Consider the following 57,671-nt stretch of genomic DNA (forward strand, 5'->3'; position numbering starts at 1 on the left):
WTTCGTTTCAGTACTGACCGTGTAGATCTTCGTGCAGCCGTGCAGCTCGATACTGAGGCACAGTCCTTAGGGGAAATGCTAGAACAGGTTTCTGCACAGACGGGGCATAGCTTTCGCCAAATCCGCGAGCGCGTAATCGTGGTACCGGCACAGCATGTGAAAATGCAAGAGTTGGAAAAGGGGGAAGTGCGCGGCCGCGTGTTCGACGCTGTTTCCGGGGAGCCCTTAGTGGGGGTGACCATTCGAGTAGAAACTGTCTCGGGGACTGTGGGGACTGTCACAGATATCAATGGCAGCTACCGATTACAAAATATTCCTGAAGGGCCACAGCTTTTACTCTTTTCGTACATGGGCTATGCGACCACGGCTGAAGAAGTTTTAATTCGCAGAGATGCGGCAGAATCGCTTACTGTTCGCCTGAAAGCAGCTTTCGACGAGCTTCAGGAAATTACTATTGTGGGCTTCCGCAAGGGGCAGTCTCGTGCACTCAGCGTGCAAAAGGAGGCACTTAACATGAAAAATGTAGTGGCATATGAGCAGATGGAGCGCTTTCCAGATTTAAATGTAACAGAGGCGATCAAGCGGGTGCGGTGTGGTTACAGAACCTCAGCGTGGTGAAGCGCAGTCGGTAATGATTCGGGGGCTTAATTCTAGTTTTCATACCGTAACCTTAAATGGGCAGCGCGTGGCTTCTACTGGCGAAACGGATCGAGAAACGAATACAGCGATTATTCCGATCGGCATGATTAGCTCCATGGAGGTCGTCAAGTCTGTGACCGCGGACATGGATGCAGATGCTACCAGTGGGTCGATTAATTTATTGACTACTCGACCTGTAGGCGATAGTGTGCTCTTTAAAGCATCAGCTGCCACGGGCTATAACCACATGTCTGGTCGTCCGCAGTGGTTGTCATCTGCTACTTACAGTCAGCGTCTGGGCAAATGGGACTTTGTGCTCAGCGGTACGTTTCAGCAGGATAACAGAGCGACGGAGGATATCCGGCATGACTGGGGGGTTCAGGATTATGGTCAGGGACCACAGGATGTTTTGGCCGGACTACGGCCCTCATTTTATGAGACGGAGAGACGTCGAATCGGTATAGGAGGACAGGTAGATTATACCATTTCAGATCGCTCGAGCATGTATTTTCGAGCTGTTTACAACAATTACGACGAGTATGAGGTGAGAAACGATGCGCGCCTAGGCTTAAGTGCAGGGAATTTCGTCGCTCCGGGTCAGGTGGAGCGCGGGCGCTATGAAAAAGTGCTGCGTGAGTATAACCGCATTACGAACTTGATCAGTTTAAATGCGGGCGGTCAGCAAGATATCGGGAAAAGCACTTTGGATTACAATGTGGGCTACTCCTATGGTACATTTCAGGTGCCCCTGCGTGAGTATTATGCCTTCCGTCATGCTGGAAGACCGAATTTTAGTTATGACATTTCGAACAGACAGTTTGGGTCGGCTACAGTAAGTAACGAGGTGGATCTTTCTGATATGGAACAAATGAACTTACGCTATTATGAGCGCAGAAGGGATGAAGTGCGGGATACGGATTTGTTCGCGACGATAAACTTGAAGACGCCGTACTTGCTCGGATCCGGAAGAGGTTATTTTAAAGTGGGCGCTAAGGCTTGGCAAAAGGTGAAGCAGCGAGAGATGCTGGAGCAGCGCTGGACTTCATTTGATGGTCGCCTAACCATGGCCGATTTATATGCGCCCTTAGATCGGAATCTGATAGGGGGCCGTTATCCGATTAACGGACAGATCGACTGGGAACGGGGTAAAGCCTTCTTTAATGAAAATGAGGCGCGTTTTGGTTTGGATGAGAACCGAACACGTAGCTCATCAGACCCTAATAACTACCGCGCTGTGGAAAATATTTTTGCTGCCTATGTGATGACAGATTATACGGTAGGTAAGTTCAGCGCCAACTTTGGCCTACGGGCCGAACAGGTAGACAATGCCTACGTCGGAAATGAGGTTTTTTTCGATGCGGAAGGTAACTATGCACGGACGGAAGAGGTGCGGAATGATGCCATCAACTATTTTAATCTTTTTCCGATGATGAACCTGCGGTATGCGATTTCAAGAGATGCGAATATTCGCTTCGCTTACACGAATACGATCGCGCGCCCGATGTTTTCCGATTTAGTGCCTTACCGCGTGGTGAATGAAGATAATCAGGTGATTTTGACAGGGAACCCGGACCTGATGCCTTCCCGCGCACATAATGTGGACCTGATGTTCGAAAATTATTTTCAAAATGTGGGGGTGCTTTCGGTGGGCGCTTACTATAAAAAGCTAAACGATTTCATCTATAACGAGACGCTGTTTATTCAGGATGGTAGTGAGTTTGATGGCTATCAGCTCATCACTCCGCTTAATGGTGAAGAGGCCTTTGTTTACGGAATCGAGTTAGCTTGGCAGCAAAAGTTAGACTTCCTGCCCGGCTTCTTAAGTAATTTCGGGATTTACGCGAATTATACCTATAGCCGTTCCGAGGCTAAGATCATCGTGCCTAATGAGCGTCGTATTCCGCTTCCTCTTCAGACCCCACACGTGTATAATGTAGCGCTACAGTATGACAAGGGCGGGTTTTCTGCGCAGCTTTCTTATAACTGGCGGGATACCTGGCTGCATAGTGTAGGCGGCAGTACCAGTGCCCCTTCTATTCAGGAGCGCGGTGAGCTGTTTTTAGATCGGTATTTTGCCTCTATCGGGCAGCTGGACTTTACGGCTTCGCAGCGCATTAGTAAGCATTTTTCAAGTTTTATTAATTTGAATAATCTAACCAATTCCTCTCATGTCCATTATTTTGGCAGCCGGTGTATCCATACAGAGCCTCCTTTCACTCTTGGTGGGGGCATATAGGGCTACGGTATAATTTATAAAGTATTTCCGCTCATCAGGTAGTAACTTGGTGAGCGGAATTAATTTCTTTACTATGAATAAACGACGTACACATCTGCTAGCAGGTTTGCTTTCTTTCCTAGTGCTTTTCGGGCTGAGTGCATTTTTTTCGCCAGCGAAGAACTTGGAAATCCGACATGCGCGGGTGATTTGGGTGGAGCGGCCTGCCACGGAGGCCATTATTTCTTGGACCACACTCCATGCTCAGGGTAAGGAGGCCCGTGTGTTAGTGGATACGAAACCAGGGATTAGCGCGGAGCGTTTTGCGCTGGCGCAAAAGCCTCTTCGTCAGGGTGCCATCACGATGACGTCGGAAGATCGGGAGTTTGCGGATCTGCCTAGGGGCTTTTACCACCATGCTGAGCTGAAAGGCTTGCAGCCGGATACGCGCTATTATTTTCGGATTCAGGTGGACGGGCAGCTTTCGGAGGAGTATTATTTCCTGACCGCCTCGCAGGTCGATCGGCCGGTAGCGTTTATGTGGGGAGGAGATTCGCGCATGGGGGGAGATAAGCCGCGCTATGCAGGGCTGCGTCCACATGTGGATCGGCAGGCGATGAACCGTAGGATTCGGGCTTGATGGAGGATAATCCGGAGATTTTAGCTTTCGTACATGGGGCCGATTATGGTAGTACGGCTAACTGGATGCATCTGTACTGGTGGTTCGAAGACCAGGAGCTATGTAAAGGGAGTGATGGTCGGATTTTGCCTCTTATACTTTCTCGGGGTAATCATGACATGCAGGTGGGTTTCGAGGAAAATTTTTATATCGGAAGTCCTAGCTCGGGCAGCGGATCGGGGTACTATTTCGGTACGCAGTTTAGCGCACAGTTTCACCTGCTGACCATGAACACGGAGATATCCGTGGCGGGAGATCAGTACGACTGGTTGGAGGAGGCTTTGGCGCGGGAGCGCCCACGGCAGCGCTGGCTGGTGGCTAATTATCACCGTCCGGCCTATCCGGTGCATAAGGATGTGAATGCGGCGCCTTTTAAGCGGGTACGCGATAACTGGGTGCCTCTATTCGAGCGTCACAATATCGATTTAGCGCTCGAGTCGGATGGGCATACGCTGAAGCGCACCCTGCCGATTCGGAATAATAAGCCGGATGCTTCTGGCATCGTGTACATCGGCGAGGGGGGCTTAGGGGTTCCGCAGCGGGTTCCGGATACGAGCCGCTGGTTTATTCAGGAGCCAGGCTTCGCTACGAGTGCGCATAATGTGCATGTGCTACGTGCAGATGGTGATCGGCTTCAGATAACGGCGTTCGGCATGGAAGGTGATACACTCGATCACTACAGTCGCGTGCCGCGTACCCGATAAATGTATGGAGGCGTTCGTGCTTGGCTTGGCCTTTCGGAGTCTAAACGGCTACCGGTGGAGCTACTTTTTCGGGTAGCGCTGGCGCTGCAGTGTGTAGGGCTATACTTCTATTTCCGAGCGGGAAGCAGCTTGGAGGCTTACCTGTTTTTAGATCGCGGCTGGGAGCAGGCACAGAGTCGTCAGGTGGATGTGGTGCTCGCCTATTTGCACTTGGGGGTGGCTATATTTTGGCTGCTGCGTCCGACCGTGGTTTTGGCGGTCATTTTGGGGTGCTTGCAGGTGCTGGTTACGTATATGACCTGGTATCAGGGAGGGGCACATTTTACGGAATGGGCCTTTTTCACGCAGGCGATCCGGATGCTCAGTTATCCGGCCTTTGTGTTTTGGGTGTGGGGGTACCCCAAAGTATCCGCATGGGTGCTTCGGGTAGGCTTAGGGCTAACCTTTTTCTCACATGGCTTGGAGGCCTTGTACCAGCATCCACATTTTATCGATTATCTGATCGGAACAGCGCGGCAGTTTGGGTTTCGTTTACGTGAGGCGCAAGCTGTACAACTCTTGCGGATTATCGGAGTGGTAGACGTGCTGGTAGCGGTGTGGGTCCTGGTTCGACCCTGGAGAGGGGTACTGTTTTGGATGGCCTTCTGGGGGCTTTTGACCGCCTTTTCACGGCTTACAGAGCTGGGTTTAGCGCAGTATCCACAGGTGCTTTTACGCAGTTTAAATTTTCTAGGGCCTCTGTTGCTCTGGCTGCTGACTTTTCATTTCCGAAGTTCAGAAGGGGACGCGAAGCTGTCGGCGGGGGATTAAATTCGTGCTGAGACGGATTAGAGGATGTAGGGAGAGCTGCATAGGGATAAAAAAAACGAGGCTATTCAGCCTCGTTTTTAACATTTAGTTCTATTTCTTCTCCAGACTCATCTAAGAATCTGTACTCCGTCACTGGTAGGGAGGAATCTTGAATCAGTTTTACCCATTTGAAGTATTTCAAAAACCACTTCACACGTTTCGAAAGTATCCCTTTACTGAAATAAGCATGCAGATAAGGGTGTAATCCGATGGAGATATTGGAAGCGTTTTGGATAGTAGCGATATGTTCTAGGTCTTTCTCTAATCGGTCTGCCACCAGAATAGAGGCTTGGATTTTACCGGTGCCATTACAGGCAGGGCAAATTTCCTTGGTAACAATGTTCACTTCAGGACGGACGCGCTGTCTGGTGATTTGCATCAGTCCAAATTTTGTAAGTGGCAGAATGGTATGCTTGGATCGATCACCGCGCATTTCGTCTTTCATGGCATCGAAGATGGCCTTTTTATTATCGGCCTTTTTCATGTCGATAAAGTCGATGACGATAATGCCACCCATATCCCGTAGTCTGAGCTGTCTAGCGACTTCTTTTACTGCGACGAGGTTCGTCTTTAAGGCAGTAGTTTCTTGGTCGCTTTCTTGGTTAGACTTATTTCCGCTATTAACGTCGACTACATGCAGGGCTTCTGTATGTTCGATGATCAGGTAACCTCCTTGTGGGAGGCTGACTGTTTGCCCGAACAAGCTTTTAATCTGCTTTTCTATTCCAAAACTTTCAAAGAGCTTCGCTTTACCCGAGTAAAGCTTGACAATTTTTTCCTTCTCAGGGGCAATGGTCTTGATGTAAGACCGAATTTGATTGAATGTAGATTCTTCTTCTACGGTGATTGCATCGAAAGATTCATTTAGCAAGTCTCTTATAATCGAAGAGGCCATGCTCATCTCTCCCACGATTTTATCCCTATTTTTCGCTTTAGGAAGCTTTTCCATTCCCTTATCCCAGATATCCACGAGGTTTCTGAGGTCTTTATCCAATTCTGTAACAGACTGTCCATCTGCTACTGTGCGGATAATGACGCCGAAGTTACTCGGCTTTATGGAAGTGATAAGGCGAACGAGTCGCTTCCTTTCTTCCGCGCTACGTATCTTCTTAGAGACGTTTACGGTATTCGAAAAAGGCACTAAAACCAAATAGCGTCCCGCTATGGAGAGCTCACAAGAAAGTCGGGGCCCTTTCGTCGAGATGGGTTCTTTCACCACCTGAACGAGGATTTGTTGATTTCGTGAAAGGACATTGGAAATTTTCCCAAGCTTTTCGATATCCGGCTCCAGTTCGAATCCCTTCAGGCTCTGCGATTGTTTCGCATTAGCCCGAAGTTGTTTCGTATATTTATTTAAGCTATTTATCTGTGGACCGAGATCCTGATAGTGTAAAAAAGCATCTTTTTCATAGCCTACATCGATAAACGCTGCATTTAAGCCATTTACGATCTTTTTTACGGTGCCTAAATAAATATCGCCTACTTTAAACTTATTGCCTTCACCATCTGCATGCAGCTCGACGAGGCTTTTGTCTTTAAGTAGGGCGATTCGACTTTCTCCTTGAGATGAATCAATGACTAATTCACTGCTCAAAGTTCATCATGTTAAGTGTCTAAAAAAACTTAAACAAGAAGAAGTGTATTACTTCTTCTTGTGTCTGTTCTTTCTAAGTCTCTTCTTACGCTTGTGCGTAGCGATCTTATGTCTTTTTCTTTTTTTACCACAAGGCATATTCGTATGTGTTTAAAGGTTAATAATACATTTATAGTCTGTCTCGGTAACTTTGAATGCCAGATAGAATAACAGGATCATCTGTCATCTCACTTACACGATCAAACTGTTTTTTCGCTTTATTTTTTTTGGTTACTCTCGAAGTAACTGATCCCAAGATAAAACTGCCCTGTAAGTGTCTGGATAGTAGTTAGTTAATTCCTCGAAGCGCTCCGCGGCGCGTCGATACTGTCCAGACTGCATGGATAAGATTCCCATGTTATACAGGCGTCTTCGTTCATCGGATCCTCCTCTAATATTTCGCGTAGCATCGTAATGCCCTGCATCGGATTAGAAGAAGAAACATAGGTCATCGCCACCTTCGTTTTTAAATCTGTTCTTTTCGGCTGCTCTTCTAGTGCCATGCCTAAGAACTTACGGGTTTCAGTGGCCAAAGCCTGTACTTTCTGCTCGTTTAGCGCGAAGGTATAGGCTTCATAATAGGCTTCCCCTGCTGCTACGTGCTGCGGGAAGGCAGGAAATTTTTCTGCTGCTCCGCCTAATACATAGGCCGCGGAATCGAATTTTCCGTAGCGTGTGTACAGTACAGCGAGCGAATCAGCAAATGTAAGAAATCTTTCCTTATTTTCTTCTGTTTGTAGGCTAGCTTTTAGCTCATCCATGCGCTTTCGGGTGCTGGCGTCCATTTCGGCGCCGTGCATATCTGCTGGGGTACTAGCCGATTCAGAAGAAGCTGCCACCTGTTCAAAGTTCTCCTCACTTTCATTATCCACCACCACACGAGGGAGGGCATATAATATTCCGACAGTAACTACCGCCGCTGAAACGAGTCCGATGATTTGAATTTGTGGCTTTTTCATACGATTACTACACGTAAATTTTACTCAGTAGGTGCTAACTCCTCCTTGATTTTTTTGCTTCCCTTGATTTTCTCGATGAAAACCTTAGATGGCTTGAAGGCTGGCACATAGTGCTCGTCGATCACGATAGCAGTGTTCTTCGAAATATTACGGGCGATTTTTTTAGCTCTTTTCTTGTTGATAAAGCTTCCAAAACCTCTGACGTAAATATTCTCCCCTTCGGCCATGGAGTCCTTTACCACCTTGAAGAAAGCTTCGATGGTTTCTGTTACGTCATCTTTCTGGATTCCGGTTTTCTCCGAAATTTTGGCGATTACTTCTGCTTTAGTCACTGTTAAATGAATTTAAATTTTTCTTGAATAAGCTTAACAACCTATTAACCAACTAATTTTGGGACTGCAAAAATACACCAAGCATTTCAATTTAAAAACAAAATCCCTAAAATTAGATTCCATTTAAGGGAAAAAACCGACAAATTTAATTTCAAAAGATTTTGATTATCAGCAACTTTGCCTCTAAACTAATCCCTTGGTACACTCTTCATAAAAGAGATTTGCCATGGAGAAACACCCGATCCCCTTATTTCATTTGGCTTTCTGAGGTCATTTTACAACAAACCCGTGTGGCCCAAGGGCTTCCTTATTTCGAGAAATTCGTGGCTGCTTTTCCCGATGTCTTTGCGCTCGCCGCCGCCCCAGAAGACGAGGTGCTCCGACTCTGGCAGGGTTTAGGCTATTATAGTCGCGCCCGTAATTTGCACCGCTGTGCTCAAGAGGTGGTGGAGAAGCATCATGGCGAATTTCCCGCTACGGCTGCGGCACTGCGTCGCCTGCCCGGAATAGGCCCCTACACCGCGGCCGCTATCGCCTCCTTTGCCTTTGGCGAAGCCGCCCCCGTAGTAGACGGAAATGTGTACCGTGTACTCGCCCGGTACCTAGGAATTCAGGAGGACATCAGCCGGCCATCTACTTATAAGGTGTTCGAACAGGCGGCCAGGGAGCTGATGCAGGGGACAGATCCAGGCCTATTTAATCAGGCGATTATGGAGTTCGGTTCGCTACAGTGTAGCCCGAAAGACCCAGGGTGCATGCACTGTCCGCTACAGGCTGCCTGTTATGCGTTTCAGCATGGACAAGTGACGGCACTGCCTGTTAAATCAGGTAAGGTGAAGGTTCGGGAGCGCTTTTTCTATTATAGCTTTATTCGCTGTGCAGGGCAGGTGCTGCTGAGTAAAAGAGGGGCAGGGGACATCTGGGAGGGCCTGTATGAACTTCCGCTTCGGGAGATGGAGGAGCTCCCAGAGGAACCACTGCTGCCGGAGGGCTGGAATCTGCCTGTACAGCGGCTGGAGTTTCCAGAGGGTACAGTGAAGCATCTGCTTTCCCATCAGCGCCTTTTCGCCCGCTGTGTGGCGATCGAGCTGGAGGAGAAGTACTTAAATTCACTTCGGGAGTGGGCTGCACCAAAGTCTTATCTGCTTGTTTCTGAGTGCGATGTGCCTAAGTTCGGCAAGCCCGTCCTGGTGAGTAAGTTTTTAGAGCTGCTGAAATTTCCCTATCTTTAACACGTGGAAGGGGGCTGAGCTCCCGAGGGCAGGCATGCCGCTTATCGCAGAACTTATCTATATAGCATTATGGCAGGAGTAAATAAAGTTATTTTAGTTGGAAATTTAGGGCAAGATCCTGAAGTACGTCACCTTGAAGGGGATAAAGTGGTTGCCAACTGTAGTCTGGCGACATCTGAGAGTTACCGAGATCGAAATGGGCAGCGCATGGAAAGTACCGAGTGGCATGACTTGGAACTTTGGGATGGGCTGGCTCGAATCGCAGAGCAGTATTTGCGAAAAGGCAGTAAGATTTTTGTGGAGGGTAAGATCAAGACGGATTCTTGGACGGATCAGGAAGGAAATAATCGTAAAAAGACGAAGATTCGCGTGCTGAGCATGACGATGTTAGATGGTCGCCCTGAGGGCGGTGGTATGGGGGGAGGTGCCTCAGCACCGCAGCGAAGCAACCAACAGATACCCCCTAGCACTCCTCCCATGCAGCAGGCGGGCCCAAGTAATGCTGGCCCTAGTCCCGATTTTGATGGTGGAGACGATGACTTGCCTTTCTAAGCGGTCTGTTGGCGGGCAAGGTATTATAAGTTGTCGTCTAAGCATATAGCGATAAATAGCGCTCATGCGCATAGCTGGATGGATTCAAAAGAGAAAAACGCCAGCTATGCGCATATTTTTAGCGTGATTTCAGCTGTCTTCATGCCTATGTACTGAAATTAGTGTTAATTTTGTGGTGAAAATGTTTGTACCTCTATGGACGACCCCTATCCGAGTTGGCTTTTTTTAGATAGTATATCGACTTTACCCATCAGTTATCTTCTAGGTAACCTTTCTCTCTTTGTGCTTTTACTCATCGCTTCTGGGCTCGTGTCGGGTTCTGAGGTAGCCTTTTTTTCTTTGAGTTCAGATGACTTAGCTGAAGTTCGTGAGCAAGGGGATGGTAAGTCGGAAAAGATTATTTCGCTGCTGGGAGATCCGCAGCGTTTGCTGAGCACGATATTAATTCTGAATAATCTGATTAATATCGGGATGGTCACGCTAAGCACCTTTTTTCTTTGGGAGATTTTCGGGAGCACCACCTCTGGCTTAGTTATTATAGTGGCTCAAACGGTAGGAGTTACCTTCGCCATCGTTTTTTTCGGTGAGATCGTTCCGAAAGTGTATGCCACCCGGGCCAGAATCCCGTTTGCCCGAGTGATGGCTCCTTTTTTGGCGGCGAGTAGCTGGGTTTTAAAGCCCCTTTCGCTCTTTTTGATGTCCCTCGGCCGACTGATTCAGGGGCGGGTGGAGAAAAGAAGTGCGGCCATAACGCGTGAGGAGTTAAACCAAGCGCTAGAGATTACGACACAAGATACGACGGATAATGAAAAGGAAATCTTAAAAGGAATCGTCAACTTCGGGGCTTTAACGGTTAAGCAGGTGATGCGTTCTCGGATGGAAATTACTGCATTAGAGGACGATACCCCTTTTTCTGAGCTGCTGGAAATTATTCGAGAGAGTGGTTTTTCTAGGATTCCCGTATACCATGAGACCATCGATCAGATTTCAGGTATTTTGTATATTAAAGATTTACTTCCCCATTTACAGGAGGCTCCGGATTTTGAGTGGGTGAAGTTGCTGCGCAAAAGTTATTTTGTGCCAGAGAACAAGAAGGTGGATAGTCTTTTAAAGGATTTTCAGCAGAAACGGGTGCACATGGCGATCGTAGTTGATGAATATGGGGGTACTTCGGGTCTCGTGACTTTAGAAGACCTGATAGAGGAGATTATCGGGGAAATCAATGACGAATTCGATGAGGGCGAGGACTTTTTCTTTAAGGATTTAGGTAATGATACGTACGTGGTCGAAGGTAAGCTGTCTTTAAATGATTTTTGTAAAAAGTTAGGAGTCGATACTCAGGTCTTCGATGATGTAAAGGGAGAAAGTGAGTCTTTAGCAGGCCTATTGCTGGAGATGTATGGACATTTTCCTAAACCAGGTACTACTTTAGAGCATGCGTTTATGCAGTTCACGGTGGTGGGTCGAGATGATCGAAAGATTAACAAAATAAAGGTCAAAGTACTTCGGCCGGTCACTCCTCCGGACTTCGAGGATTAAGCGGATAGTCAGGGTATTTCAACTGTTATCCCTCTCTTTTTTTAGATTAAATAAAAATATTTTGACCTGCAGGTTTTTTCCCCAATGAATCTATGGGAAAAGAAGAAACCGCTGTCGATTTGTGAGGTGTTCCTAATATTTTTTTCGGCTTTGTGGTGTTTTTTTCTAGTCAAAGTGTTAATTTGGTATAAGTTTAAAAACAAGCCTATTTACCTGTTTTTTGTGTAGGGATGCGTGATTTCAGTTTAAAATTTATGTGTGTTTTCTGATTTTTTTGTGTCTGGTGGAAAAATTGGCTTGCTATTCCTCTGTTTTTCCTTTGGGTTTTTGGTAAAGGAAGGGGCTGTTCTGTATATTTTCGTCTACAAAAAGGGGGTGTTTCTTGCTTTTAATTTAAAATTGTCAAATATTTTTTGTATATTCAGCAACTCAAATTGAAATTAACAACCTATTTTGAAAATGAATACAGGATTATATCGTTCGGAATTCGAGCATGACGCTTGTGGGATAGGGGCTGTCGTTAACGTGAAAGGAGTAAAAACCCACGAGACGATTAGCGATGCCTTATTCATGCTGAGCAACATGGAGCACCGCGGTGGTAGAGGGGCAGATCCTAAGACGGGAGATGGCGCGGGCATTCTCATACAGATTCCTCATAGTTTTTTAGCAGAGGTCACGCAGCGTTCGGGCATCACGCTTCCCGATGCTGGCCGCTACGGTGTGGGGATGGTGTTTTTCCCTCGCAATGCACAATTATATAAGAAGTCGAAGGAGCAGTTTAACGGACTTATCAAGCAGCATGGCTTTAAACTTCTAGGCTATCGACAGGTGCCCGTAGACGAAACAGTGCCGGGTTCTGGTGCTTTAGAAGTGATGCCGAATATCGAGCAGGTATTCGTTACGCATAAGGATGGGTTACAAGATATCGACCTCGAGCGTAAGCTGTATGTCCTGCGTAATGATGCGACGCATGTGATCAATAAGCAAATTCCAGGGGTCAATAATGCCTTTTATTTCGCTAGTTTCAGTGCGTTTACACTTATTTATAAAGGACAGCTTCGAACGGATCAGGTTTTACCCTTCTATAAGGATCTCCAAAACAACAAAATCGCTTCCGCATTAGCGGTGGTGCATTCGCGTTTCAGTACGAATACCTTTCCAAACTGGCGCTTAGCGCAGCCTTTCCGCTTTTTATCCCATAATGGGGAAATCAATACGATTCGGGGGAACCTGAATAAGATGAAATCGAAGGAGTCGCTGATGCGCTCGGTAAACTTCACGGACGAGGAGATCGCCAAGCTACTTCCGGTTACGAATAAGCAGAATTCTGATTCTGCGAACCTCGACGCACTGGTGGAGCTATTGGCGCTGAGCGGCCGCTCACTCCCGCATGTGATGATGATGCTGGTGCCTGAAGCCTGGCAGGATAATCATCTGATGGATAAGGATCGTAAGGCTTTTTATAAATTCCATGCCTCCATGATGGAGCCTTGGGATGGTCCTGCGGCACTTTTGTTTACAGATGGGAAGACGATCGGTGCGACTCTAGATCGAAACGGGTTGCGACCACTGCGCTATTTAACGACGAGTGACGATCGACTTATAATTTCTTCCGAGGTGGGTGCCTTGCCTGTTCGAGAGGCTACGGTCTTAGAAAAAGGTCGGATTTCTCCGGGTCGCATGCTGTATGTGGATCTCGGTAAGGGCAAGCTCATGTTCGATGAAGAGGTGAAGCAGCTGGTCACCGCGAATAAGCCGTATGAGACCTGGATAAATGAGCAGCGTCTGAAATTGAGGCTCATCGCCCCGCCTGAGAAACTGAAGTTCCCGTATGCGCTGGATCGCCTAAAAATGCGTCAGACGGCTTATGGCTATACAGCGGAAGAGTTGCGGGTGGTTTTGGCCCCTATGGGCCAAAGTGGACAGGAAGCTATCGGATCCATGGGTGCGGATACACCACTGGCAGTACTTTCTAAACAGAGTCAACACATTTCAAATTATTTTAAGCAGCTTTTTGCGCAGGTGAGTAATCCACCTATCGACCCGATTCGAGAGCGACTGGTCATGTCGTTATTTACGCGTATCGGAGAGAGTCATAATATTTTGGACGAAAGTCCAAGGCACGCGAAGCAGATACACATTTCGCAGCCTGTTTTATTAAATGAAGATTTAGAAAAACTATACCATTTAGAAGGAGAGGGGTACAGAAGCATCACGCTGAAGGCACTTTTCGTGGCAGATCATGAGCCAGGAAGGCTTTTACAGGCGCTGGATCAACTGTGTGCTGAAGCGGAAGCAGCGATTTATGATTGTAAAAACATCATTATCATCTCGGATCGAAATTGTGATGAGGGGCATGCACCGATTCCTAGTTTATTAGCTATAGGTGCGGTCCACCATCATTTGGTAAAGAAAAAATTACGTACGCGTGCGGGCTTAGTGCTCCAGTCAGGAGACATTCGTGAGACCCATCATTTTGCCACGGCAATCGGTTATGGTGCGAGTGCTATCAACCCCTACCTTGCTTTAGAGACCCTTAAGGATTTAAATGAAAAAGGGCAGCTGGGCGGAGAGTCTCTTCCTCAGGAAACGCTGTTTAAAAACTATCAGTATGCCATCGGCAAAGGGCTGTTAAAGGTACTTTCGAAGATGGGCATTTCCACTTTGCAGTCCTATCAGGGGGCGCAAATATTCGAGGCTATCGGCTTAGGGCCAGAGGTTATCGATCGCTGCTTTAAGGGTACGATCAGCAGGATTTCGGGTATTAGCTTCGATGAGTTAGCAGAAGAGGTGCTCATTCGCCATCGCGCAGCTTTTAAGGGAAGTGGTCCGGTGTTAGAAACCGGAGGTGTTTATCAGTGGAAGCGGCGAGGAGAGAAGCACTTGTTTAACCCAGAAACGATTCACCTCTTACAGAAATCTACCCGTTTAGGGGATTTTAATCTCTATAAGAAGTTCGCTCAAAAGATTAATGATCAGACACGCGATGCGCTTACGCTGCGAGGTTTGTTTGAGTTTAAGAAGCGTATCGCGATACCGGTAGAAGAAGTGGAGCCGGCTAGTTCGATTATGCGTCGTTTTGCGACGGGAGCGATGTCTTTCGGTTCTATTTCGCATGAGGCTCATACCACGCTTGCGATCGCGATGAATCGTATCGGTGCGAAGAGTAATAGTGGTGAAGGAGGTGAAGATGAAATACGTTTTGAGCGCAAGCCTAACGGTGACTGGGAGCGTTCTGCCATCAAGCAGGTGGCTTCGGGTCGTTTCGGTGTGACGAGTAATTATCTGGCGAATGCGGATGAGATTCAAATTAAAATGGCGCAGGGGGCGAAACCTGGAGAGGGTGGACAGCTTCCTGGGCATAAAGTAGATGAGTGGATTGGTCGCGTGCGTCACAGTACGCCAGGAGTAGGATTGATTTCCCCTCCCCCACATCATGATATCTACTCTATCGAGGATTTAGCGCAGCTTATTTATGATTTGAAAAACGCGAATCGTAAGGCACGTATTAATGTGAAGCTTGTTTCTCAGGCGGGAGTAGGTACGGTGGCCGCTGGTGTGGCAAAGGCACAGTCCGACGTAATCTTGATTTCAGGTGCTGACGGAGGAACAGGGGCCTCGCCTCTAAGTTCTATCCGCCATGCTGGTCTCCCTTGGGAGCTGGGCCTATCTGAAGCGCATCAGACCTTGGTGAAAAATAATTTGCGCTCGCGCGTGACCTTACAAGCGGATGGACAGATGCGTACAGGGCGGGACATCGCTATAGCGACGCTTTTAGGGGCTGAAGAGTGGGGCGTTTCTACGGGCGCGCTTGTGGTAGAAGGGTGTATTATGATGCGGAAGTGTCACCTGAATACCTGTCCTGTGGGTATCGCTACCCAAAATCCAGAGCTTCGTAAGCTGTACACGGGAGATCCAGATCATGTGGTCAACTACTTCAATTTCTTGGCAGAAGATCTTCGTGAGATTATGGCTTCACTAGGATTCCGAACAGTGGATGAGATGGTGGGCCAAAGCGATGTGCTAAAGGTGGTTTCTAACCTACAGCATTGGAAGTGGGATAAGGTGGATTTTACGCCTATTTTCCATAAGGTGGAGGTGCCCGACCATGTAGGGATTTACAAGCAAATCGATCAGGAATTTGGTCTGAAAAAGGTACTTGATCGGCAGCTGCTTAAAGTAGCGGTGCCGGCACTGGAGCAGGCGACAGCAGTAAAAGGCTCTTTTGAGATTAAGAACACGGACCGTACTGTCGGGGCGATGCTTTCCCATGAGGTTTCCAAGATTTACGGAAGTCCAGGTCTTCCAGAGGATACGATTCAGATCAAGTTTCGTGGCTCGGCTGGGCAGAGTTATGGTAGTTTCTTAACGAAGGGTATTCGTTTCGAGCTGGAAGGGGAGGCGAATGATTACTTCGGTAAAGGACTTTCTGGAGGAAAGCTCATCGTGTACCCGAGTCGTAATGCGAATTTCAAGGCTGAGTCTAATATCATCATCGGGAATGTGGCTTTTTATGGGGCTACCTCTGGTGAGGCTTATATTAATGGTAAGGGAGGCGAGCGATTCTGTGTGCGAAACTCGGGTGTGAAAACAGTGATCGAGGGTATAGGAGATCACGGTTGTGAGTACATGACGGGAGGTATGGTGCTGAATTTAGAGGGAGATAGGCCGAAATTTTGCAGCAGGTATGAGTGGAGGTATCGCGTATATTCTGAAGGAGTATACTTACCTCGTGAATACGGAGATGGTCGATTTAGATCCCTTAAATGAAGATGATTTCGTGACGATAAAGACAGCGTTACAGACGCACGTAACAGGTACAGGAAGCGTTCTAGGACAGACTTTCTTAGACGATTGGGAGACACGTAAGGTAGACTTTATCAAGGTAATCCCGAGGATTATAAAGAAGTATTACGTAAGCGAGCAGTTGAAAAATCAAAAACATTAGTGTAAGATGGGAGCGAAAGAAGGATTTATAGCTTATAAGCGGGAGACGCCAGAGACGCGTAGCCCTGAGGAAAGAAAAAAAGATTATAAGGAAATATATGTGCCGTTTTCTGGGGAGAAGTTAAACCAACAGGCGGCGCGCTGTATGGACTGTGGCATACCTTTCTGCCACTCGGGCTGTCCGCTGGGAAATGTTATCCCAGATTTTAATGAAGCAGTTTATCAGCAAGAGTGGGAAGAGGCGTATCGAATTTTACGGTCAACGAATAACTTCCCTGAGTTTACAGGACGTATCTGTCCAGCACCATGCGAGGCTTCCTGTGTGTTAGGTATCAATAAGGATCCGGTTACGATCGAGTTAATTGAGAAAAATATAGCAGAAAAAGCCTTTGAGCTGAACTTGGTTCAGCCGGCCCCACCGGCTACGCGAACGGGTAAACGCGTGGCTGTAATCGGCTCTGGACCTGCTGGCTTAGCCGCTGCAGACCAGCTGAATCAAGCGGGGCATGAAGTTACTGTATTTGAGAAAGACCATAAGGTGGGCGGGCTCTTACGTTATGGCATCCCGGATTTCAAGATGGAAAAATGGGTAATCGATCGTAGAATCGAGGTTATGGAGCAAGAGGGTGTGCAGTTTAAAACGGATGTCACCATAGGCCAGACGATCGAAGCAAGTGCCATTTTAGCAGATTTTGATGCTGTGGTTTTAGCGACAGGAGCAGCCCAGCCACGCGCCTTACCTATTCCCGGTGCAGACCTGAAGGGAGTGCACTATGCTATGGATTTTTTAGGACGTCAAAATCAGGTAATCGGTGGAGAAATCGAAGAGAATCCTATTTCTGCTGCCGGAAAGCATGTGATCGTCATCGGTGGCGGTGATACGGGTAGTGACTGTATCGGTACTTCTAATCGTCATGGAGCGGCTTCGATCACGCAGCTGGAGTTACTTCCAGAGCCTCCAAAACAGCGTGCGGTGGTGAACCCTTGGCCAGAATGGCCAATGACCCTACGCACTTCCTCCTCGCATGAAGAAGGTGCAGAGCGAAAATTCTCTGTACTTACAAAGCAGTTTTTAGGCGATGAAGCAGGTCAGGTGACTGGTTTAGAGCTGGTAGATATCGAATGGAAACATCTTGATGGACGTATGCAGTTCGTGGAAATTCCAGGGTCAAATCGCGTGGTGCCTTGTGATCTCGCCTTTTTAGCGATAGGATATACAGGTCCGGCACAGGATGGTCTACTCGGTGCATTTGGTGTACAGACCCAAGAGAACACACTGCCGAAAACTGGAAAAAATATTCCTTATGCGAGCACAAATGCGAAGGTGTTTTTAGCTGGTGATATGCGTAGAGGGCAGTCCCTTGTCGTTTGGGCTATTTCAGAAGGACGTGAAGCTGCCGTTGCCGTGGATGAATATTTAATGGGTGAAAGCACGCTGCCGCGGAAAGATGAGGGTTATTTCGATATTTCGAAACCTTATGTGGAAGAAAAACAGTAAGCAAATTTTTAATTTGAATCGTTTTAGTTTGATGATAGGGTGACACAGCCCCTGAAAGCACCTCCTCGGAGGTGCTTTTTGCTTTTGCTGTTAGTGCGCTTTGAAAAATAAAAAGCTCTTGGAGCTTTGCTCTGTTCGCCTTTATCGAGGGCCATGGTATACTCATTTTTTCACAGGCTCACCTATTGGTACAGCATGAGGCTCCGCTAACTATACCCGACCGAGTTTAAGGCCATGTAGGCCATGCACTTACAGGCGGGTTAGAAGTAGGGGGCGTACCAGGGGAGGGTATTTGTGGAAATGCTGGCGGCTGCGGCTGAATGATCTTTACTGGTGTCAGTGCAGGAATCCCGTTGGTGGTAGAAAACACCTCTTGCGTGCCGTTCGGCTGGCTGCGAATCACTTTGGCGGGCGCTACTTCGGGAACCCCAAAGCGCGTATTGAACAGCTCTTGGGTGCCATTTGGCTGTGTTCGAATCACTTGTGCGGGTGCTACCTCCGGTATTCCGAAGCTTGTTGTGTTAAAGACCTCCTGAGTACCATCCGCACGTGTCCGGATTACTTGTGTGGGAGCGATTTCCTGAACGCCGTTTGTTACACGAAATACTTGGCGGGAACCGTCTGCCTGCGGCCGGATGACATGAGAGGGGTTTAGCTCTCGAACTCCATTAGTGGTCTGGAAAATTTCTACTGTTCCATCCGGCTGCTTCCGAACCGTTTGACTGGGTGTAACGTTAGGGAGCCCAGCATGCGTAGGGAAAATATGTGCTTCCTGCACCCTGCCGCTATTAGAGGGAGAAGTTTGGGCAGACGAATTTGCTCTTTTGGCCTCACCCTCTGAAACCTTCTTCTTTCTAAAATTTTTTATAAAAATGAGCTCTAAGCGTTGAATGTCCGGCATCTGTGGAAAATCTGGCATAGGTTCTATCCACATCATAGGTTGTATTCCTTTAAAAGGTTCTATACCCTTCATAGGTTCTACTCCTTTAAAAGGTTCTATTCCCTTTATAGGTTGTATTCCTGTAAAAGGATCTATTCCCTTCATAGGCTGTATTGCCATTACGGGCTGAATCGGCTGTATAGGTTGTACAGCAGGAAGGGGTCTTGGCGGCGGCATGAAGTTACGAATGTCATTTTGCGCCTGCGCAAAGGGAAATAAGCCCAGCAACAGAAAGGCTACAAAAAGTGCGTGTACGGGTAGCTGTTTCATTCCTTTAACCATTGATCTACACTTATATACGTAGTTGGTGCCGAAAGGGTTAGCAAAAAAAATCCCTCCGGTGGTGGCCGGAGGGAGGCGAAAAGGGATCAATTTAGGTTTTTAGGCCCGCCCCTTCTCTGTTGCATACGTTTACGCTGCTGCTGGCGAACGTCCTGCTGCCCCTTTCGGTAGGCTTGCCAGTTCGCCCACTGTTCTTCGCTTAGTATCTCCTGAATACCCGCTTGAAACTGTTTCTGCTGCTGTTCCCGATTTTTCCGCATGCTTCCTGCTGCTGCATACGATTTTCTCGCTGCTCTCCCATGAGCGCTTCTAATGCGGCTACCTGCTCAGCGTCAAGCTCAAGCACCTCGGACATGCGTTCGATGGGCCCTTTTCCGGCTTCCTGTCCTCCCCTGGGGCCATACGGTCCCTGCTGTGCAAAGGCGCCCTGTAAGCCAAAGAGGAAAATACCTATAATTATTACTTTGATCGTGTTCATTTTCAGTTTTTTTTAGTGTTGTAAGGTTTAGTAAAGATTCGAATCTACTGTTTAGATGTGCTGCCGTATTAAAGGTTTAAAGAGGTCTTGCGTTTTTTTTTGCGCCGGGGCGCAAAGGGAACGCTTTTTTCACTCCTTTCCAGGCTAAAAATGCCTTTCCACTATCCACTGGAGGGAAAGATTTACTATTTTTACGGGAATAAATTTAGCTGAAACGTTATGGGAAGAGCATTTGAATTTCGTAAGGAACGAAAATTTAAACGTTGGAGTAAAATGTCAAAAGTCTTCACGCGCCTGGGAAAGGAAATCGTGATGGCGGTAAAGGCGGGCGGTCCTGATCCAGCGACGAATGCCAAGTTACGTACGGTGATTCAGAACGCGAAGGGTGCGGCCATGCCGAAAGATCGGATCGAGGCGGCGATTAAGCGTGCGTCGAATAAGGATGAGAAGGACTATGAAGAGGTGCTTTACGAAGGATATGGCCCTTACGGCATCGCCATCTTAGTAGAGACGTCGACCGATAATACGAACCGAACAGTGGCGAATGTGCGGCATTATTTTTCCAAGTATGGGGGCTCCCTTGGAACTTCTGGCTCGGTTTCGTTTATGTTTACACGCAAGGCAGTGTTCCGCTTTCCTCAGAATGACCTGAATATCGAAGAGCTGGAGTTAGAATTAATTGACTTCGGACTGGAAGAGCTCGCTGAAAATGAGGGTGAGTTTTTCGCTTACACAGCATTCGAAGATTTCGGCAATATGCAGAAAGCGCTGGAGGAGCGTGGAATCGAAGTGACGAATGCAGATTTTCAGTGGTTCCCAAGTACGACCATCGCGCTCGATGAAGCACAGGAGGAAGAGTTGAATAAATTAATAGAAAAAATCGAGGAAGACGATGATGTGAATCAGGTCTTCACTAACCTGGCCTAAACACCCCGGTCGTATGCAGTTTCCAAAAAGAAGAAATATAACCTCGGAGCACCTTCAAAAATTTCACATTATAGTAGGGAGTAAAAATCCTGTCAAGCAAGCCAGTGTGCACGATGGTTTCAGTCAGGCGTTTATGGCGGACCTATTGGTTCAGGGTTTAGATGTGGACTCTGGGGTAGCGGATCAGCCTTTTGGTGATGCGGATACCTTTCAGGGGGCGCTAAATCGTGCCCAAAATGCTAAAAATGCTTTTCCAGAAGCGGACTATTGGGTAGGTATCGAAGGCGGAGTCGGGCATGTGGGCGAGGAGTTGGAGGCCTTTGCATGGATCGTAATCTTGGATCGTGAAGGTAAGCGTGGCAAGGCGCGGACAGCCTCTTTTATTTTGCCGAAAGTGATTCAAGAGCTAGTCGAGCAAGGTATGGAATTAGGGCAGGCAGATGATCAGGTTTTTCAGCGGCAGCAATCCAAGCAGGGCTCCGGTGCTGTAGGAATACTAACGAAAGGCGCCTTAACACGTAGAACATATTATGGTCAGGCCGTGTTATTAGCCTGTATTCCATTTATTCAGTCGAATTTATATGGGGATAGATAGGTTAAATAGCCCATAGTTTTTTTCGATTGGTTTTATAATTCAATAAATATTATCTTTGTGTCATCCATTAAGTACTAAACCAATAACAATATGCTACAGGAATTAGAATCAGATAGTTTAGGCCAATTAGTGGCAGATAACGATAAAGTGATCGTGCAGTATGGTGCACCTGGTGTGGAGCTTGTCGAATCATGAAGCCTAAAATGAAGCGTTTATCCGGCGATTACGAGGGCGTTACCTTTGTATATGTAGATGCGGAGAAGCATCCGGAATCACGTAAAATGGCTGAGGTGACGAATTTGCCGACTTTCGCAGCCTTTAAAGGTGGAAGCTTAGTTAATCAGATTCAAACGAATAAAGAAGAAGCACTTAAAGCATTAATCGATGAGGTTACCACTAATTAAGCAGATCGTTTCTTTTATCGAGTCTAATGATGAGGACTGGGTAAATGAAACTATAGAGCTACTGGAAAACATTTCCGAAGTTTCTTCGTTAAAAGATGAAGAAATAGAGGTAATAGGCGAATTATTATCGAATATGTACGGCTCCCTGGAAGTAAATCAAATGATTAAGGGAGGAATGGACAAGAAAGAAGCCATGAATACGTTTATGAAGCGTGTTATGGGAGCGATAGATAAGTAAGCTGAGTCTGTTTAATCACCCGAAAAACATTCTTTAGCGTGATGGAAGCCCTCGGGCTTCCATTTTTATTTTTCCCGATCTGCAGTGGCCGGATGAAGCTGTAGCAAGAAATTTTCGAGTGCCTGCCCGGGGTCTTCGGCAGCATCCCACTGTGCGCCAGCATAATTTTCATCACGTACCAGAAACTTGATGTAATATTTCGTGACGATCCGCTGGGTGTTACGGTCTGCTGGCACTGGAAATCCCATGCTCTCCATAAGGTCACTTTCACGCCCCTCTAATTTACTAAGGATAAATTGGATGCGTTGATTAAGAAGACTTTGCCGCTCCTGCGGCTGATCTAAAAATACAAAACGATGCGGATAATAGGCTTCGAAAAGCCGCTCTAGGTCCTGCTGTTCCTTCGTGCGCTCTAGGGCGATGCGGCTTTCACTGAGGCCGAGTCGATCGTAGCGGAAGTTATTTAAGAGTCCCGCTCCTGCTTGAAAGCCTGCCAGGGGTATCCCGAGCGCGAAGACATCCAGATTTAGGGGTTTACTGCGCAAGAAGCGGGCGGATCCGGCATTTCCGGTAGAGCCAGCACTCGCTCCTGCCGCGCCCCCCGCGATGCTCGGGAATTCAGGCACCTGCAGCACGAGGAAGTTGGTGCTGCTAAGCTGCTGTCCGAGGGTTTCCATTTCGGCGTAGAAATCGCTCGCATTATTACTTTCGAGCTGCCAGAGTTCATCGACCCGTACCATTTCTCGGTTGGGCTGAAAAGGCATGATGCTGCAGGTGATCTTGCCGGAACTTTTTCGTGTGAGAATGGCGATTTTTTGTACTTGGCGCTGCGCAAAACCCGCTGCGAAGCGCTGCTGACTTTCTTCTGAAAGGGCTACTTCTTCGAGCTCAAAATATCCGATGGGATCAGCTCCCGCAGCTACTAAGGCGGGGTGTAGCGCTTCGGCTAGCTCTTGCCATTCCAAGTAGGGACTGGCATCTGGAGCGCCTGAAATCAGCACCATCATCTTCCCGCTAAAGAGGTCGGCAGGAGTGTTTTGACTGAGGACAGGGGTACTGTACCAAAGAAAAAAGGAGAGCAGAAGGAGTAAACGCAACATGGGTCTAAATTTCACTTATAAAATTAACGTAGAATTCGCATGATATTAGATTCGGGCGGAAGTTTTTCTCGAAAATGTTTCCACTATTAGTAGAATTCCATGAAATTTAGGGCATATTAAACCAAAGCACATGAAAACTATATTCCGATTATTCATACAAGGTGTTTTTGTCCTTTTCTTGTCCTTTGCGGCTCTGGCGCAGAGCTCCCCAGACACGGAGGCCATGCTGCGTGATTTTGAATACCTAGCTTCGGACGCACTGAAGGGCGCAAAACGGGCTCCGAGGGGAGTAAGATGGCCCAGAAACATATTATCGAAATTTTCGAGCAGGCTGGGCTGCGGTCCCAGTTTCCGGGTTACAAGCAGCCGTTCCGTTTTGAGGCCCGCAGGGAGCAAAAGGCCTATGAGGATGCTACAAACATCATCGGTTTTCTTCCCGGCACACGCTCCGAGAAACTTATCGTAATTATGGCCCATTACGATCACTTGGGTGAAAAAGAGGGGGAGATTTTTAATGGCGCGGATGATAATGCCTCCGGTGTAGCAGCCTCTTAGGAATGGTACGTTATTTTAGTACGAATCGCCCTGAAAACTCCATTCTTTTTGCAGTCGTGGATGCTGAAGAGCTCGGACATCATGGTTCTAGGGCCTTGGTGGCAGATTTTCCCTTTCCGATGAAGCAAGTGGAGGTGGTTATTAATATGGATATGCTGAGTCGATTCGATTTAGCGCGGGAGTTATGGGCGGTAGGAACAGCGCATTATCCTAAGCTGAAGCAGGTATTAGACCCTGTTCAGGCGGGTGCAGGGGATATCAAGCTCGTGTATGGACATGATACGCCAGGACCAGGTGACTGGACGATGGCTTCCGATCACGCCGCCTTCCATCGTGAAGGAGTACCTTTTATTTATTTTGGTGTGGACGATCATCCGGATTACCATAAAGCTTCAGATACTTTTGATCGGGTGGATCAAGAGGGCTTCGTTCAAGCATTTCGCTTGGTTTTAAATAGTGTTATAGGTCTGGATCAAGCGCTAACTGCGGGAAAATCTTTCCGTTAAACAAGGCGCATAAGCAGAACACCCGTGGCGGCACAAACTCTTCTTTCCAAACTTCTGATTTGGCGCTTGCGCCATTTAAGCACAAAAAACTTTGTTTTGCTGCTTAGTGCTGTGATCGGGATTATCTCGGGTTTGGCAGCGGTTTTTCTGAAGTGGGCCGTGCATGCGATTCAGCATTTTTTAACGCAGGATTTTAATGCGGCCTACGCCAATTTCTTTTATATTATCTACCCGTTAATCGGGATTTCCTTAGCGTATATAGTGGGTAATTACCTTCTAAGAGATGTAGGCGGTCACGGAATTCCGGATGTGCTTTACGCGATCAGTAAGCAGAATAGCTTGATTCCGCGGGTGAAAATGTTCAGCAGGGTGCTCACTTCAGCTCTCACAGTAGGTTTCGGTGGTTCTGTGGGCTTGGAGGCGCCTATCGTGATGACGGGCTCAGCCATCGGGTCGAATGTTGGGCTTACCATGCACCTGAATGCGAAAAAGCGGACATTGCTTATCGGCTGTGGTGCAGCGGGGGCGATTTCTGCGATTTTCGGCGCCCCCATCGGAGCGGTTATTTTTGCGATAGAGGTAATCTTATTGGAGGTGAGTGCGGGGAGCTTTATTCCGTTGCTGCTGGCTTCCGTTATGGGGTCTATCACGGCCCTATTATTCGCCGATTCGGGTAGTATTTTAGAAATTAACTTGCAAGACGATTTTTTAGCGGCTCACATGCCATATTACCTATTATTAGGGGTGTTTACGGGTTTAGTTTCCCTATATTTTAGTCGAATCGTGCTGCGTACTGAAAAGTTAATGGGGCTATTAGAGGAGCCTGCAGTAAAATTACTTTACGGGGGAGCGTTTATCGGTTTGATCATCTTTTTCTTTCCGCCCATTTATGGGGAGGGATATGAGACGCTAAATGCGCTGATCGCAAATGACCCTGCGCGAATACTTCAAAACTCCCCTTTTTTATCGGAGGTAGATAAGCCTTGTTCATTGTGCTCTTTTTAGGCTTAGTCCTGCTGGTTAAGCCGATCGCTTCGGCTATCACGATAGGAGCGGGAGGCAGTGGTGGAATTTTTGCACCCTCTCTATTTGCGGGAGCTATTGCAGGCTTTCTTTTTTCCTATGTCTTGAATTACCTCGGATGGCTTCCAGTCTCTCTTCCGGTGGCACACTTCACCCTGGTGGCGATGTGTGGTCTGATGAGTGGGGTGCAGCATGCGCCGCTTTCTGCTATCTTCTTAATCGCTGAGCTGACGGGTGGCTATGCCCTGTTTTTGCCGCTGATGCTGGTGTCTGCTATTTCTTTTCTTACGACCACTTACTTCGATAAGGCTTCCCTATACAAGCAGCAGCTGCAGGATACAGGGCGTTATATTCCAGAAAGCACGGATGAGGAGCTTTTAGACCAGATCGATCTGCGGAAAATAACGGAGAAAGACCTGCTTCCTACCGAACCGGAGGCCAGCTTGGCAGAACTCTGTGAACTCGTGAAAAAGTCAAAAAGGAATATTTTTCCTGTATTAGGAGCGGATGGTGCTCTGGTCGGAATCGTTACCTTAGATGATATCCGTACGATTATGTTTGACCCTGTAAAACAGCATCAGCTGCGAGTAAAAAACCTGATGCACAGTCCTCCTGACTTTATATTTTTAGGTGAAAATATGCAAATAGTTATGGGCAAGTTTGAGCGCTCTGGGGCGTGGAACCTCCCTGTTTTAGCGGATGGAAAATACTTAGGTTTTATTTCAAAATCGAGGATTTTCAATGCGTACCGCAAGCGCTTGATTAAACAAAATCAAGATTGATCAACGAAAAACTTTCTTCTTTTTTTCTCTGGATGCTGCCGATTTTTAAGGACTTGCATATTTTAAAATTCTCATTTTCAAACCGTTATCCACAAAATCAAATTTTTCTTTTATTTCACAAGCGCCTGAAATTCAGAGAGTTGTGGCTTTAATTTTATTCAATGTGGATAAGTGTGGATAAGTGTGGATAAATATTTTCAACCCGCGAATGACCGATTTTAGCCTTCTGAGCCGCTTTTTTACGAACGGTGAAACCCTGATTACATGTCTTCAGTTACATACATGATTGGAATCCAGCATATTTCCTTCGGTTTTCTTTCGAATCATCAATTTAGGCGACTCAATCCATTTTAGATACATGTGTATATGATCTTATTGTTACGTGATAAAGTACAAAAGCAAACCTAGATAGTCATGAAATTATTTTCTTTACTAATTGTCTGTTTTCTTGGTGCATCTCAGGCTTTTTGGGCGACCCTACCTAAAGCTGAAAGCGACTCGTTTACGATCATTAAGTTCCCGCAACTGGAGGCGCATATTCAAGCGCCCTCTGATCAGCTGCGGATTTATAATTTTTGGGCCACCTGGTGTGCGCCCTGCATTAAGGAAATGCCGCACTTCGAGTCTTTAGCCTCAGCTGACCCTAACGTGGACCTCTTCTTTATCAGCATGGACGATGGGCGCAAGCCGGAGCGGGTAACCTCCTTCATCGAAAGAAGAAAAGTGCAGCATCCTGTCCTGCTGTTAGATGATGTAGATTTTAATGCCTGGATCGATAAAATAGACCCTTCCTGGTCGGGGGCTATTCCTGCCACGCTCTTTGTAAAGGCGAATGGAGAAACCTATTTCCATGAGGGAGAGTTAAGTGAATCCGCACTATCTGAGTTAATTTCCACCCATAAATAAATATATCATGAAAAACCTACTCCGTTTCGGACTGTTTTGCTGCCTACTGGCAGTGGGCGCAGCCGCCTCTGCACAGGATAGCCAAGGGCTAAAGATAGGCGATAAGGCCAGCGACTTTAAGTTAAAGAGTGTCGATGGCTCTTGGGTTTCCCTTAGTGGTCTCTCGAATGCGAAAGGCGCCATCGTGATTTTCTCCTGCAACTCCTGCCCCTATGTAGTGGCTTATGAGGACCGCATGATCGCGTTGCACGAGAAATTTGCCCCAGAGGCTACCCCGTCATCGCCATTAACCCGAACGATCCGAAGGTAAGTCCGGGCGATTCGTATGAGAAAATGCAGGAGCGCGCGCGCGATAAGGGCTTTCCCTTCCCTTATGTCTACGATGAGACACAGGAGGTGATAAAGGCCTATGGAGGCACACGCACGCCGCATGTTTATCTGCTGCATAAGGAGGCCGATGCGTTCGTGGTGAAGTATATCGGCGCTATCGATAATAACTACCAAGATGCCAGCGCTGTGACGGAGCGCTACGTGGAAGATGCTATGGCGGCGATCATGCAAAATAAAAATGTGGCAGTGACCACTACTAAGGCGATCGGCTGTACCATCAAGTGGACGCCGACGGGAGAAGAGGAATAGGCTCACTTTCTTCGTCTGTCCTACTTCCTAGACAAAAAAACCTTTCGAATTTTAAGGATTCGAAAGGTTTTTCTTTTTATTTGGGCATTTGTGACTTCTCAGTGGCGGCTGTCGCGCAAAGTAAGCGCCCTTACCGCCTCTTTAGATTCAGACCGCTTTCGCGGCATCCATTTGGTTGATGATATCTTCGTAATCCAACTTGTCCCAGTTTTGGGTAATGAGTGGATCGGCCAGAACTTGTCGCATGATCGCATCCTGCAGCTGTCCCTGCGCATAAGCCTCCGCATAGGGCATGTCGCTGAAGGTGACCATGGTGTACAGCGGCACCCACTCCTTCGGATAAAGGGCGTGCAGCTTGGCTTCGATTTTTTTACGGATCTGAAACTTAGGGTCCGCCACGGCATCACGCATTTCGATGAAGTTATCCAGGGCGAGCTGACAGATCGCATCCGTATTCGGCTTGCGTATTTTCTGGAACTTGGCGAAAATCAGCTCCCAAGCAGCGGTGCCGATTTTATCGATCAGGCTATCTAAGACAAAGACATCTTCGAAGCCACAGTTCATGCCCTGTCCGTAAAAAGGAACCATCGCATGGGAGGCATCCCCGATCAACAGGCATTTATTTTGTACCCAAGGGAAGCATTCGATGTTCACGAGGGCCGCCGTTGGATTTTTGAAGAACTCCTCCGCTAGATTTGGCATCAAGGCGAAGGCATCATCGAAGTAGGTGCGGAAGACGGTTTCTACGTCACGGGCATCTTGGATTTTTTCGAAGCAGACCTTGGTGCCTCGAAGGGCAAAAACAGGGTGCAGGTAAAGGAACCATCCGGATTGGGAAGGGCAATCAACATAAACTTGCCCCGTGGCCAAATGTGTAAGGCATTCGGATCCATGGCGAAGCCACCATTCTCGCGAGCTGGGATGGTGAGTTCCTTATAGCCATGTGAGATATATTCTTGACGGAAATTAAAGCGAACTTGCTTTTGCATGGCCATGCGCAGGGAGGAGTACGCGCCATCGGAACCGATGATGACTTCTGAGGAAACCTTTTTAGGTCCAGCAGGGGTGTTAAAAAGAATTTCACGCTTCTCCAAGTTGACGTCTTCACAGCGATGCTCGAAGTGATAGGCAGCACCTACCGCCTCCGCCTCCTCGATGAGCAGCTGGTTGAATTTCTTGCGGGAAATGGAGTAGATGGCTTGATCTTCTTTGCCGTAAGGCATAAAGCTCGTATTTCCATGCTCATCGTGAATCCGGCGCCCGTACATCGGAATGGCTAAGGGCATGACTTTCTCACGAAGCCGATTTTATCCAGTGCACGCCAACCCCGATCACTGAGGGCCATGTTAATGGAGCGTCCCTCTTCGAGGAGTTCTTGCTGGCGGCCGTCAGCGCGCTTTTCATACACGTGTACGTCTAGCCCACGCTTTCTAAAGTAGATGCTGAGTAGGGAGCCGATCAGACCCGCACCCAGTATGTTTATTGCATTTGATTCTTTCGTCATCTTTACTTCCTGTTCAGGTAAACCGCTTCAGCTCTTCTTCGAGAAGCTGGGCGAAGCGGTACACCTCTTCATACTGATTATACATCGGGGTGGGTGCTATCCGAATGACATCGGGATGGCGCCAGTCCCCCACTACACCGCGGGCGTATAAGGCATCGAAAAGTGCCTTGCCCCCCTTTTTCACTTGTAGGCTGAGCTGGCAGCCACGCGCCTCTGGCTCTGCAGGGGTAATGATGCGTACCCACTCCTTCAGGGTGCCGATCTTCCCTAAGCAGAACGCTAAGTAGGCTGTTAATTGTTCACTTTTTTCCCTTAATCTTTTAATTCCTGCCTCCATAAAGAGGTCTAGTGCCGCCTGGTGCGCGTAGAGGGCCAAGACATTGCTATTCGCCAGCTGCCAGCCATCGGCACCGTACATGGGTTGGAAGCCTTTTTCCATCTTAAAGCGCTCGCCTTCATCGTGTCCCCACCAGCCGCCAAAGCGTGGTAGATCGGGGCGCTCCGCCCAGCGTTCGTGTACATAGATACCCGACACATTTCCAGGGCCAGAGTTGAGGTATTTATAGCTGCACCAGGTGGCGAAGTCTACACCCCAGGCATGGAGTTCCAGGGGGGCGTTTCCGATGGCATGTGCCAGATCGAAGCCGGCGAGGGCACCCACCGCATGGGCAGCAGCGGTGATGCGCTGCATATCAAAAAGCTGTCCAGTATAGTACTGAATGCCCGCCATCATGACCAGGCAAGCTCATCCCCCACCTCTCGGATCTTCGCTTCGATGTCTTCGGTACGCAGGGTCTGCTCCCCTTCTCGAGGCTGCAGTTCCACCAGACAGGCATCCGGGTCGAGGCCATGGTAGCGCAGCTGCGTCTCCAGGACGTAATAGTCGGAAGGAAAAGCGCCCGCTTCGGTGATGATTTTTACCCTTTTGCCCGAAGGGCGGTAGAAGGAGACCATCAGCAGGTGCAAATTACTCGTCAGGTTATTCATGGCCACGACTTCGTGTTCCTCTGCCCCGGTGAGCGCGGCTAGGGCGGGCTTGGATAACTGGCGAATGTGGTACCAAGCATCTTCGCCATAAAAGTGTCCGTCCACTGCCTTCGTGGCCCAGCTATCCAGGGCGCGCTGCAGGTATTCTGAGGTGCTCTTGGGCTGTAGCCCGAGTGAATTTCCACAGAAATAAAGGGCGGGCTGCCCATGCACCTGCGGGAAGTAATAGCGCTCACGGAAGCTACGTAGGGGGTCCTGCTTATCCAGCGCTTGCGCAAAGGCCAGGCCCTCCTGAAATATAAATGCTTTAGGGGTCGTCTCCATAGGGTTCGATTAGCGGGTCATAACGGTACCACAAGAGGAGCAGGTGGTGTGTGCGGGGTTCGACCAGAAGCGCTCCATGATAGGAGGCAGCTGGCTCACGATGTCAGTGATTTCTTCGAAATGCTTAAAGAGTTCGTGACCGCAGTTTTCACAGTGCCAGAGAAAGCCGTCTTGCTCCCCGGCTCTTCGGTAGCGCTCGATGACCAGCCCGACAGTGTCTGCCGGGCGGCGGGGGCTGTGGGGCACACGGGGAGGTAGTAAAAACATCTCTCCTTCTCGAATCGGGATGTCCACCACCTGTCCCTCTTCCACGATTTTCAAAACGATGTCGCCTTCTACCTGATAGAACAACTCCTCTCCTTCGTTATAATGGAAGTCAGTCCGGCTGTTCGGCCTCCGACCACCATCACGATAAAATCGTCATTTTTTAGGTAAACTTGTTGATTCCCTATCGGTGGGCGCAGTAAGTGCCGGTTTTCTGCTATCCACTGCGTAAAATTAAAAGGTCTGGCGATGGGCATTCTGGTATTTTTTTGGGAGATTTGCACGGCTTTTCTTTTCCAACAGGGAAAAGCTGTTGAGCGTATAACCGAATCAATCGGTAAAAGTATTAAAAAACACGCGGATTTTTGCCATAAAATTACCCAAACCCTTATGCTATCTTCATTTCCTATAGTGGATACCCACTGCGATCTCTTGTCGTATTTAGCTGTAGTGCCTCAGGCCGATCCGATGAAGGCGGATGCTATCGCCTGTGCACTGCCCCATCTGCAGGCGGGAGGTGTTCACTTACAGGTTTTCGCGATCTATACCGATGTGCGGCCTGGCAGTATGGCGCTGGCAGATCGCCAGGTGGCTGCTTACCAGCATCTTTTATCGGCGTACGCGGATCGGGTGCATGCGATGGAGGCGGGCAAGCTGCAGGACTTAAGCGCTCATCCGGGCATCGGTGCGCTGGCGGCGATCGAAAATGCGGCCGGGCTGGCGGAAGAAAATACCCCGCTGCCGCAGGCCCTTCAGCGGCTGAAAGCCATCCATCATGCAGTGGGCGGGCTGGCCTATATTTCCCTGACGCATCATACTGAAAATCGCTTCGGCGGAGGAAATTACACCGAGGGGGTGGGCTTAAAAGCGGATGGACAAAAGCTTTTGGATGCGATGGCGGAGCTCCACATTCCCATCGACCTGTCCCATACCTCGGACTTGCTCGCGGAGGGAATCCTCCAGCATATCGAGAAGGCAGGATTAACATTACCGGTTTTAGCCTCTCACTCGAACTTTCGGGCGGTGTGGCCGCATGCGCGTAATATCTCCGATGAGTTCGCACAGGAAGTGGTGCAGCGCGGGGGTGTCATCGGTATAAATTTTTTGAGAGCTTTTTTGGATACAGAGAATCCTGAGCGGATTTTTGCCCATATCGTGCATGGCATGGAGCGTTTTGGCCCAGAGGCCTTATGCTTCGGGGCGGATTATTTTTACACGAAAAACTTCCCTGACCCCTCTCGCCATCCTTTTTACTTCCCGAATGTAGAAAATGCCAGCTGTTATCCGAGCCTGCTGGAAAAATTGGCACAATACCTGCCCAGTGCGTATTTACCTAAACTTGCCTACCAAAATGCCGCTGCCTTTTTTCAGCGCCAGCGTCAGGTAGTGGAGGCGGGTCTTTTGCGCGGTTAGCGCAAAGCAGAGGTGAAGCATGCAGGATTTAACGCACAACGTACATGTCAAGTCATCATTTTGTAAAGGAACAACAGGAGCCGGCACTGCTGCTGCTCGATGTAGCGGGAGTGGATGCCGAGGCTATGGGCGCACTGCTGGAGTGGGCGCCGACGGTTTTAGTGGCGGAGGCAGTGCTGGAAAAGGTGCTGTCTTGGGGCGTTAAAATCGATGTGGCGCTGGTCTCAGAGGAGTTCGCGGCGCGGGAAACCGAGCTGCTGCGGGCGCACTACCCCCTGAAATTTTTACAGTGTACGCCAGAAACAGCCTACGCCACTGCGCTCCACTACCTGAAGGCCTCGAAGCATGAGGCGGTGCACGTTTTCGGGGATTTCGGCGCGCTGCGCCAAAGTGTCCTGGAGTTTACCTCTCAGCTAGGGGTGCAGCAACTCCTGTTTCAGGGGGATCAAAAGTTTACGCCTGTACAGAGTGGTCAGTGGAAAAAGTGGCGTACGCCCGGTCGTATCACGGTTATTCCGGAGACGGAGCTTTACTTGGAATTAACGCGTCCAGCACTCCCTGACATGAAACTGAAGGCGGAAAAGCCCGTGCAGCTGGTGCTAGATCATGAGGGGAACTATATCTTCACAGCGCTGGAGCAGCGGGTGTTTTGGGTGCAGGAGACTTGGTTTTAAGCCCTTCAGAGCGGCTGTTTAGGTGTTTTTTTTGCGCGGGAGCGCGCCTGTATGAAAAGTCTGAGTGAAAGGAAAGGCAACTAGTAGCGGCAGGCGGGGCGGTTCAGGAGGTAATGAAAATATACGGTGCCCAGGGCATAGCAGAGCACATCCCAGGGGTCGGCTGTATAGGTGCTCAAAAAGCGTGGCAGCAGGACCTCGAAGAGCAGGGAAAAGTAGAGCAGGCCGACGATGAGCTGTGCGGGGGTGAAAATGAAGGCCTCCCGCAATGGATGAATCCAGCGATAGACTTGCAGCGTGAGGCCGAAAACCACAGGCATGGCAAGAAGGTCATCTCCATAAGCATGGATGTAGGGCAGGTGGATTTCGAGCACGCGTTCGATGTACTGGTTGATCCAAAACAGCAGTGCCGGAACCCAGAAATAGGGGCTCAGCCACACGTGGAAGGTGTTGATGGCGCTTTTATGTGTGTCCATGGCTGTCCTGTTTGGTGGGTAAAATGTGGGGTCAGCCGGGTAGCACGGCGATCAGCCAGGCAATGAAGGTGATGATGCCCATGTAGATCGTGTAGAAGAAATTTCCAACCTGCTTGGCCAGCTTTACAGCCTCGGAGTCGCTTTCTTTGATGTAAAAAATCCACTGTTCTTCATTACGCTTGGTGTCGGCATCTCGTTTTTCCTGGTAGTCCAAGTCACGTCCGCCGAGTGGTTTTCCGCAGTGATCGCAGGCGTCACGCATGTCTCCATTCCAGGCGGACCATTCCCCGCAGTGGGGCATTTTTTCTCTCCCATGGTTACAAAATTAATGGATTAGGGCAAAAAGCAGGAGATTTTCTCCACTTTCCAGCCAGTACCAGGCAAAAAACAGGTTGAGCGCAGTGGCTGAAAGCCGATTCATCCACATGGCATGCGTATAATCGCAGTAGCGCTCGGGGTTTTGCCAGACTTTTCGCATCCAGTAGCCGAAAAACAGCAGGAGAGGACTTAAAAAGACGAAAAACCCGAGAGTTGCCCAGTTTTGGCCCGTGGCCCAAAAGTACCCCGCAAAGGCCAGACCAGAAAGTAGAAACCAGACTGCGGAGAAGCGGAAGGTGCCTTTTTTTCCGAGTAGGAGGCTGAGCGTTTGGTCCCCACGGCGCGCATCTTCCTCGTGCTGGTACACCTGTGTCAGCGGATAGGAGCCCATGAGCACAAAGGTGTCAGCAGCCCGGGGAGTGCATATTCGGGCCGGATGAGCAGTTCCAGCCCACCTGCTCCGAGTCCACTGAGGCTCATGATGAAGGTCAGGTAGCCCTGAAAGATTCCCGCGACGAGCCAGCTGCCAAAAGGATATTTTTTCAGACGTATGCTGGGGTGGGAATAGGCCATGGAGACCAAGCCGTACAGTAGCATGAGCAGGGTAAAGGGAAGGCTCACCGCCAGCCCAAGGAGCAGGGCGATGCCGAAAAAGAGCAAAGAAAGTGTATAAAGCCCTTTCGTGACTTTAGGTGGTGTCCGCAAGCCCCCGATGCTGCCCTCATCCTTATCGAAGTAGGAGTTATAGCCATTACTGGAGGGATATAGGAAGAGATGTAAACTAATGAATACCAGCAGAAAGCGTGTAGGATCCGGGTCCGGGATAAAAGCGAGCGCAAAAAGAAATACGGGAAGCAGGTAGTACGAAAAGGGGATGCGGAGGTGCTTCCAGTCCGCGGATTTAAAGGTAAGCGTCATCGATGCCATAACTTTTATGTGAGCAGGATGTTTGGTAGGCATAACCAAGTTAGCCAAATAACGCGTAAATTACTGCATGAATAGCTATATATCGAGCATAGGCTCGGCTAATCCCGGGGCGGATATTCCCCAGCAGCGTATCGCTGATTTTATGGAGCGGGCCCACCAGCTGAAGGGAGATGATGCGCGTAAGCTGCGCTTCATCTATCGGCAGTCGGGAATTCTTTCGCGCCAGAGTGTGCTGCGAGATTTTCAGGAGTCAGAGCCTGTTCGCTACCAGTTTTTCCCTCCAAACGAAGCCCTGGAACCCTTTCCTTCTACCGTAGACCGGATGGCGGCCTACCGTCTGCATGCCCCAGACCTAGGGGCGGAAGCCGCGGGCCGATGCCTGAAGCAGGCGGAGGTGTCGCCCGAAACCATTACCCACCTGATCGTGGTGAGCTGTACGGGCATGTATGCGCCCGGCTTGGAGGTGGACCTGCAGCAGCGCCTCGGCCTAGCCCCAGATGTGGAGCGCTACAGCATTCAGTTTATGGGCTGCTATGCGGCTTTTAATGGTTTAAAGCTAGCCGATGCCCTCTGCCAGACACGGCCCGATGCGCAGGTGCTGCTGGTCTGCGTGGAGCTCTGCACGCTGCACTTCCAGAAAACCTTTACCGAGGATAACTTGCTCGCGAATGCGCTTTTCGGCGATGGTGCGGCGGCGGCACTCATCGTGCCAAAGTCCCCGAAAAGGCCTTCGCTTCGCCTCCTTCAAAAATACAGCGCCCTCGTAGGAGCTGGAGAGGAGGACATGGCCTGGGAAATCGGTAATTTCGGTTTTGAAATGAAGTTAACCAAGTACGTACCCGAGCTTCTCTCTGGCGCCATCGACCGCTTTCGGGGCCGCCTCCAAGCTTCCTACGCCCTGGACCGCATTCCGAATTTCGCCATTCACCCTGGCGGCAAGCAGATTTTAGCCAAGGTGAGTGAGGCCTTCGGTGTGGATCGCAGCCAGCTCGAACCTTCCTACCAAGTGCTCGCTTCGCATGGCAATATGTCTTCGGCCACGATTCTTTTCGTGCTGGAACGCTGGATGCAGCAGCAGCCTGATGGCCCGATCTTAGCGATGGGCTTTGGCCCTGGCCTTACCCTAGAAACCTTACTCCTAAACTATGAAGCCTGATTTCCGCACCCGCTCCTACGAGAAAGAATGGATGGATGACTTCGAAGCCTCCGGCCCCGTGCTGGAGCAGACTCTACGGGAGCTTCGAACCATCAACAGGCTGCTGGGCGGAAATACGGTCACCACCTCGGGCCTCCGGTACTGGTTGCGCCGGCGCCCTTCGGGCAAAATCCGGGTCCTCGACCTCGGCTGTGGGGGTGGCGATATGCTGCGCGTGATGTGGAATTGGGCCCGGGCCCAAAAGGTCCTCGATCGCTTCGAGTTCTCTGGAGTAGATGCGAATGCGGCCACGGTGGCGGCGGCTCAGAAAAATCTGGTCGACCTCCCCGAGGTGCGCGTCTTCCAAAAAAACGTCTTTGCCCCTGATTTTTTAGCCGAAGGGACAGATGTAGCCACCTGCACGCTTTTCACCCATCACCTGAACGATGCCGAATTTGTGACCCTGCTGCGGGTCCTGCGCGAGAAAGTGCAGCTGGGTGTTATCATCAACGATCTGCACCGGCATCCCCTGGCTTTTTATAGCATTCGCCTGCTCACACGCCTGTTTTCGAAAAGCCCCATGGTACAAAACGATGCTCCCCTTTCGGTTCGAAGGGCTTTTCGTGCAGCAGAGCTACGCGCACTTTGTCAGGAAGCGGGCTTCGAAAAAGTGGAAATTCGCTGGTTTTGGGCATTCAGGTGGCAAGTTCTTTGCATAAAATAGCGGAGAAATGTAATTTTAAAAAAAATCAAAAATTTTATGGAATTAGACCTATTAACCGAACGCTTACTTGATTTAGCACTTAAGGATGTAGGCCCCGCATTAGTGAAGGCTATTTTGCTATTCCTGGTAGGGCGTTATGTGATTCAGCTTGCCATCCGTCTGCTAGGAAATGCCTTTACTAAATATGAGATAGATGCTTCTTTAGCTACTTTTTTGAAGAGTTTGCTGAGTGCGCTGTTATATGTTTTGTTAGGTATCAGTATCGCCACCACCCTAGGCATGCAGATGGCTTCCTTCGTGGCTATCTTGGGTGCGGCAGGTTTGGCCGTCGGTTTAGCGCTACAGGGCTCCCTCTCGAATTTTGCCGGAGGCGTACTCATCCTGATTTTTAAACCCTTCCGCGTAGGTGATACCATCGATGCGCAGGGCACGCTCGGTTCTGTGGAAAGCATCGCGATCCTGTACACGAAGATTCGTAATTTTGATAATAAAGTCGTGACGGTGCCGAATGGTGCCCTGGCGAATAATAAGATCGTGAACCTCTCCGACAAGCTACCCGCCGTGTGGAGATGTCCGTGGGGGTGGCCTATGGCACAGACCTAAAGAAGGCACGTCGCGTTATTTTAGAGCTATTAGAAAAGGATGAGCGCGTGCATAAAGACCCGGCGCCAGTGGTGCTATTTACTACTTTCGGAGACAGCTCGCTCGACCTATCTGTCCGCTGCTGGACCGATGCCGCTAACCTTTGGCAGTATACTGGGAGAAAATGGAGGAAATTAAGGAGGCCTTCGAAGCCCATGATATCGAGATTCCATTCCCGCAGCAGGATGTGCATCATTACTATCCAGAAGGAAAGCCCGGCGATCCGAAAGGAGCTTAAGGGAAGCGGAGCGCCTGTGTTTTGCGCCTGGGCGCAAAGTGATTTTTCGAGGTGCTCCTATCTGGAGTTAATAAAAAAAGGCGAGCATCAGTCTCGCCTTTTTTTACGCTCCGGGGTGCACCCTAGGTTATGCCCCAGGGAGATATCACTGGGAAATCCTCCGAAATCCCGGCTATCCTCCTCTGTGTCCGTGTCCTTTTCTGCTTTTTCAGCCTCTGCCGCTTCCAGCGCCTTCCATTTGGCGGCGTATGCTGCCTGTTTGGCTTTGGCGCGGGCTTCGGGAGAGGTGTTTTTGTTCTTCTGCGTTCCTTTTTTCTCCCACAGACGCTTCTTTTTCAGCCTGTACAAGCTGATTTTCCAGGTTTTTCTTCGTGTTTGCAGGTTTTTCGTTTGGGGATGAATCGGAGCGTTTCATGTTAATCGGGTTTTAAACGGGGGATGGGCCAGTTATCCTCAAATTTTGCGCCAGCTAGAAAATTCGCAAATTCCCGATCGTCCAGCAAGCACGATGTTAACTCCTCTCGGATCATGGCTTCATCCATATCCTGCCCGATGAAGACCAGCTCATTTTGGCGGTCCCCCAGCTCTTTGTCCCACTTGTCCTCGATCGCCTCACGGTAGTTGAGGAAGGAAGGTTGGCGCATGCGTTCCGCAAAGGGCATACTCGCCCACCAGACGCCAGCAGGCTCTGCTTTTAGGGAGCCTCCTGCTTGTGACCAAGAAATGGCTTCATCTTGACGTGAAGCGAGGTAGAACAGTCCCTTACTTCGGATAATGGTATCGGGCCACTGCCCGCTCAGATAGTCCCAGAAGCGCGTCGGATGGAAGGGGCGTTTTGCACGAAAAACAAAGGAACCGATGCCATACGTTTCTGTTTCGGGGCTGTGCTCGTGACGCAGTTCTTCCTGCCAGGCGGCACTTTCACTGGCTGCCTCAAAATCGAAAAGCCCTGTATTTAGGATGGCAGAGGGGTCTATTTGACTGTTTTGGGTGAGGTAGATGCGTGCTTTAGGGTTCAAGCTGCGAATGATGGCCTGCAGCTCCTCTGCATCTTCCTGAGAGACGAGGTCGATTTTATTTATTAAAATGACGTCGGCAAACTCCACCTGATCGGTGAGTAAGTTGACGATCGTGCGCTGGTCTTCAGGATCTTCATTCAGTCCGCTGCTGTGAACGGTGGCAGCGCTTCCAAAATCCTTAGCGAAGTTTAGGGCATCTACCACGGTGACCATGCAGTCCAGCCGACTGAAGCGACTCAGGTCGATCCCTTTTTCCTCATCCACAAAGCTAAATGTCTGTGCCACGGGCAGGGGTTCTGAGATGCCAGTACTCTCGATGAGCAGGTAGTCAAAGCGCCCTTCTTGGGCTAATTTTTCTACCTCCTCCATGAGGTCCTCGCGCAGTGTACAGCAGATACAGCCATTACTCATCTCCACGAGCTTTTCTTCTGTTCGCGAAAGGGTATTTTCGCGTGCTACGAGCTGCGCATCGATGTTCACTTCACTCATATCATTCACGATAACAGCCACCTTGAGGCCCTGTTTGTTGTGCAAGACATGATTCAGTAAGGTCGTTTTTCCTGCTCCGAGGAAGCCGCTGAGAACGGTGACGGGAAGTTTTTTTTCGGAATTATTTTTTATAGATACTGGCATTTTTCAGAATGAAGTTGAGTTCGTCGATGTCGTCTTCATTCAATTGTAGGCGGCCTTTCACAGTTACGATTTCGTCCACTTTAAACCTTCTGGATGGTTTTTTTTCCAAGTATCCCACTACGACCGACTCAGGTCCTGCCCCTCCACAAAAAAAGCATTCTGCCATCGGGTATTTTGAGATGACCACGATGTTCGCGTCGTTCATCTCCAGTGGAATATAAAAGCCAGTCACTTCCACCTCCTTGCCGGCATACTCCATGAGCTCATCGGGAAACTTGGGGTAGAGAAAGTACATGTTATACTCCCTATTCAACTTCTCAATGAAGCGGGTCTTTCCGAAAAGCGCCCACATGTCTTCTTTTAGGGCTGTGGCCGATAAAGAGCCTAGTAGTAAAGCACTAAAGCCGATAAAAAACAGGAAGGGTGTGAATCTTTTCATGCTTAGCGAAACAAAATAAGACCTCGAAAAGTTCGAGGTCTCACTGTCAACCACCATCATTCTAATGAAGTACAATTGAATGATGGGTTAAAGGTACATAAGTTATTTTGAATATGCAACAATATTGCATAAAATTATGTAGTCTGGCTATTTATTCATTCGATACGTCGCTTACGCTGCTATTCTAAGCGCCTAATTATGCTGGCAGGCTGGGTAGATTTGTGTACTTTTGTTGATGGCATTATCTTTTGAAACGCGGGAGGAGCACTTCCGCGAGCGACAAGACAAGATCAAGCGATTGGTTTTTTTGCTTTCGTTAGCGCGGCTCGGCCTGTTCGCAGGGCTGATCACGTTTCTCATCTTAGCGGTTTCGGAGCATCCGAGTTACAGCTTGCTGTTTTTCCTGCTGCTTGGCGGCTTTTTATATTTGGTGAAGCGTACGGCTACCGCGGAAAAGGAGCTGCGTTACTGTCAGGAGCGCGTGCGTTTAGCGGAGGGCTTGCGCCAAAAGGCTTCGCGGGACTTCAGCGGCTATCCTTCCGGTGAGGCCTTTAAAGATTCCAAGCACCCGTACACCTCTGATTTAGATGTTTTCGGGGAGCATTCCGTGTTTCAGCTCTTAAATTACAGTCCTCATGCAGATGCGCAGGAGCGGCTAGCCACCCTTTTGGCGCAAGCCAACCCCAAGATCCACAGGCAGATGCTCGGCGGGCGGCTATAGACACACTTCGGCAGGATCCTGAGCTGCTTTTGGACTTAATTGCGCTGGCGGCATCCACTTACGATGCTAAGGAGAAGCTCAAGGCCACAAATGAATTGCCTGCAGCACTTGGAGTGGCGGCTTCTGGATTCCGCTGCTGCTAGGACCTCTCATCGGGATTCCCTTACTTTTTTTGGTACTGTATCAAGTAGTTTCTGCACTGTATCTAAGCATTTGGGTTTTAGGAGGCCTATTCGTGTTAGCGCTTGTTTTCAAAAGTTTAAAAGCTGTGGCCGATGCGCTTCCGGACAGTCGACAGGTGCGGCGTATGGAGCAGCTGTTCGTGCGTTTTCGACAGTCTTCGCTGCATCAGGAGCCCGCTTTGACCCCTTTCGTGCAGGTTTTTCAGCAGCACGAGACGGCGGAGGGAATTCGCGGTATTTCCCAACAGGTTTTTATGCTTGAGTCCCGTTTTAATTTGGTTTACCTCATTTTCAATTTCATCGCCTGGGTGGACTTTTATTATTTGTGGCGCTACACGCAATGGTTTAAGCGGCATGGAAAGTCCTATGTAGCGTGGCGTGAGGCTGCTTTAGAGCTGGAAGTTCTGGCAAATTTAGCTTTGAGCAGTGTAGCGGAGGGCTTAGAGGGCAGCGTGGAGCAGACTGCTGATGCGCGTTTCACGGCGGAGGGCTTGCGTCATCCACTTTTGCCGCGCGAGCGGGCGGTGGCAAACGACTTTTCCTTTGGCCCTGGCCAAAAAATCATGCTATTAACGGGGGCAAACATGTCCGGGAAGACCACCTTTATGCGTACCGTGGGGCTCAGTGTGCTGCTGGTGCAGGTGGGGCTCCGGCCTTCGGCCAAAGGGGTGACGCTGGGGGATTTTTACTTGTTTACGAGCATGCGGAATGCGGATAATCTGGCCGAAAGTGTGAGTTCTTTTTATGCGGAGATGGCACGGATTAGGACCTTGATCGAGCGATTAGCTGCGGGTGACAGGATGTTTTTTCTTATGGATGAGATCATGAAGGGGACGAATACGGAGGACCGGATTATGGGGAGCACTGCGCTGATCGAGCAGCTTGGGGAGGGCCACTGTCAAGGAATTATTTCCACCCATGATATTGAGCTGAGTGGGCTGGCTGAGCGGCTTTCCTACGTGGTAAATTACAGCTTTCATAGTGAGGTCAGGGAGCGGACGATCGACTTTGATTACAGGTTGAAGCCGGGACCTTGTCCAAGTTTTAATGCGAAAAAGCTAATGGAATTAATGGGTGTTCGAATCGGAGGTGGGCGCGCCTGATTTTCATCCATTTACGGGATTTCACTCGGGCTGGCACAGTTTTGGATTTAGGTAGTGCATAACCAAACGACAACAACCATGAGTTCATTATTGTATTTAATAGCCCTAATCCTGCTGATAGGATGGATTTTAGGCTTTTTCGTGTATAGTTTAGGAGCGCTGATTCATGTGCTGCTGGTGCTGGCCATTATTTCGGTTTTGTTACGATTAATTGGCGGGCGTCCGGTCTAGTATTCTGGTCTTAGATGCTGACAAAATAAATTTATTGCTGTAATTTTGTTTCACATCAAACTCATTCGTTGCTTGTGAAAAAGACAGCCATAGGTAAGACGCTCGGCATTCTAGGAGGTGGACAGCTGGGTCGTATGTTTATTCAATCCGCGATTTCTTATAATGCCACCATACATATTTTAGATCCCGACGCGGCGGCTCCATGTCGTCCTTTGGCGCATCAGTTTACGCAGGGTGACCTGCTGGATGAAGAGACTGTTTTTCAGTTCGGTATGCAGTGCGATCTGATCACGATCGAGATCGAAAAGGTGAATACGAATGCGCTTAAGCGCCTTCAGGCGGCTGGCAAGGAGGTGTATCCAGAGCCAGAGGTCATCCAGTTGATACAAGACAAGCGGCTTCAAAAGGCCTTTTACGAGGAGCATGGAATTCCCACTGCTCCTTTTCGTTTGACCTCGGATCGTGCCGATGCGCAGCGGCATACCGATTTTCTTCCTGCTGTGCATAAGTTGGGCAGGGATGGGTACGATGGCCGAGGGGTTCAGATCATTCGTGAGGCGGCTGACTGGGACAAGGCGTTCGATGCGCCCGGTCTTTTAGAAAAACTGGTTCCTTTTTCGTTAGAACTTGCGGTCATCGTGGCCAAAAATACGGCAGGTGAGGTAAAATCCTATCCTGCTGTAGCTTGCGCATTTCATCCGACAGCGAATTTAGTAGAGTATTTATATGCTCCTGCCCCTATATCCCCTGAGGTAGAGGCCTGCGCTCAGGCGCTGGCGCGTCAGGTTATCGACGCCTTAGATATGACGGGAATTTTAGCCGTAGAGATGTTTTTACTGGAAGACGGCAGTCTGCTCGTAAATGAGGTGGCGCCGCGGCCTCATAATAGTGGGCATCATACCATAGAGGGCAATTTTACTTCACAGTTTGAGCAGCATTTTCGTGCGATCATGGGTCTGCCTTTAGGGGATACGCCCTGCGCTGCCCTGCGGCTATGGTTAATTTACTCGGTGCGCCTGGTTTCGAGGGTGAAGCGATCGTAGCGGGTATGGAAGAGGTGATGGCGCTCCCTGGAGTATATGTACATCTTTATGGAAAAAAATTCACTAAGCCTTTCCGAAAGATGGGACATATTACCATCTTAGCGGATAATCCGAGTGATTTAAAGCCGATGGCAGACGAAATTCGCGCTAAAATACAGATACAAGCATGACAAAGCAGGTAGGAATCATCATGGGGAGCCAGTCGGACTTACCGGTGATGGCCGAAGCGGCCAAGTTTTTAGAAGAAATAGGGATTGCCTTTGAGCTGACCGTGGTTTCAGCACATCGTACGCCAGAGCGCCTGGTGGAATATGCCCGTTCGGCGCGTTCGCGCGGAATTCAGGTCATCATCGCGGGTGCAGGAGGAGCGGCCCATTTGCCGGGGATGGTAGCTTCGATGACCAGCTTACCGGTGATCGGAGTACCCGTTAAATCCTCGAACAGCATCGATGGCTGGGACAGTATATTGTCGATTTTACAGATGCCTGGTGGGATTCCTGTGGCGACTGTAGCCCTAAACGGAGCGAAAAATGCAGGCATTTTAGCAGCAAGTATTTTAGGTGCTCACGATCAGGAACTTGGTGCCCGATTAGACGCTTACAAGGCTACTTTAGCTGAAACAGTACTAAAAAGTGCTGAGGAAATCGAAACTAAAGGCTGGAAAGCAGCGTTAAGAAAATAAGTATGAAGAGAGAAAACTAGTGTTTCGGGAGCGGCTTGTCCGCTCTTTTTTTATTTGAGGGCCTGCCAGTATGTACTTGCCGTTTTTACCCTTGAGTGGTAAAAGGTCCGTCCGAATAAGTCGGTGATTCGGCAAATGCTGTTTTGGTGTTTGTTGCCTTTGCGCGGTAGCGCAAATTTTATACCGAATTTCCTGAAAATCTGGCGTGAAGGGTTCGGTCTGGGAGGTAAGAAGTGCATGAGGTGCCTTAGGGTAGCTGAGTGTAGCCGCTAACAAAACGAAAAATAGACGATGGATTTTAATCGGCGCATAAAATTTAAAATAGGAGACGTTCCATGGGACATGCCCTTAGGAACGCTCCTACTTGTAGTCGGTATCGGCCTAATGCTCATGGGCCTGGGTACCTTTATGGGGTATTATTTCGGTTTACGGCTTCAGCCTTAAGTTTTTTTAAGTTCGATAAACCGTTTAGAAAGGGAGCACATCTTCAGCGCTATCGTCTGAGAAGGAGCTCACATCTGGGGAGCCGGCAGATTTTTGGCTGAAGTTATTTCCGCTGCCCGCAGCTGCTCCAGCGCTAGCGGACTGGCCTTCGCGGTCTACGCGCCATGCTTTGATGTCGGTGTACCAACGGTTATTATATTCACGGCTTTCGATTTCGATGCCTGCGGTGATGGTTTCGCCCTGCTGAATGCCGAACTGTTCGATTTTATCTCCCCATACGGCGATGCACACTTTTTTTGGATAGTTGCCAGGTGTCTCGATGATATACTCCTGTTTTCTCCACGTGTTCCCACTTCTGGAGCTGCCGCTCTGCTCGGCTAAAATTTGGATTACTGTTCCGGTGATGTCCATAATACGTAGCTTATTTTTATTCGATTTTTCGCTTTTGAAGGAAAAGTAGCTCCTTGATAATCAGAAATATGAAGGAATTACGTACTTTTCATACGTCGAAGATAACAATTTTGTCGCAGACACGCTTTTCTCTAAGCACTTAATCCGCGAAAGAAAGCACTTAAAATCTTGCATGCATGCATTCCTTTACTTACATTTGGAGTTGAGGTATGGGTTAAAAATACTGTTAAAAGCTGATTTTGCCAATTATGCTTTACGCGGGCAAAATAAGCGAATGATTCTTTTAAAATAAGGCACGATAAAATATATACTATGGCATAAACCTCTACGTTATTTAACAGTCAGAATTTATGAACAAAAGGACGAGTCCTAAGGACAGCGAATTGATCGCGCAGTTCCGTGCTGGAAATGAATTTGCCTTTGAGTCATTAGTAGAGAAGTACAAGTCGCGTGTCTTTACTACGATTCAGCTCATCGTGAAAGATGATGCTGTAGCGGAGGATTTATTACAGGATGTATTCATTAAGGTCGTGCAGACTTTAAGTAGTGATGCGTACAGTGAAGAGGGTAAGTTTCAGCCTTGGCTGATGCGAATCGCGCATAATTTAGCGATCGATTACTTTCGAAAAGCAAAACGTTATCCTAAGATCGTCATGGAAGACGGTGTGGATATCTTTAACTCTCTGCAGTTTGCCGAACAAACGGTGGAGGATGCGCGTGTAAAGGAGGAGACGACTATCCTAATACGCCGTCTTATCGATGAGCTGCCCGAGCCTCAAAAGGAAGTTTTGATCATGCGGCATTACATGGATTTAAGTTTTCAGGAAATTGCTGACCAGACCGGAGTAAGTATTAATACAGCCTTAGGCCGTATGCGCTACGCTCTGATTAATCTGAGGAAAAAACTAAACGTGATACAAAGTGCCTATGACAAAACCTTTTACCCCAAATGATCTCTTACGATTCGTATACGGAGAAATGCCTGCCTTGGAGGAAGAAGCTTTTCATGCTTACCTGCTGACGCAGCCAGATCTTTTTCAGGAATACCTATCGATTCGAGAAAGCATGCGCGCATTAGATGCCTCTTTTAAGCAGCCCAGCCTCACCGCAGCTCAAGTGCTCCGAAAGGCGAAAAAAGTGGGCTTAGAGAAAGTCTGAAAATCGGTAAACCTGAGCAATCAGGTTTTTTTTATCCCTTTTTTCTTCTTTTTTTGTTACTACAGGAAAACAGCGGATATTATGAATAAAAAGGAACGCTATGCGGCGCTGATCGAGCACTTTCAAGTAGCTATGCCGGAGGCGGAAACAGAGCTTCGCTATGGGAATCCCTTCGAGCTGCTCGTGGCTGTGGTGCTATCGGCTCAGTGTACAGATAAGCGCGTCAATATCGTCACGGAAAAACTTTTTCAGGATTTTCCGACTCCCGAGCATTTGGCAAACAGCGATTTTGATAGCCTCTTTCCTTACATTCGGAGCGTTTCTTACCCGAATAACAAGACCAAACATCTCCTGGGACTGGGGAAAATGTTAGTGGAAGAGTTCCAAAGTGAGGTTCCCCAGACCGTTAATGAACTGATCAAGCTCCCCGGTGTAGGCCGCAAGACGGCTAACGTCATCACCTCCGTCATTTGGCATCAGCCGAATATGGCCGTGGACACCCATGTTTTTCGGGTTTCCCGACGTTTGGGGCTCGCCCCGCTCACAGCAAAGACCCCATTAGAGGTAGAAAAACACTTAATTCGCCATATTCCGAAGGAACATGTACACCAGGCACATCACTGGTTGATTTTACATGGCCGCTATACCTGTCTGGCCCGAAGCCCGAAATGCTCGGCGTGTAGCATTACCCATTTATGTAAGCATTTCGAGAGGGGATTGCGCGCTAAGCGCAAAAAAGATCCCCTGCCACTTACTCCCTCGGACGATAACCCGAAGCCCTGAAAACATGATCGGCACGTGGTTCGGCCATTAAGGTTTCCAAGTCTAAGCCCTCCTTTATTTGAAAGTCATCCACGATATTCCAACCCAGCCAGCGGCCCAGCCTGCCGGGTGCATCAGGAGAGATCTCGTCTGTGTTCGGCGCCTCTCCCGTGTACTTGCGGATAATAAAGGGGTTGGTCTCGAAAAAGAGGTCTTGCTCCACGAAAAAAGACCAGATATAGCGTTCATTCGCATAAGATGCCGCCACCTCGTCAGCTGTATACCCGATAATGAGGCTGTCCGGCGTGCAGGGCAAAAGTGTTTTCGTGAAGTGGTAGGCTTTTCCATAATAAATCATCTCTGCCAGAAGCGTGCGATCTTCGGGCTGCGTGGCATTAAAGCGCGTAGAGAGTGCCGTCATCAAGTTAGGCACTAAATAGGCCGGCGCATAGCGTTTCCGGATATAGTAGGGGAGCTCCGGTGGAGCAAAACCGCTCTCTTCGGGTAAGAAATATTCCAGACCGATGATTATAATGTCTTCATCTAAAATAAAGTCTGCCGCGAATCCACTATTAATAAAGTAGAGACGGGGTAATTTTTCTTGGGGGAAATAATGGGTGAAGTGCTGGAAGGCCTCCGTTAATTCTTTTTCTAACGCTGTGATGTCTCCAAATTCAGCTGCCAGCGCCTCGTCTAAAGGCTTAAAAATGGCATCTTGATGGAGGTCAAATAAGGACTCGGCAAGCTCCTGCGTTTGGTTAAGTGCATCGAGGCCAAAAAATAGCGTGGTAAACTCAGGATGCTCTTCTAAGATGCGCTGTATGCTACGTGCATCTTCGGCATCTTGGAATGCTGCGTCCAGTCGTATCAGCTCTAAGGAAATCTCTCTGCTGGTAATCCGTGGGTCTGGGCTGCAGCTGTCCTGTTTTTTACAGGCTAAAGGAAGTAGAAGAATAAGGAATAAGGGGTAGAGTCTGAAAATCCGCATAGGGTGCAAAATAAGGGAATCGAATTGATTTTTTCTATCCCCGTGCTGGAATAGTTTCGCTAGCGTGTTTGTAGTCATGGTCTTAGCAGGAGTAGCCAAAAAAATCACTTTTTTTTTGAGACATAATCGAAAACCTGTTCGTATACACTAATATGAAGGAATACATGTAGAAATTATGCCGAAAGGCATTCCTTTTTCCCTTGGATGCTACTCTTTGGCATAGTACTTGTTAAATGTTCAGTATGAAAATGAAAGAATATAAAAATAACAATAACCTTATTAATTAAAATCAAGTATATATCTTTGTAATTCACTAAACCAATTATTTTATGAATTTCTTTCAAAAGTACAGTAAGTTCACGACGCCAGCGCTAGGGTTAGCGCTAGCGATGGGTTTCACCGCATGTAGTGATGAGGATGATCCGATTCCTACCCCTCCAGCAGCAGAATCTAATATCGTAGAAATCGCTGCTGACACACCAGATTTCTCTACTTTAGTAACGGCTGTTGAAACAGCAGGCCTAGTAGAAACGCTTTCTTCTGATGGCCCATTTACTGTTTTCGCTCCTACTAATGCCGCCTTCGAAGCATTTTTAGAGGAAAATAACCTGACTGCTGACGCTCTACTTGGCATGGAGGGTTTAGGAGATGTATTGACCTACCACGTACTAGCAGGTGAGGCGATGGCTGCTAACTTAGAAGCAGGCCGCTTAAACACTGTAGCTGATGCGCCTATCTTCGTGAGCATCGCAGAAAACGGTAATGTATGGATTAACGGTAACACCCGTGTCGTACAAACAGACATCGACGCTTCTAACGGTGTAATTCACGTGTTAGACTTCGTCTTAATGCCACCAAGTGAGAACATCGCCGAGATGGTAATCGCTGCTACTGAAGCTGAAACTCCTGAGTTTACACAACTTTTAGCCGCTTTACAGCGTGCAGATTTAGCTGGAGCTTTCATGGGCGGTTTCGAGGATGATTTTACTGTATTTGCTCCTACTGATGCTGCTTTTATGGCGCTTTATGAGGCCCTCGAGGTAGATGGTATCGAAGATATCGATGTAGAGACTTTAACTGCAGTGCTTCAGTTACACGTTATCGGAAATACGCGTGCATTCTCTCAGGATCTAAGAGATGGTATGGAAGTAGCCACTTTAGGTGGAGCTGAAATCACTGTTGATCTCACTGCTATGACTGTAGGTGGTGCGCCACTAAATAGCGATAGTCTTAATATGTTAGCTACTAACGGTGTTATCCACGTAATCGATGCAGTCATTCTACCAGAAATGGCAGAAGAGGAAGACGATGACATGGAAGGATAAATAAAACTGCCTCATAGTTTTGACCCACGATTTATCGTGGGTTTTTTTGTTTTATCTTTAGGCTTAAATTGATGATAGATGAAGAGAGCTTGGCTATTGTTTTTGGTAGGGATATGCCTCTGGTCCTGCGACGCTTTTGAGGATTTGCCCGTAGGGCAAGAAAAGACCGTATGGGAAACGCTACTAGAGCGGGAAGACGCTGCCCTCTTCGTTTCGGTGGTAGAGCGCTTAACTATAGTCGACACGCTTCAGGCTTTCTCGCCGATAACGGTTTTCGTTCCGAGTCCAGAGTCCTTAGCGCTATGGGCGAATGTGGCCTTACCAGAGGACGCGGATAGTGTGCAGTTAGATGCAGCACGAAATCGCATCCTGTATCATGTAGTGTTTAATCGACGCCTCCTAGGCGCTATAGAGGAGGAAACACTACCTACGCTTTTTGAGCCCAATGTTATTTCGGTAACGCTGCAGTCCGGGGTGCGCGTGCTAAATGAGCAAGCGGCTGTAATCGAGGGAAATGTAGACGCTCGGAATGGAATAATTCATTTTATTGATGGCTTTTTAAATCCAATGTAAGTAAGCAATACTTTTATTGTGTATCTTGGCCTTGTTTATTTTCTGCTTATGAACCACTTAGCCATAGAATTAGAATCATTTTTTAAGTCTAATACAGATGCGGTCGATATTATGATCCATTCGATCTCTGACGGCGTTTGGTATTGGGATACGGAGAATCCTGATAAGATACACCTTTCCGAGGAGCTATGGACATCTTTAGGCTTTTCTTTGGCCGAGGCCAAAGACCCTGCATTTAATTGGCAGCAGCAGGTGGCTGAAAAATCTTTTGAGGAGGCGCTTGTTTTGCTCGAGCAGATGAAAGCGAATCCGAAGAAGTTATTTGATTTAGATGTTTGTTTTTTCCATAAACAGGGACATGCGGTCTGGTTTAACTGTAGAGGACGCTTTCTTTTAGATGCGGAAGGAAGGCCGAAATCCAGAATGATCGGGTTTCTAAGTGAAATAAATGAATATAAGGAGCAAGAGCTCAAGGTGTCGCTGCTCCAAAATCTCATCAATCAATCTTCCGACGGTTTACAGGTAGCGCGCACCACTGGTGCTGTTTTTTATCTGAACCGAGTAGCGCAGGAGCGCTTGGGTATTCATGATTTCGAGCCAGAAGAGCTGTTTGTTTGGGATTTTGAAGAAATCTTTAAAAAAGAAGGTGCCTGGCAGCAGCATATCGAACAGCTCCGCCATGCGGGTACCTTGCTGATAGAGGGTGTTAATTACAATCAAAAGACAGGCTTTCCTTTTCCTGTGGAAGTAACGGTTCAACTTGCTACGATTAACGGAGAAGAGTTTGTTATCGCTAATTCTCGGGATATCTCGGAACGCGTACGCAGCACGAGAACGCTTAGAAAGCAGCGGGATTTATTAAACGATGCTCAGAAAATCGCCAATATGGGGGCTTGGGAGATCAATCTTAAGACGGGAGAAATCGTTTGGACAGATGAGCTGTACTCCATTTATGAGTGTGCGAAGGAAGAGGGTCCGCTCGGAGTCGAGGAAACGCTCGCTCGGTATGGAGAACAGGCGGGCCAAGAGATTCAGGCGATTATAGAAGAAGTGAGTGCTAACCCAGGGGTTTATAAAAATTATACCACTAGCTTCCGCACGAAAGACCAGGCGATGCGCTGGGTTAAAATTTCCTTTCGTTCGATAAATGAAGGGGGAGAACATCGGCTTTTCGGACTCGTACAGGATGTAACAAACGAGCAGCTCGTAAAAGAAGAAAACAAACGCCATGTCGCCCTTCAACAGCTGCTACTGAAAATCTCTGGAGAGTATATTAACTTAGAGTTGGATCAAATGTCGGCTATGATCAATAGGTCGCTTGGGGAACTGGGGGCCTTTGTTCATGCAGATCGAGCCTATATTTTTGATTACGATTTTGAACAGAACTGCAGCTCTAATACGTATGAGTGGTGTGCAAAAGGAATTCAACCCGAGTTAGAAAATCTGCAAAATATTCCGCTCGATTTGGTTTCTCATTGGGTCGAACGCCATTTAGAGGGAGAAATCTTTAAGGTTGAAAATGTCCACCAACTGGAAGAAGGGGAATTAAAAGAAATATTAACTCCTCAGGGCATTCAGTCTTTAATTACCTTTCCACTTCTCCAAGACGAGACCTTGAAGGGGTTCGTGGGATTTGATTGGGTACATGAGCTCCATCCCGTAAATGAAGTAGACAGTAATCTGTTACAAGTTTTTGCGAAGTTACTCGTAAACGTGCAGCGCCGCGCAGAACTGGAAGCTAGTCTCGTTCACGCGAAGCAAGAGGCAGAGCAGGCGAATCGGTCCAAGTCGGAGTTTTTAGCGAATATGAGCCATGAAATCCGTACACCTTTAAATGGGGTGATTGGATTTACGGATCTACTAGTTAATACAGAGTTAAATGCCGAGCAGCTCCAATATGTGCAGAGCGCTAATAGCTCAGCTCATTCTCTGCTTGGTATTATAAATGATATTTTAGACCTGTCCAAGATCGAGGCTGGAAAGCTCGAACTAGAAGAGGTCGAAACAGATATCGTTTACCTGGCGGAAGAAACGGCGGATATCGTCAAGTACAATACAGCAAAGAAAAATATTGAGTTTTTACTTAATGTGGCGGTAGATATGCCCAACTTCCTGGTCGTGGATCCGATTCGCTTGAAACAAATACTAGTCAACTTACTGAGTAACGCCATTAAATTTACCTCGAAAGGGGAAGTGGAGTTGGCGATTTCGTATAAGGAGCTGTCAGAGGGGATGGGTGCCTTCACGTTCAAGGTGCGTGATACAGGAATAGGAATTTCTGAGGCACAGCGGGACAAACTTTTTAAGAGCTTTTCACAAGCAGACACTTCTACGACGCGTAAGTTTGGGGGTACTGGCCTAGGCTTGGTGATTTCGCAGATGCTAGCAAAAAAAATGGGAACAGAAGTTCAGTTTGAGTCCGAGGAAGGGGTAGGGTCCACATTCTTTTTTACCTTAGAGCGCCCTATTCTAAAGCGGCAGGCCACGAAGGTGTCTTCTTTTTCCGATCTGAAGAACGTTTTGATCGTAGACGATAACCTAAATAATCAGCTTATTCTCGAGCAGATGCTCGCACACTGGAATATACAGTCGCAGTCAGTGGATAATGGCATCGCTGCGCTCACGCTGTTAAGTAAAGAGGTTTCTTTCGATGTATTGATCGTGGATTATCACATGCCCTTTATGGATGGGGTCAAGACGATACAGGAGATACATCGTTTGTTTAAAAATCAGGGTAGAGTATTGCCTAAAATTATTTTGTATAGCTCTGCGGATGATCATACCGTGAGTAAGAGTGCGATCGGTAACATAATCGATGTAAAACTTATTAAGCCAGCTAAAGTTTCTGAGCTGTTTCATGCACTCAAGACCTTGAGTGATGCTCCTGAAGATGCAACCCAGCGGGTAGTAAAGGCGCAGGATAGCCTGGTGAACCTGAATGGGGAAGTGCGCATTCTGATCGCTGAGGATGTCTCGCTAAATATGCTACTGATAAAAACGCTTTTAAAAAATCATTTACCTGCTGCCCAAATTATCGAAGCAGAAAATGGACGCATAGCAGTAGAGCTTTTTGAAAAAGTGCAGCCAGATTTAATATTCATGGACATACAGATGCCTGAATTAGACGGCTATGAAGCCACGCGAGAAATCCGAAGCCTAGAGGCGGAGGCGGGGCTACCAGCTACACCGATCATCGCACTTACCGCCGGAGCCATTCGTGGAGAGCGCGAACGCTGTTTGGCGGCAGGAATGAATGAGTTTCTTACAAAGCCAATAGACAAAAAACGCTTGCTCCAAACTTTAGAACAGGTGCTGCAAGCGGATGGACGGGCACAGATACAGTTCGATGAGGCGCACTTAGCAGAAGAAGGCTTACTGGATCTCTTAGACGGGGATGTTTCCCTTTTCAAGACGCTGCTGCAGGAGGGAATTCGAGAAATTTCTGCTGTGCTGCCAGAGCTAGAGAAGGTGGTGCATAGCAGAGATCGTGTTCGTATCAACCGCTATTTACACAAGTTAAAGGGCATCGCACTAAGCTTGAAGTTCGGTTACCTAGCGGATCGCTTGATCGCGATGGAAAAGCTAGAGACAAGCGTGGACCTAGAGCCTTACTTTGAAGAGCTCCGCTCATACTTTGCTCTATTACGACAGGAAATAGAGCTGCGTTTACATGCTTATGAGTAGCTTAGGTGTCCTGGGGTGTGTCCTGCTTTCGGATAAAATAGAGAAGTAAAAGTAGCGACACGAATAAAAATACTGCGCAGAGTAGGACTTTGGGCCATGCCCCGTATAAAACAAAGCCTGTGCCTAAAAGTAAGGCATAGATGCAGACGGTGCCGCTAAGCATGGCTCCGATTTGGAAACCCAGCTGGGTGTTTTTTTCGTGTGTTCCCTCTAGAATAGCGGGGCTGAGGACTGCTTTCCAGCCCCAAGGAGCCGGACGTGTGAGCTGATAAAAGCGCTGCAATACCGCTGTATCCTCAGCAGGGGTCAGCAGTGTGACGCAGAGCCAGCCTATCGTGGTGATGCCTACACCGTAAACTAGTTTTAGGTATTCCTGCCCGGGGCCATAGGGATCCACTGTAGTTCAGGGTTTAAACGCTCTAAAAATAGAGCCACAAGGAAGGAAATCAGCATGCCGGAGATTTCTGTATAGGCATTTATTCGCCACCAAAACCAGCGTAAGATAAAAATGAGCCTGTTCCAGCACCCACTTGAAGCAGGAGCTGGAAGGCCTCTAGCGCGTTTTGGAGGAACAGGGCGATGATGCCCGCCAGCAGCATCAAGCTCAGCGTAGTCAGTCTGCCCACTCGGACTAACTGGCCTTCCGAGGCCTCCGGATGTAGAAAGCGCTGGTACACATCGTACACAAAATAGCTGGCTCCCCAGTTTAAATGTGTGGAGAGCGTGCTCATAACGGCCGCTATCAGGGAGGCTAAAACGAGGCCAAGTAGACCCGCTGGCAGGAAGGTTAGCATGGCAGAATAGGCTAAATCATCTCCTAATTTATCCGCTGGAATATGAGGAAAGGCAGACTGGAGTGCCTCTAAAGAGGGAAATACGATGAGCGAGGCTAGAGCGATGAGTATCCAAGGCCAAGGGCGCAAGGCATAATGTGCCACATTAAAAAACAAGGTGGCGCCTAATGCGTGCCCCTCACTTTTGGCGGCGAGCATGCGCTGTGCGATGTAGCCACCTCCTCCCGGCTCTGCTCCCGGATACCAGGTCGCCCACCACTGAATCGCGATGGGCATCAGAAATAAGGGAATGTAAAGGTTCGGGTCATTAAAGTCGGGAAAGAAAGCGAGCTTGCCCGCCACCTCTTCGTGCTGAAAAAGGGCTTCGAGCCCGCCCACTTCCGGCAGGCCCACGATGAAATAAGCGGCGCCGATCGCTCCGGCTAAAGCCAAAAAGAACTGGAAGAAATCGGTCAACAATACGCCCTTTAAGCCCCCTAAAGCACTGTAAAAGACGGTCACCACACCGATGAAAAGCAAAGTCTGCCAAGCATTTAGGCCCAGCAAAACACCAAAATTTTGATGGCAGCCAAACAAACGGTGGCCATGATGATCGCATTAAAGAAAATCCCAAGGTAAACAGCCCGAAAGGCTCGTAAATAGGCCGCCGCTTTGCCCCCATAGCGCAGCTCGTAGAAAGCCAAATCGGTGTCCACTTCAGACCTCCTCCACAGGCGAGCATACACGAAAACCGTGAGCATGCCCGTTAGCAAGAAAGCCCACCACACCCAGTTGCCGGAAATCCCATGCTTGCGAACGATGTCGGTCACTAAATTGGGCGTGTCAGCAGAAAAGGTCGTGGCGACCATCGAAACCCCCAGTAACCACCAGGGCATGTCCCTACCCGACAGAAAGAAGTCCCGCGCACTTTTTCCCGCCTTTCGAGCGGTGAACAATCCGATCCCGAGACTGAGTAGAAAAAACAAAGCGATGATAAGCCAATCAAACGAACTGAGCTGCATGTAAAGGGTAATGAAGAGTGAAAGACCTAAAATTAAAGAAATTTCACCAAGTAATTTTTCCAGCAGCGATTTTTAGCCAAATTTGGCCTGAAACCAGCCCTGCTCCTCATGGCCTCGACCTTATCTCCCGCACTGGAAGCCCTTTTTCGCTCCGTACCTGAAGTTTATCCGCAGGTGCCCCCCGGATTACTGCCACAGCCCCTACAGCAGGGACATATTCACGATACCTGGCGCCTGGGAGAGGCCTTTGTCTTGCAGCGGTTTAACCTTTACGTTTTCCCTAATGCCCAAGCGGTAGCCGCGAATCATGCGCGCCTACGGAAACGGGAGAACGCCAGCCCCCTCCCTTTCCACCTAGCCCTTCCACTTCCGAACAGAGACGGAGCCCTTTTTACGCAGTTCGATGCCAGCCGCTACCGGATTACCCCTTTTTTTAAGGCCCCTGCCTAGAGGAAGTGAACACCCTCGCCCTAACAGAAAACCTCGCCGCTGCCTTCGCGCGTTTTGCAGGGCTTCTTAGGGACGATCAAAAAGAAATCTCGCTTTACGAAGAAGTTATTCCCGATTTCCACCACTTCGGTAAGCGCTTCCAGCATTTTTTAGCTTTGCGCGCAAGCAGTCAGCGCGCGCAACCCACTCAGGCCCTTGCGCTTATCCAGCAGTACGCCACGCTCGCCCCTATGGTGGAGGATTATCTCCATTACTGTGCCCACCTCCCGCTGCGCCTGACGCATAACGATGCCAAAATCACGAATGTCATCTTCGACGAGCAGCAGCAGCAGGTGCATGCACTCTTGGATTTAGACACCGTCATGCCAGGCTACGTCATGTATGATTTTGGCGATCTGGTCCGTACCGTGGCCTGCACCCTGCCGGAGGATAGCGTGGACTGGCCACGGATAGGTGTGGACCCGAGCCGTTTTCAAGCGCTTTTAAAGGGCTATCTGGCCGGAGCTGCCGACTACCTCACAGCGGCGGAGCGCAAGAGCCTTCTCTTCGGGGCTCAACTCCTTCCGGCGATGATCGGGCTCCGCTTTCTCAGCGACTGGCTGGACGGCGACCGCTACTTTAAGGTGAAGGACGCGACACATAATTTGCGCAGGGCGCAAAACCAATGGCTGCTGTACAGCTCCATTCGCGACTTTATAGAAAAAAAGGGAGCTGACCTGCTCCGCCAGCTCCCCTAAGGTGTTTTTACCTGCCTCTACAGGTTTCTGCTGCCACTAGCGGCGGGCAAACTCCGCTTTCGCCTCATCTAAAAACTGGACGAAATTCGGGATGCTCGTGTCGTAGCCCTTCGGACGGACGAGCAGTTCCTCATTCGTGTCCAGCAGGACATAGTAGGGCTGGGCATTGTTATTAAATCGAGTGATCTGAAAATCAGCATTTTGCTTACCGATCGTCTGCTTCAGCTTTCCATCATAGTCGCTGGTGTACCACTCCGACTCAGGAAGGGTGTAGCGCTCATCGATGTACAGGGCCACCACGATAAAATCCTCCTGCAGGCGGCGTAAAACCTGTGGATCTGCCCACACACGGGCCTCCATTTCGCGACAGTTTACACAGCCATGGCCCGTAAAATCGATGAATAGCGGCTTGTTCTGCCTTTTGGCCGCGGCCAAAGCCTGCTGATAGTCGAAGTAACCCTCGATGCCGTGCGGCAAATGCAAGAAATCACTGTATTTCGGCACCTCGTCCAAGCTGCTCTCCCCACTGCTTCGGGCCCCGCTCAGTCCAGCTTGCATCAAGTTGAAATCATGAGTGGCCATCGGCGGGAGGTAGCCACTGAGGGCTTTGAGCGGAGCTCCCCACAGGCCCGGGATGAGGTACACCACGAAAACGAAGGTCACGATCGCCAGCATCAGACGCGGCACGCTCAGGTAGTCCATCGGCGAGTCATGCGGAAGTCGAATTTTGCCCAGAAGGTAGAAGCCCAGCAGCGCAAAGATGACGATCCAAATCGCCAGGTAAATGTCTCGATCCAAAATGCCCCAGTGGTACACCTGGTCGGCGACGGAGAGGAATTTAAAGGCCAGCGCCAATTCTAAAAAGCCCAAAACGACTTTGACGGAGTTCAGCCAGCCGCCTGATTTCGGTAGTGAGTTGAGCCACTCCGGGAAGATGGCGAAAAGGGCGAAAGGGATGGCGAATGCCAAAGAAAAGGCAAACATCCCCAATATCGGTTTCAGTAGGGCACCGCCAGCGGAGCTAATCAAGATGGAGCCTACGATCGGGCCTGTACAGGAAAAGGAGACTAAAACCAGCGTGAAGGCCATAAAAAAGATGCCCGCCAAGCCGCCCTTATCGGCTTTTGCATCGATTTTATTTACTAATCCAGAGGGTAAGGTCAGCTCGAACATGCCTAAAAAGGCTGCCGCAAAGAACAGGAACACCAAAAAGAAAAACACATTTGGCACCCAGTGGGTGGAGAGCCAGTTCGCGAACTCAGGCCCCTGAATCGCTGCCACCGCTGTCCCCGCGATCGTGTAGATGCCGATAATGCTCAGGCCATAGATGAGAGCGTTTCGAATGCCTCCAGCACGGGATTTTGCACGCCCCGTAAAAAAGGTTACCGTCATCGGAATCATCGGAAATACACAGGGGGTCAGCAGCGCGGCTAGGCCGGCTAAGAAGGCGATGAGCATAAAGCCCAGTAGGTTTTCTTCTGCCTCATCTGCGTTCAGGTCGATGTAGGTGCGCTCCTCCTGTCCTTCTGCTGCTGGCGTTTCCTCTGCAGTAGGACTTTCCGTTCCTTGTTCAGCTGCCGAAGCTGTTTCGGCCCCCGCCGCACCGGCGAAGGTAAAGCTAAATTCCTCTTCGAACAGGATGCACTGCCCGGTGATGTCGGAGCACATCTGGTACTCCACGTATCCTTTTAGGGCAGCAGGAAGGGCCTCCACGGTGAATTCTTGCGTGAAGCGGCCTTTTACGGCGAAGTAGCTCACTTCTCCCTCCCAGATTTCGTCGAACTTTCTGCGGGGATTATCTGGGACCAGGGCTTTGGCCTGCAGGCCAAAGGAGTCGTCCAGCACCGTGGCCGTCAGAATAGGCCCCACATCTTCGCTGAAGTCATTCGAGTAAATGTACCAGTCTTTCGGGATGTTCGCCAGCAGCTCCAGGGTCACCTGATCGCCCACAGCGGGATTTTTTTCACTCACCGTGATCGTCCAAGAGGGAGGCTGAACCAGCTGCGCATGTCCAGGACTGGCCAGAAAGAAGCAGCTAGCCAAACTTAAAAGCAGAAAACGAACGAGTACTTGAGGTGTCGGCATAAGGATAAAAGGCTTAGCACCGCGGTTTCGAGGGATGGGAAACTCGTGGAGCTGGGATAAAACAAGGATCAGCCTATGCGGCTGGCATCGGGCCACTGCATAGGCTGAAAATTGGGTTTAGGGACGTGTCTGCACTGGATTTAGCTCAGCTCCTTACGGAAATGCTGGAAAAACTTCGCGATCGTCTCGATGCCGATCAAGTAGTTTTTCACACCATAGTGCTCATTCGGAGAGTGTATGGCGTCTGTGTCCAGTCCAAAGCCTAACAAAATCGGGTCTAATCCAAGTTCCTTTTGGAACAAGGAAGTGATCGGAATGCTTCCGCCCTCACGTGTAGGAATAGCGGTCTTGCCAAAGGTTTCCATGATGGCAGCTTCGGCAGCGCGGTATCCGGGAGAGTCGGTAGGCACCACCGCAGCCTGACCTC

48 protein-coding genes and 11 pseudogenes (1 of these 59 running past the window's edge) are annotated in these 57,671 nt (G+C 48.9%); 38 read left to right on the plus strand and 21 right to left on the minus strand.

Annotated features, from left to right (window positions below; all coding sequences use genetic code 11):
* The 5 genes from A3SI_RS04670 to A3SI_RS04685 form a co-directional block, all read left to right on the plus strand.
* A partial coding sequence (locus A3SI_RS04670; protein ID WP_009053925.1) for a carboxypeptidase-like regulatory domain-containing protein occupies positions 1–618 on the plus strand: 618 nt, incomplete at its 5' end.
* Complete coding sequence (locus A3SI_RS04675) at positions 593–2,875, plus strand: TonB-dependent receptor (protein WP_009053926.1); 2,283 nt, start codon at positions 593–595, stop codon at positions 2,873–2,875. The genes A3SI_RS04670 and A3SI_RS04675, both read left to right, overlap by 26 nt.
* A 73-nt stretch (positions 2,876–2,948) precedes the next feature.
* Positions 2,949–3,494, plus strand: coding sequence for a fibronectin type III domain-containing protein (locus A3SI_RS17150; RefSeq protein WP_156810167.1), 546 nt, complete (start codon positions 2,949–2,951; stop codon positions 3,492–3,494).
* Positions 3,494–4,237 carry a metallophosphoesterase gene (locus tag A3SI_RS04680; protein ID WP_009053930.1) on the plus strand — a complete coding sequence of 248 codons (744 nt, stop codon included), beginning with the start codon at positions 3,494–3,496 and terminating at the stop codon, positions 4,235–4,237. The genes A3SI_RS17150 and A3SI_RS04680 overlap by 1 nt, the downstream gene beginning before the upstream one ends.
* Positions 4,238–5,047: a hypothetical protein gene (locus A3SI_RS04685; protein ID WP_009053932.1), complete on the plus strand. Its 810-nt coding sequence runs from the start codon at positions 4,238–4,240 to the stop codon at positions 5,045–5,047.
* A gap of 61 nt (positions 5,048–5,108) precedes the next feature.
* Here A3SI_RS04685 and A3SI_RS04690 read toward each other — a convergent pair whose 3' ends face one another.
* The 3 genes from A3SI_RS04690 to A3SI_RS04700 all read right to left on the minus strand — a co-directional run bounded on the left by A3SI_RS04690 (position 5,109) and on the right by A3SI_RS04700 (position 8,010).
* Complete coding sequence (locus A3SI_RS04690) at positions 5,109–6,680, minus strand: Rne/Rng family ribonuclease (RefSeq protein WP_009053934.1); 1,572 nt, start codon at positions 6,678–6,680, stop codon at positions 5,109–5,111.
* 332 nt (positions 6,681–7,012) lie between these two features.
* Positions 7,013–7,678: a hypothetical protein gene (locus tag A3SI_RS04695; protein WP_009053935.1), complete on the minus strand. Its 666-nt coding sequence runs from the start codon at positions 7,676–7,678 to the stop codon at positions 7,013–7,015.
* 20 nt (positions 7,679–7,698) lie between these two features.
* Entirely contained in the window at positions 7,699–8,010 is a 312-nt protein-coding gene (locus A3SI_RS04700; RefSeq protein WP_009053936.1) for an HU family DNA-binding protein, read from the minus strand.
* 161 nt (positions 8,011–8,171) lie between these two features.
* Between A3SI_RS04700 and mutY the strand changes: the two genes are divergently transcribed.
* The 5 genes and pseudogenes from mutY to A3SI_RS04730 all read left to right on the plus strand — a co-directional run bounded on the left by mutY (position 8,172) and on the right by A3SI_RS04730 (position 17,778).
* The gene (gene mutY, locus A3SI_RS04705; RefSeq protein WP_040670169.1) at positions 8,172–9,242 is read left to right on the plus strand and encodes an A/G-specific adenine glycosylase; all 1,071 of its coding nucleotides are present in this window, start codon (positions 8,172–8,174) and stop codon (positions 9,240–9,242) included.
* Between the two features lie 69 nt (positions 9,243–9,311).
* Positions 9,312–9,794 carry a single-stranded DNA-binding protein gene (locus A3SI_RS04710; protein ID WP_009053939.1) on the plus strand — a complete coding sequence of 161 codons (483 nt, stop codon included), beginning with the start codon at positions 9,312–9,314 and terminating at the stop codon, positions 9,792–9,794.
* 195 nt (positions 9,795–9,989) lie between these two features.
* Positions 9,990–11,333 carry a gliding motility-associated protein GldE gene (gene gldE, locus A3SI_RS04715; protein ID WP_009053941.1) on the plus strand — a complete coding sequence of 448 codons (1,344 nt, stop codon included), beginning with the start codon at positions 9,990–9,992 and terminating at the stop codon, positions 11,331–11,333.
* A 459-nt stretch (positions 11,334–11,792) separates the two neighbouring features.
* A pseudogene (gltB, locus tag A3SI_RS04725) lies at positions 11,793–16,286 on the plus strand (glutamate synthase large subunit).
* A gap of 1 nt (position 16,287) precedes the next feature.
* On the plus strand, positions 16,288–17,778 hold the full coding sequence (locus tag A3SI_RS04730) for a glutamate synthase subunit beta (RefSeq protein WP_009053946.1): 1,491 nt from the start codon (positions 16,288–16,290) through the stop codon (positions 17,776–17,778).
* 226 nt (positions 17,779–18,004) lie between these two features.
* Here A3SI_RS04730 and A3SI_RS04735 read toward each other — a convergent pair whose 3' ends face one another.
* Positions 18,005–18,988 (minus strand): hypothetical protein, encoded by a 984-nt coding sequence (locus A3SI_RS04735; RefSeq protein WP_156810169.1) that lies wholly within the window; start codon positions 18,986–18,988, stop codon positions 18,005–18,007.
* A 211-nt stretch (positions 18,989–19,199) separates the two neighbouring features.
* The gene (locus tag A3SI_RS04740; RefSeq protein ID WP_009053948.1) at positions 19,200–19,478 is read right to left on the minus strand and encodes a hypothetical protein; all 279 of its coding nucleotides are present in this window, start codon (positions 19,476–19,478) and stop codon (positions 19,200–19,202) included.
* A gap of 219 nt (positions 19,479–19,697) precedes the next feature.
* Here A3SI_RS04740 and A3SI_RS04745 point away from each other — a divergent pair, with 219 nt between their 5' ends.
* The 4 genes and pseudogenes from A3SI_RS04745 to A3SI_RS04760 all read left to right on the plus strand — a co-directional run bounded on the left by A3SI_RS04745 (position 19,698) and on the right by A3SI_RS04760 (position 21,642).
* Entirely contained in the window at positions 19,698–20,405 is a 708-nt protein-coding gene (locus tag A3SI_RS04745) for a YebC/PmpR family DNA-binding transcriptional regulator (protein ID WP_040670174.1), read from the plus strand.
* Positions 20,406–20,418: 13 nt separating this feature from the next.
* On the plus strand, positions 20,419–21,000 hold the full coding sequence (gene yjjX, locus A3SI_RS04750) for an inosine/xanthosine triphosphatase (RefSeq protein WP_009053950.1): 582 nt from the start codon (positions 20,419–20,421) through the stop codon (positions 20,998–21,000).
* Between the two features lie 90 nt (positions 21,001–21,090).
* Positions 21,091–21,404 (plus strand): annotated as a pseudogene (locus tag A3SI_RS04755) (thioredoxin family protein).
* Positions 21,385–21,642 (plus strand): DUF6952 family protein, encoded by a 258-nt coding sequence (locus tag A3SI_RS04760; RefSeq protein ID WP_009053952.1) that lies wholly within the window; start codon positions 21,385–21,387, stop codon positions 21,640–21,642. Before A3SI_RS04755 ends, A3SI_RS04760 begins: the two are co-directional and overlap by 20 nt.
* 65 nt (positions 21,643–21,707) lie before the next feature.
* On the opposite strand, the gene A3SI_RS04765 is transcribed toward A3SI_RS04760, so the two are convergent.
* Complete coding sequence (locus A3SI_RS04765) at positions 21,708–22,742, minus strand: hypothetical protein (RefSeq protein ID WP_009053955.1); 1,035 nt, start codon at positions 22,740–22,742, stop codon at positions 21,708–21,710.
* A gap of 468 nt (positions 22,743–23,210) precedes the next feature.
* Between A3SI_RS04765 and A3SI_RS20230 the strand changes: the two are divergent.
* The 5 genes and pseudogenes from A3SI_RS20230 (at position 23,211) to A3SI_RS04785 (ending at position 27,153) form a co-directional block, all read left to right on the plus strand.
* Positions 23,211–23,803: pseudogene (locus tag A3SI_RS20230) on the plus strand (M28 family peptidase).
* Between the two features lie 96 nt (positions 23,804–23,899).
* Positions 23,900–24,808, plus strand: coding sequence for a chloride channel protein (locus tag A3SI_RS22170; protein ID WP_316929072.1), 909 nt, complete (start codon positions 23,900–23,902; stop codon positions 24,806–24,808).
* On the plus strand, positions 24,796–25,608 hold the full coding sequence (locus A3SI_RS22175) for a chloride channel protein (protein WP_009053958.1): 813 nt from the start codon (positions 24,796–24,798) through the stop codon (positions 25,606–25,608). The genes A3SI_RS22170 and A3SI_RS22175 overlap by 13 nt, the downstream gene beginning before the upstream one ends.
* Positions 25,609–26,022: 414 nt before the next feature.
* Positions 26,023–26,514, plus strand: coding sequence for a TlpA family protein disulfide reductase (locus A3SI_RS04780; RefSeq protein ID WP_009053960.1), 492 nt, complete (start codon positions 26,023–26,025; stop codon positions 26,512–26,514).
* A gap of 7 nt (positions 26,515–26,521) precedes the next feature.
* Positions 26,522–27,153, plus strand: a pseudogene (locus A3SI_RS04785) (thioredoxin family protein).
* A gap of 147 nt (positions 27,154–27,300) precedes the next feature.
* Here A3SI_RS04785 and A3SI_RS04790 read toward each other — a convergent pair.
* The 3 pseudogenes from A3SI_RS04790 to A3SI_RS04800 form a co-directional block, all read right to left on the minus strand.
* A pseudogene (locus tag A3SI_RS04790) lies at positions 27,301–28,657 on the minus strand (FAD-dependent oxidoreductase).
* A gap of 13 nt (positions 28,658–28,670) precedes the next feature.
* Positions 28,671–29,968, minus strand: a pseudogene (kynU, locus tag A3SI_RS23525) (kynureninase).
* A 9-nt stretch (positions 29,969–29,977) separates the two neighbouring features.
* Positions 29,978–30,489: pseudogene (locus tag A3SI_RS04800) on the minus strand (3-hydroxyanthranilate 3,4-dioxygenase).
* 133 nt (positions 30,490–30,622) lie between these two features.
* Here A3SI_RS04800 and A3SI_RS04805 point away from each other — a divergent pair.
* Both A3SI_RS04805 and A3SI_RS04810 read left to right on the plus strand, forming a co-directional pair.
* Positions 30,623–31,645: a dipeptidase gene (locus A3SI_RS04805; protein WP_040670176.1), complete on the plus strand. Its 1,023-nt coding sequence runs from the start codon at positions 30,623–30,625 to the stop codon at positions 31,643–31,645.
* Between the two features lie 44 nt (positions 31,646–31,689).
* Entirely contained in the window at positions 31,690–32,319 is a 630-nt protein-coding gene (locus A3SI_RS04810) for a hypothetical protein (protein WP_009053971.1), read from the plus strand.
* Positions 32,320–32,399: 80 nt separating this feature from the next.
* Here the strand turns inward: A3SI_RS04810 and A3SI_RS04815 are convergent, their stop codons facing one another.
* The 4 genes from A3SI_RS04815 to A3SI_RS22195 are packed head-to-tail and all read right to left on the minus strand — an operon-like array spanning position 32,400 to position 34,031.
* Complete coding sequence (locus A3SI_RS04815) at positions 32,400–32,795, minus strand: hypothetical protein (RefSeq protein ID WP_009053973.1); 396 nt, start codon at positions 32,793–32,795, stop codon at positions 32,400–32,402.
* A gap of 31 nt (positions 32,796–32,826) precedes the next feature.
* A complete protein-coding gene (locus A3SI_RS04820) occupies positions 32,827–33,096 on the minus strand; it encodes a hypothetical protein (RefSeq protein WP_040670178.1) in 270 nt (89 codons plus the stop codon).
* A gap of 24 nt (positions 33,097–33,120) precedes the next feature.
* Complete coding sequence (locus A3SI_RS22190) at positions 33,121–33,504, minus strand: UbiA prenyltransferase family protein (RefSeq protein WP_316929073.1); 384 nt, start codon at positions 33,502–33,504, stop codon at positions 33,121–33,123.
* Positions 33,486–34,031 (minus strand): UbiA family prenyltransferase, encoded by a 546-nt coding sequence (locus A3SI_RS22195; RefSeq protein ID WP_316929074.1) that lies wholly within the window; start codon positions 34,029–34,031, stop codon positions 33,486–33,488. The genes A3SI_RS22190 and A3SI_RS22195 overlap by 19 nt, the downstream gene beginning before the upstream one ends.
* A gap of 76 nt (positions 34,032–34,107) precedes the next feature.
* Between A3SI_RS22195 and A3SI_RS04830 the strand changes: the two genes are divergently transcribed.
* The 3 genes and pseudogenes from A3SI_RS04830 to A3SI_RS04840 all read left to right on the plus strand — a co-directional run bounded on the left by A3SI_RS04830 (position 34,108) and on the right by A3SI_RS04840 (position 36,779).
* Complete coding sequence (locus tag A3SI_RS04830; RefSeq protein ID WP_009053978.1) at positions 34,108–35,196, plus strand: type III polyketide synthase; 1,089 nt, start codon at positions 34,108–34,110, stop codon at positions 35,194–35,196.
* Positions 35,186–35,899 (plus strand): methyltransferase domain-containing protein, encoded by a 714-nt coding sequence (locus A3SI_RS04835; protein ID WP_009053980.1) that lies wholly within the window; start codon positions 35,186–35,188, stop codon positions 35,897–35,899. Before A3SI_RS04830 ends, A3SI_RS04835 begins: the two co-directional genes overlap by 11 nt.
* A 36-nt stretch (positions 35,900–35,935) precedes the next feature.
* Positions 35,936–36,779 (plus strand): annotated as a pseudogene (locus A3SI_RS04840) (mechanosensitive ion channel family protein).
* Between the two features lie 87 nt (positions 36,780–36,866).
* Here A3SI_RS04840 and A3SI_RS04845 read toward each other — a convergent pair.
* The 3 genes from A3SI_RS04845 to A3SI_RS04855 form a co-directional block, all read right to left on the minus strand.
* Positions 36,867–37,127, minus strand: a complete 261-nt coding sequence (locus A3SI_RS04845; protein ID WP_009053985.1) for a hypothetical protein — start codon at positions 37,125–37,127, stop codon at positions 36,867–36,869.
* Positions 37,128–37,195: 68 nt separating this feature from the next.
* On the minus strand, positions 37,196–38,431 hold the full coding sequence (locus A3SI_RS04850) for a GTP-binding protein (RefSeq protein ID WP_009053987.1): 1,236 nt from the start codon (positions 38,429–38,431) through the stop codon (positions 37,196–37,198).
* The gene (locus A3SI_RS04855) at positions 38,409–38,870 is read right to left on the minus strand and encodes a hypothetical protein (RefSeq protein WP_040670180.1); all 462 of its coding nucleotides are present in this window, start codon (positions 38,868–38,870) and stop codon (positions 38,409–38,411) included. The genes A3SI_RS04850 and A3SI_RS04855 overlap by 23 nt, the downstream gene beginning before the upstream one ends.
* A 235-nt stretch (positions 38,871–39,105) precedes the next feature.
* On the opposite strand from A3SI_RS04855, the gene A3SI_RS04860 reads away from it, so the two are divergent.
* From A3SI_RS04860 to A3SI_RS19490, 6 genes and pseudogenes are all read left to right on the plus strand, one after another.
* Complete coding sequence (locus A3SI_RS04860) at positions 39,106–39,591, plus strand: hypothetical protein (protein WP_009053990.1); 486 nt, start codon at positions 39,106–39,108, stop codon at positions 39,589–39,591.
* Between the two features lie 268 nt (positions 39,592–39,859).
* Entirely contained in the window at positions 39,860–40,876 is a 1,017-nt protein-coding gene (locus tag A3SI_RS04865; RefSeq protein WP_156810171.1) for a MutS-related protein, read from the plus strand.
* A gap of 78 nt (positions 40,877–40,954) precedes the next feature.
* On the plus strand, positions 40,955–41,107 hold the full coding sequence (locus tag A3SI_RS18795; RefSeq protein ID WP_156810172.1) for a lmo0937 family membrane protein: 153 nt from the start codon (positions 40,955–40,957) through the stop codon (positions 41,105–41,107).
* A gap of 74 nt (positions 41,108–41,181) precedes the next feature.
* A pseudogene (locus tag A3SI_RS04870) lies at positions 41,182–42,320 on the plus strand (5-(carboxyamino)imidazole ribonucleotide synthase).
* Positions 42,317–42,832, plus strand: a complete 516-nt coding sequence (gene purE / locus A3SI_RS04875) for a 5-(carboxyamino)imidazole ribonucleotide mutase (RefSeq protein ID WP_009053995.1) — start codon at positions 42,317–42,319, stop codon at positions 42,830–42,832. Before A3SI_RS04870 ends, purE begins: the two are co-directional and overlap by 4 nt.
* 291 nt (positions 42,833–43,123) lie before the next feature.
* A complete protein-coding gene (locus A3SI_RS19490; protein ID WP_169315090.1) occupies positions 43,124–43,276 on the plus strand; it encodes a hypothetical protein in 153 nt (50 codons plus the stop codon).
* Positions 43,277–43,300: 24 nt separating this feature from the next.
* Here A3SI_RS19490 and A3SI_RS04880 read toward each other — a convergent pair whose 3' ends face one another.
* Positions 43,301–43,687, minus strand: a complete 387-nt coding sequence (locus A3SI_RS04880) for a DUF3127 domain-containing protein (RefSeq protein ID WP_009053997.1) — start codon at positions 43,685–43,687, stop codon at positions 43,301–43,303.
* A gap of 350 nt (positions 43,688–44,037) precedes the next feature.
* On the opposite strand from A3SI_RS04880, the gene A3SI_RS04885 reads away from it, so the two are divergent.
* The 3 genes from A3SI_RS04885 (at position 44,038) to nth (ending at position 45,628) form a co-directional block, all read left to right on the plus strand.
* Positions 44,038–44,640, plus strand: a complete 603-nt coding sequence (locus A3SI_RS04885; protein ID WP_040670182.1) for an RNA polymerase sigma factor — start codon at positions 44,038–44,040, stop codon at positions 44,638–44,640.
* Positions 44,615–44,845, plus strand: a complete 231-nt coding sequence (locus tag A3SI_RS04890; RefSeq protein ID WP_009054001.1) for an anti-sigma factor — start codon at positions 44,615–44,617, stop codon at positions 44,843–44,845. The genes A3SI_RS04885 and A3SI_RS04890 overlap by 26 nt, the downstream gene beginning before the upstream one ends.
* An 81-nt stretch (positions 44,846–44,926) precedes the next feature.
* The gene (gene nth, locus A3SI_RS04895; protein ID WP_009054003.1) at positions 44,927–45,628 is read left to right on the plus strand and encodes an endonuclease III; all 702 of its coding nucleotides are present in this window, start codon (positions 44,927–44,929) and stop codon (positions 45,626–45,628) included.
* Here nth and gldB read toward each other — a convergent pair.
* Complete coding sequence (gene gldB / locus A3SI_RS04900) at positions 45,597–46,673, minus strand: gliding motility lipoprotein GldB (RefSeq protein WP_238531600.1); 1,077 nt, start codon at positions 46,671–46,673, stop codon at positions 45,597–45,599. The genes nth and gldB overlap by 32 nt on opposite strands.
* Positions 46,674–46,924: 251 nt before the next feature.
* On the opposite strand from gldB, the gene A3SI_RS04905 reads away from it, so the two are divergent.
* The 3 genes from A3SI_RS04905 to A3SI_RS04915 all read left to right on the plus strand — a co-directional run bounded on the left by A3SI_RS04905 (position 46,925) and on the right by A3SI_RS04915 (position 52,177).
* Entirely contained in the window at positions 46,925–47,920 is a 996-nt protein-coding gene (locus tag A3SI_RS04905; protein ID WP_009054007.1) for a fasciclin domain-containing protein, read from the plus strand.
* A 78-nt stretch (positions 47,921–47,998) separates the two neighbouring features.
* Entirely contained in the window at positions 47,999–48,493 is a 495-nt protein-coding gene (locus tag A3SI_RS04910) for a fasciclin domain-containing protein (protein WP_083836445.1), read from the plus strand.
* A gap of 111 nt (positions 48,494–48,604) precedes the next feature.
* Positions 48,605–52,177, plus strand: a complete 3,573-nt coding sequence (locus A3SI_RS04915) for a response regulator (protein ID WP_162098417.1) — start codon at positions 48,605–48,607, stop codon at positions 52,175–52,177.
* Position 52,178: 1 nt separating this feature from the next.
* Here A3SI_RS04915 and A3SI_RS04920 read toward each other — a convergent pair.
* Positions 52,179–53,972: pseudogene (locus tag A3SI_RS04920) on the minus strand (sodium:solute symporter family protein).
* Between the two features lie 108 nt (positions 53,973–54,080).
* Between A3SI_RS04920 and A3SI_RS04925 the strand changes: the two are divergent.
* A complete protein-coding gene (locus A3SI_RS04925) occupies positions 54,081–54,422 on the plus strand; it encodes a hypothetical protein (protein ID WP_009054012.1) in 342 nt (113 codons plus the stop codon).
* Positions 54,423–54,427: 5 nt separating this feature from the next.
* Positions 54,428–55,159, plus strand: coding sequence for a phosphotransferase (locus A3SI_RS04930; RefSeq protein WP_009054014.1), 732 nt, complete (start codon positions 54,428–54,430; stop codon positions 55,157–55,159).
* Positions 55,160–55,195: 36 nt separating this feature from the next.
* Here the strand turns inward: A3SI_RS04930 and A3SI_RS04935 are convergent, their stop codons facing one another.
* Both A3SI_RS04935 and A3SI_RS04940 read right to left on the minus strand, forming a co-directional pair.
* A complete protein-coding gene (locus A3SI_RS04935) occupies positions 55,196–57,244 on the minus strand; it encodes a protein-disulfide reductase DsbD family protein (RefSeq protein ID WP_156810174.1) in 2,049 nt (682 codons plus the stop codon).
* Positions 57,245–57,384: 140 nt separating this feature from the next.
* Positions 57,385–57,671 (minus strand): annotated as a pseudogene (locus tag A3SI_RS04940) (dipeptidase); it runs 1,098 nt beyond the window's last position.

It is taken from the genome of Nitritalea halalkaliphila LW7 (assembly GCF_000265075.1).
In the GTDB taxonomy this organism is placed as follows: domain Bacteria; phylum Bacteroidota; class Bacteroidia; order Cytophagales; family Cyclobacteriaceae; genus Nitritalea; species Nitritalea halalkaliphila.

Bases quoted from the DNA above. Each gene is read 5' to 3' on its own strand.
- A3SI_RS04910 (WP_083836445.1), top strand. From the start codon at position 47,999: ATGAAGAGAGCTTGGCTATTGTTTTTGGTAGGGATATGCCTCTGGTCC.
- A3SI_RS04680 (WP_009053930.1), top strand. From the start codon at position 3,494: ATGGAGGATAATCCGGAGATTTTAGCTTTCGTACATGGGGCCGATTAT.
- A3SI_RS17150 (WP_156810167.1), top strand. From the start codon at position 2,949: ATGAATAAACGACGTACACATCTGCTAGCAGGTTTGCTTTCTTTCCTA.
- A3SI_RS04885 (WP_040670182.1), top strand. From the start codon at position 44,038: ATGAACAAAAGGACGAGTCCTAAGGACAGCGAATTGATCGCGCAGTTC.
- A3SI_RS22195 (WP_316929074.1), bottom strand. From the start codon at position 34,031: ATGACGCTTACCTTTAAATCCGCGGACTGGAAGCACCTCCGCATCCCC.
- A3SI_RS04780 (WP_009053960.1), top strand. From the start codon at position 26,023: ATGAAATTATTTTCTTTACTAATTGTCTGTTTTCTTGGTGCATCTCAG.
- A3SI_RS04810 (WP_009053971.1), top strand. From the start codon at position 31,690: ATGTCAAGTCATCATTTTGTAAAGGAACAACAGGAGCCGGCACTGCTG.
- A3SI_RS19490 (WP_169315090.1), top strand. From the start codon at position 43,124: ATGGATTTTAATCGGCGCATAAAATTTAAAATAGGAGACGTTCCATGG.
- A3SI_RS04915 (WP_162098417.1), top strand. From the start codon at position 48,605: ATGATCCATTCGATCTCTGACGGCGTTTGGTATTGGGATACGGAGAAT.
- gldE (WP_009053941.1), top strand. From the start codon at position 9,990: ATGGACGACCCCTATCCGAGTTGGCTTTTTTTAGATAGTATATCGACT.
- A3SI_RS04745 (WP_040670174.1), top strand. From the start codon at position 19,698: ATGGGAAGAGCATTTGAATTTCGTAAGGAACGAAAATTTAAACGTTGG.
- A3SI_RS22190 (WP_316929073.1), bottom strand. From the start codon at position 33,504: ATGGGCTCCTATCCGCTGACACAGGTGTACCAGCACGAGGAAGATGCG.
- A3SI_RS04685 (WP_009053932.1), top strand. From the start codon at position 4,238: ATGTATGGAGGCGTTCGTGCTTGGCTTGGCCTTTCGGAGTCTAAACGG.
- A3SI_RS04880 (WP_009053997.1), bottom strand. From the start codon at position 43,687: ATGGACATCACCGGAACAGTAATCCAAATTTTAGCCGAGCAGAGCGGC.
- A3SI_RS04835 (WP_009053980.1), top strand. From the start codon at position 35,186: ATGAAGCCTGATTTCCGCACCCGCTCCTACGAGAAAGAATGGATGGAT.
- A3SI_RS04695 (WP_009053935.1), bottom strand. From the start codon at position 7,678: ATGAAAAAGCCACAAATTCAAATCATCGGACTCGTTTCAGCGGCGGTA.
- A3SI_RS04730 (WP_009053946.1), top strand. From the start codon at position 16,288: ATGGGAGCGAAAGAAGGATTTATAGCTTATAAGCGGGAGACGCCAGAG.
- A3SI_RS04850 (WP_009053987.1), bottom strand. From the start codon at position 38,431: ATGCCAGTATCTATAAAAAATAATTCCGAAAAAAAACTTCCCGTCACC.
- A3SI_RS04765 (WP_009053955.1), bottom strand. From the start codon at position 22,742: ATGTTGCGTTTACTCCTTCTGCTCTCCTTTTTTCTTTGGTACAGTACC.
- A3SI_RS04735 (WP_156810169.1), bottom strand. From the start codon at position 18,988: ATGAAACAGCTACCCGTACACGCACTTTTTGTAGCCTTTCTGTTGCTG.
- A3SI_RS04805 (WP_040670176.1), top strand. From the start codon at position 30,623: ATGCTATCTTCATTTCCTATAGTGGATACCCACTGCGATCTCTTGTCG.
- A3SI_RS04855 (WP_040670180.1), bottom strand. From the start codon at position 38,870: ATGAAAAGATTCACACCCTTCCTGTTTTTTATCGGCTTTAGTGCTTTA.
- purE (WP_009053995.1), top strand. From the start codon at position 42,317: ATGACAAAGCAGGTAGGAATCATCATGGGGAGCCAGTCGGACTTACCG.
- A3SI_RS04830 (WP_009053978.1), top strand. From the start codon at position 34,108: ATGAATAGCTATATATCGAGCATAGGCTCGGCTAATCCCGGGGCGGAT.
- A3SI_RS04925 (WP_009054012.1), top strand. From the start codon at position 54,081: ATGGCCTCGACCTTATCTCCCGCACTGGAAGCCCTTTTTCGCTCCGTA.
- A3SI_RS04860 (WP_009053990.1), top strand. From the start codon at position 39,106: ATGGCATTATCTTTTGAAACGCGGGAGGAGCACTTCCGCGAGCGACAA.
- A3SI_RS04820 (WP_040670178.1), bottom strand. From the start codon at position 33,096: ATGCCCCACTGCGGGGAATGGTCCGCCTGGAATGGAGACATGCGTGAC.
- A3SI_RS04815 (WP_009053973.1), bottom strand. From the start codon at position 32,795: ATGGACACACATAAAAGCGCCATCAACACCTTCCACGTGTGGCTGAGC.
- A3SI_RS04890 (WP_009054001.1), top strand. From the start codon at position 44,615: ATGACAAAACCTTTTACCCCAAATGATCTCTTACGATTCGTATACGGA.
- A3SI_RS18795 (WP_156810172.1), top strand. From the start codon at position 40,955: ATGAGTTCATTATTGTATTTAATAGCCCTAATCCTGCTGATAGGATGG.
- A3SI_RS04760 (WP_009053952.1), top strand. From the start codon at position 21,385: ATGAGGTTACCACTAATTAAGCAGATCGTTTCTTTTATCGAGTCTAAT.
- A3SI_RS04740 (WP_009053948.1), bottom strand. From the start codon at position 19,478: ATGAACACGATCAAAGTAATAATTATAGGTATTTTCCTCTTTGGCTTA.
- yjjX (WP_009053950.1), top strand. From the start codon at position 20,419: ATGCAGTTTCCAAAAAGAAGAAATATAACCTCGGAGCACCTTCAAAAA.
- gldB (WP_238531600.1), bottom strand. From the start codon at position 46,673: ATGACTACAAACACGCTAGCGAAACTATTCCAGCACGGGGATAGAAAA.
- A3SI_RS04710 (WP_009053939.1), top strand. From the start codon at position 9,312: ATGGCAGGAGTAAATAAAGTTATTTTAGTTGGAAATTTAGGGCAAGAT.
- nth (WP_009054003.1), top strand. From the start codon at position 44,927: ATGAATAAAAAGGAACGCTATGCGGCGCTGATCGAGCACTTTCAAGTA.
- A3SI_RS04935 (WP_156810174.1), bottom strand. From the start codon at position 57,244: ATGCCGACACCTCAAGTACTCGTTCGTTTTCTGCTTTTAAGTTTGGCT.
- A3SI_RS04905 (WP_009054007.1), top strand. From the start codon at position 46,925: ATGAATTTCTTTCAAAAGTACAGTAAGTTCACGACGCCAGCGCTAGGG.